This window comes from Paractinoplanes lichenicola, from assembly GCF_016785085.1.
GTDB lineage: Bacteria > Actinomycetota > Actinomycetes > Mycobacteriales > Micromonosporaceae > Actinoplanes > Actinoplanes lichenicola.
Genome location: NZ_JAENHO010000008.1, coordinates 461,374 through 517,970, shown reverse-complemented (window position 1 = coordinate 517,970; position 56,597 = coordinate 461,374). Strand labels below are relative to the sequence as shown.

Annotated in this window: 49 protein-coding genes (2 of these 49 only partly in view); 28 read left to right on the top strand and 21 right to left on the bottom strand. The window is 71.0% G+C overall.

The window, feature by feature from the left end:
• A protein-coding gene (locus tag JKJ07_RS29345; protein ID WP_307834467.1) for a LamG-like jellyroll fold domain-containing protein crosses the window boundary here: on the bottom strand, positions 1-1,326 show its 5' portion. The gene continues 489 nt to the left of window position 1, outside the view; 1,326 of the gene's 1,815 nt are visible here — the first part of the coding sequence; its start codon is at positions 1,324-1,326; its stop codon lies beyond the left edge, outside the window.
• 93 nt (positions 1,327-1,419) lie between these two features.
• Here JKJ07_RS29345 and JKJ07_RS29340 point away from each other — a divergent pair, with 93 nt between their 5' ends.
• Positions 1,420-1,845, top strand: coding sequence for a hypothetical protein (locus JKJ07_RS29340; RefSeq protein WP_202995038.1), 426 nt, complete (start codon positions 1,420-1,422; stop codon positions 1,843-1,845).
• On the opposite strand, the gene JKJ07_RS29335 is transcribed toward JKJ07_RS29340, so the two are convergent.
• Positions 1,842-3,344, bottom strand: coding sequence for a GntT/GntP/DsdX family permease (locus JKJ07_RS29335; protein ID WP_202995037.1), 1,503 nt, complete (start codon positions 3,342-3,344; stop codon positions 1,842-1,844). The genes JKJ07_RS29340 and JKJ07_RS29335 overlap by 4 nt on opposite strands.
• A 37-nt stretch (positions 3,345-3,381) precedes the next feature.
• Here JKJ07_RS29335 and JKJ07_RS29330 point away from each other — a divergent pair, with 37 nt between their 5' ends.
• On the top strand, positions 3,382-5,076 hold the full coding sequence (locus tag JKJ07_RS29330) for an FUSC family protein (RefSeq protein WP_202995036.1): 1,695 nt from the start codon (positions 3,382-3,384) through the stop codon (positions 5,074-5,076).
• 64 nt (positions 5,077-5,140) lie between these two features.
• Here the strand turns inward: JKJ07_RS29330 and JKJ07_RS29325 are convergent, their stop codons facing one another.
• Positions 5,141-5,770 (bottom strand): TetR family transcriptional regulator, encoded by a 630-nt coding sequence (locus JKJ07_RS29325; RefSeq protein WP_202995035.1) that lies wholly within the window; start codon positions 5,768-5,770, stop codon positions 5,141-5,143.
• Positions 5,767-7,263: a DHA2 family efflux MFS transporter permease subunit gene (locus JKJ07_RS29320; protein WP_202995034.1), complete on the bottom strand. Its 1,497-nt coding sequence runs from the start codon at positions 7,261-7,263 to the stop codon at positions 5,767-5,769. The genes JKJ07_RS29325 and JKJ07_RS29320 overlap by 4 nt, the downstream gene beginning before the upstream one ends.
• 53 nt (positions 7,264-7,316) lie before the next feature.
• On the opposite strand from JKJ07_RS29320, the gene JKJ07_RS29315 reads away from it, so the two are divergent.
• From JKJ07_RS29315 to JKJ07_RS29300, 4 genes are all read left to right on the top strand, one after another.
• Positions 7,317-8,159 carry an amidohydrolase family protein gene (locus JKJ07_RS29315; protein WP_307834466.1) on the top strand — a complete coding sequence of 281 codons (843 nt, stop codon included), beginning with the start codon at positions 7,317-7,319 and terminating at the stop codon, positions 8,157-8,159.
• 75 nt (positions 8,160-8,234) lie between these two features.
• Positions 8,235-8,390, top strand: a complete 156-nt coding sequence (locus tag JKJ07_RS29310) for a hypothetical protein (protein ID WP_184949291.1) — start codon at positions 8,235-8,237, stop codon at positions 8,388-8,390.
• Between the two features lie 27 nt (positions 8,391-8,417).
• Positions 8,418-8,864: an EVE domain-containing protein gene (locus JKJ07_RS29305; RefSeq protein WP_202995033.1), complete on the top strand. Its 447-nt coding sequence runs from the start codon at positions 8,418-8,420 to the stop codon at positions 8,862-8,864.
• A complete protein-coding gene (locus JKJ07_RS29300; protein WP_202995032.1) occupies positions 8,861-9,658 on the top strand; it encodes a PfkB family carbohydrate kinase in 798 nt (265 codons plus the stop codon). Before JKJ07_RS29305 ends, JKJ07_RS29300 begins: the two co-directional genes overlap by 4 nt.
• On the opposite strand, the gene htpG is transcribed toward JKJ07_RS29300, so the two are convergent.
• Both htpG and JKJ07_RS29290 read right to left on the bottom strand, forming a co-directional pair.
• Entirely contained in the window at positions 9,655-11,484 is a 1,830-nt protein-coding gene (gene htpG / locus JKJ07_RS29295) for a molecular chaperone HtpG (protein WP_202995031.1), read from the bottom strand. The two genes, JKJ07_RS29300 and htpG, sit on opposite strands and share 4 nt — an antisense overlap.
• A gap of 65 nt (positions 11,485-11,549) precedes the next feature.
• Positions 11,550-12,833, bottom strand: a complete 1,284-nt coding sequence (locus tag JKJ07_RS29290) for a citrate synthase (protein ID WP_202995030.1) — start codon at positions 12,831-12,833, stop codon at positions 11,550-11,552.
• Positions 12,834-12,996: 163 nt separating this feature from the next.
• Between JKJ07_RS29290 and JKJ07_RS29285 the strand changes: the two genes are divergently transcribed.
• Positions 12,997-13,833 (top strand): universal stress protein, encoded by an 837-nt coding sequence (locus tag JKJ07_RS29285; protein ID WP_202995029.1) that lies wholly within the window; start codon positions 12,997-12,999, stop codon positions 13,831-13,833.
• Between the two features lie 45 nt (positions 13,834-13,878).
• Entirely contained in the window at positions 13,879-16,140 is a 2,262-nt protein-coding gene (locus tag JKJ07_RS29280) for a putative bifunctional diguanylate cyclase/phosphodiesterase (protein ID WP_202995028.1), read from the top strand.
• Between the two features lie 2 nt (positions 16,141-16,142).
• On the opposite strand, the gene JKJ07_RS29275 is transcribed toward JKJ07_RS29280, so the two are convergent.
• Complete coding sequence (locus tag JKJ07_RS29275; RefSeq protein ID WP_202995027.1) at positions 16,143-16,697, bottom strand: hypothetical protein; 555 nt, start codon at positions 16,695-16,697, stop codon at positions 16,143-16,145.
• Between the two features lie 289 nt (positions 16,698-16,986).
• Here JKJ07_RS29275 and JKJ07_RS29270 point away from each other — a divergent pair, with 289 nt between their 5' ends.
• The 3 genes from JKJ07_RS29270 to JKJ07_RS29260 all read left to right on the top strand — a co-directional run bounded on the left by JKJ07_RS29270 (position 16,987) and on the right by JKJ07_RS29260 (position 20,596).
• Positions 16,987-17,760 carry an exodeoxyribonuclease III gene (locus JKJ07_RS29270; RefSeq protein ID WP_202995026.1) on the top strand — a complete coding sequence of 258 codons (774 nt, stop codon included), beginning with the start codon at positions 16,987-16,989 and terminating at the stop codon, positions 17,758-17,760.
• 95 nt (positions 17,761-17,855) lie between these two features.
• On the top strand, positions 17,856-19,556 hold the full coding sequence (locus JKJ07_RS29265; protein ID WP_202995025.1) for a PP2C family protein-serine/threonine phosphatase: 1,701 nt from the start codon (positions 17,856-17,858) through the stop codon (positions 19,554-19,556).
• Positions 19,553-20,596, top strand: coding sequence for a cobalamin B12-binding domain-containing protein (locus JKJ07_RS29260; protein ID WP_307834465.1), 1,044 nt, complete (start codon positions 19,553-19,555; stop codon positions 20,594-20,596). The genes JKJ07_RS29265 and JKJ07_RS29260 overlap by 4 nt, the downstream gene beginning before the upstream one ends.
• Positions 20,597-21,389: 793 nt before the next feature.
• Here the strand turns inward: JKJ07_RS29260 and JKJ07_RS29255 are convergent.
• Entirely contained in the window at positions 21,390-22,124 is a 735-nt protein-coding gene (locus tag JKJ07_RS29255; protein WP_202995024.1) for a winged helix-turn-helix transcriptional regulator, read from the bottom strand.
• Between the two features lie 72 nt (positions 22,125-22,196).
• On the opposite strand from JKJ07_RS29255, the gene JKJ07_RS29250 reads away from it, so the two are divergent.
• Both JKJ07_RS29250 and JKJ07_RS29245 read left to right on the top strand, forming a co-directional pair.
• Entirely contained in the window at positions 22,197-23,000 is an 804-nt protein-coding gene (locus tag JKJ07_RS29250; protein WP_202995023.1) for an alpha/beta fold hydrolase, read from the top strand.
• 19 nt (positions 23,001-23,019) lie between these two features.
• The gene (locus JKJ07_RS29245) at positions 23,020-23,397 is read left to right on the top strand and encodes a winged helix-turn-helix transcriptional regulator (protein ID WP_202995022.1); all 378 of its coding nucleotides are present in this window, start codon (positions 23,020-23,022) and stop codon (positions 23,395-23,397) included.
• On the opposite strand, the gene JKJ07_RS29240 is transcribed toward JKJ07_RS29245, so the two are convergent.
• From JKJ07_RS29240 to gsmA, 8 genes are all read right to left on the bottom strand, one after another.
• Positions 23,394-23,780, bottom strand: coding sequence for a RidA family protein (locus JKJ07_RS29240; RefSeq protein WP_202995021.1), 387 nt, complete (start codon positions 23,778-23,780; stop codon positions 23,394-23,396). The genes JKJ07_RS29245 and JKJ07_RS29240 overlap by 4 nt on opposite strands.
• A 73-nt stretch (positions 23,781-23,853) precedes the next feature.
• On the bottom strand, positions 23,854-24,789 hold the full coding sequence (locus JKJ07_RS29235; RefSeq protein ID WP_202995020.1) for a LamG-like jellyroll fold domain-containing protein: 936 nt from the start codon (positions 24,787-24,789) through the stop codon (positions 23,854-23,856).
• 149 nt (positions 24,790-24,938) lie between these two features.
• Entirely contained in the window at positions 24,939-25,319 is a 381-nt protein-coding gene (locus JKJ07_RS29230; protein ID WP_202995019.1) for a DUF6401 family natural product biosynthesis protein, read from the bottom strand.
• A 75-nt stretch (positions 25,320-25,394) separates the two neighbouring features.
• Positions 25,395-29,291, bottom strand: coding sequence for an ATP-dependent RNA helicase HrpA (gene hrpA, locus JKJ07_RS29225; RefSeq protein WP_202995018.1), 3,897 nt, complete (start codon positions 29,289-29,291; stop codon positions 25,395-25,397).
• Positions 29,292-29,370: 79 nt separating this feature from the next.
• Positions 29,371-29,772 carry a type II toxin-antitoxin system VapC family toxin gene (locus JKJ07_RS29220; RefSeq protein WP_307834464.1) on the bottom strand — a complete coding sequence of 134 codons (402 nt, stop codon included), beginning with the start codon at positions 29,770-29,772 and terminating at the stop codon, positions 29,371-29,373.
• Entirely contained in the window at positions 29,757-30,005 is a 249-nt protein-coding gene (locus tag JKJ07_RS29215; protein WP_202995016.1) for a type II toxin-antitoxin system Phd/YefM family antitoxin, read from the bottom strand. The genes JKJ07_RS29220 and JKJ07_RS29215 overlap by 16 nt, the downstream gene beginning before the upstream one ends.
• A 119-nt stretch (positions 30,006-30,124) precedes the next feature.
• Positions 30,125-32,437 carry an ATP-binding protein gene (locus JKJ07_RS29210; RefSeq protein WP_307834463.1) on the bottom strand — a complete coding sequence of 771 codons (2,313 nt, stop codon included), beginning with the start codon at positions 32,435-32,437 and terminating at the stop codon, positions 30,125-30,127.
• Between the two features lie 62 nt (positions 32,438-32,499).
• On the bottom strand, positions 32,500-33,654 hold the full coding sequence (gene gsmA, locus JKJ07_RS29205; protein ID WP_202995014.1) for a sporangiospore maturation cell wall hydrolase GsmA: 1,155 nt from the start codon (positions 33,652-33,654) through the stop codon (positions 32,500-32,502).
• A 226-nt stretch (positions 33,655-33,880) separates the two neighbouring features.
• Here gsmA and JKJ07_RS29200 point away from each other — a divergent pair, with 226 nt between their 5' ends.
• On the top strand, positions 33,881-34,846 hold the full coding sequence (locus tag JKJ07_RS29200; protein WP_202995013.1) for a phosphatase PAP2 family protein: 966 nt from the start codon (positions 33,881-33,883) through the stop codon (positions 34,844-34,846).
• A complete protein-coding gene (locus JKJ07_RS29195; RefSeq protein ID WP_202995012.1) occupies positions 34,843-35,409 on the top strand; it encodes a general stress protein in 567 nt (188 codons plus the stop codon). The genes JKJ07_RS29200 and JKJ07_RS29195 overlap by 4 nt, the downstream gene beginning before the upstream one ends.
• Before the next feature lie 184 nt (positions 35,410-35,593).
• On the opposite strand, the gene JKJ07_RS29190 is transcribed toward JKJ07_RS29195, so the two are convergent.
• A complete protein-coding gene (locus JKJ07_RS29190; RefSeq protein WP_202995011.1) occupies positions 35,594-36,328 on the bottom strand; it encodes an RNA polymerase sigma factor SigF in 735 nt (244 codons plus the stop codon).
• Between the two features lie 153 nt (positions 36,329-36,481).
• On the opposite strand from JKJ07_RS29190, the gene ppgK reads away from it, so the two are divergent.
• Positions 36,482-37,339, top strand: coding sequence for a polyphosphate--glucose phosphotransferase (ppgK, locus tag JKJ07_RS29185; protein WP_236030054.1), 858 nt, complete (start codon positions 36,482-36,484; stop codon positions 37,337-37,339).
• The gene (locus JKJ07_RS29180) at positions 37,339-37,800 is read left to right on the top strand and encodes a PPOX class F420-dependent oxidoreductase (protein ID WP_202995010.1); all 462 of its coding nucleotides are present in this window, start codon (positions 37,339-37,341) and stop codon (positions 37,798-37,800) included. Before ppgK ends, JKJ07_RS29180 begins: the two co-directional genes overlap by 1 nt.
• Positions 37,801-37,845: 45 nt before the next feature.
• On the opposite strand, the gene JKJ07_RS29175 is transcribed toward JKJ07_RS29180, so the two are convergent.
• The 3 genes from JKJ07_RS29175 to JKJ07_RS29165 all read right to left on the bottom strand — a co-directional run bounded on the left by JKJ07_RS29175 (position 37,846) and on the right by JKJ07_RS29165 (position 40,121).
• Positions 37,846-38,763 (bottom strand): hypothetical protein, encoded by a 918-nt coding sequence (locus tag JKJ07_RS29175; RefSeq protein ID WP_202995009.1) that lies wholly within the window; start codon positions 38,761-38,763, stop codon positions 37,846-37,848.
• Positions 38,750-39,256, bottom strand: coding sequence for a SigE family RNA polymerase sigma factor (locus JKJ07_RS29170; protein ID WP_202995008.1), 507 nt, complete (start codon positions 39,254-39,256; stop codon positions 38,750-38,752). The genes JKJ07_RS29175 and JKJ07_RS29170 overlap by 14 nt, the downstream gene beginning before the upstream one ends.
• 292 nt (positions 39,257-39,548) lie before the next feature.
• Positions 39,549-40,121: a hypothetical protein gene (locus tag JKJ07_RS29165; protein WP_202995007.1), complete on the bottom strand. Its 573-nt coding sequence runs from the start codon at positions 40,119-40,121 to the stop codon at positions 39,549-39,551.
• A 392-nt stretch (positions 40,122-40,513) separates the two neighbouring features.
• On the opposite strand from JKJ07_RS29165, the gene JKJ07_RS29160 reads away from it, so the two are divergent.
• From JKJ07_RS29160 to JKJ07_RS29120, 9 genes are all read left to right on the top strand, one after another.
• A complete protein-coding gene (locus JKJ07_RS29160) occupies positions 40,514-42,478 on the top strand; it encodes an alpha-1,4-glucan--maltose-1-phosphate maltosyltransferase (protein WP_202995006.1) in 1,965 nt (654 codons plus the stop codon).
• A 38-nt stretch (positions 42,479-42,516) separates the two neighbouring features.
• Positions 42,517-44,295 carry a maltose alpha-D-glucosyltransferase gene (gene treS, locus JKJ07_RS29155; protein ID WP_202995005.1) on the top strand — a complete coding sequence of 593 codons (1,779 nt, stop codon included), beginning with the start codon at positions 42,517-42,519 and terminating at the stop codon, positions 44,293-44,295.
• Complete coding sequence (locus tag JKJ07_RS29150) at positions 44,292-45,602, top strand: maltokinase N-terminal cap-like domain-containing protein (protein ID WP_202995004.1); 1,311 nt, start codon at positions 44,292-44,294, stop codon at positions 45,600-45,602. Before treS ends, JKJ07_RS29150 begins: the two co-directional genes overlap by 4 nt.
• Before the next feature lie 28 nt (positions 45,603-45,630).
• Positions 45,631-47,781, top strand: a complete 2,151-nt coding sequence (gene glgB, locus JKJ07_RS29145; protein WP_307834462.1) for a 1,4-alpha-glucan branching protein GlgB — start codon at positions 45,631-45,633, stop codon at positions 47,779-47,781.
• 138 nt (positions 47,782-47,919) lie between these two features.
• Positions 47,920-48,081, top strand: a complete 162-nt coding sequence (locus JKJ07_RS29140) for a hypothetical protein (RefSeq protein ID WP_202995003.1) — start codon at positions 47,920-47,922, stop codon at positions 48,079-48,081.
• 22 nt (positions 48,082-48,103) lie between these two features.
• Complete coding sequence (locus JKJ07_RS29135; RefSeq protein ID WP_202995002.1) at positions 48,104-49,303, top strand: FxsB family cyclophane-forming radical SAM/SPASM peptide maturase; 1,200 nt, start codon at positions 48,104-48,106, stop codon at positions 49,301-49,303.
• Positions 49,304-49,315: 12 nt separating this feature from the next.
• Positions 49,316-50,980: an HEXXH motif domain-containing protein gene (locus JKJ07_RS29130; RefSeq protein WP_202995001.1), complete on the top strand. Its 1,665-nt coding sequence runs from the start codon at positions 49,316-49,318 to the stop codon at positions 50,978-50,980.
• Positions 50,965-52,566, top strand: coding sequence for an MFS transporter (locus JKJ07_RS29125; protein ID WP_202995000.1), 1,602 nt, complete (start codon positions 50,965-50,967; stop codon positions 52,564-52,566). Before JKJ07_RS29130 ends, JKJ07_RS29125 begins: the two co-directional genes overlap by 16 nt.
• Positions 52,567-52,672: 106 nt before the next feature.
• On the top strand, positions 52,673-53,701 hold the full coding sequence (locus JKJ07_RS29120) for a tetratricopeptide repeat protein (protein ID WP_202994999.1): 1,029 nt from the start codon (positions 52,673-52,675) through the stop codon (positions 53,699-53,701).
• A gap of 283 nt (positions 53,702-53,984) precedes the next feature.
• Here JKJ07_RS29120 and JKJ07_RS29115 read toward each other — a convergent pair whose 3' ends face one another.
• Complete coding sequence (locus tag JKJ07_RS29115; RefSeq protein ID WP_202994998.1) at positions 53,985-55,409, bottom strand: hypothetical protein; 1,425 nt, start codon at positions 55,407-55,409, stop codon at positions 53,985-53,987.
• A gap of 35 nt (positions 55,410-55,444) precedes the next feature.
• Between JKJ07_RS29115 and JKJ07_RS29110 the strand changes: the two genes are divergently transcribed.
• Positions 55,445-56,182 carry an aldo/keto reductase gene (locus JKJ07_RS29110; protein WP_236030053.1) on the top strand — a complete coding sequence of 246 codons (738 nt, stop codon included), beginning with the start codon at positions 55,445-55,447 and terminating at the stop codon, positions 56,180-56,182.
• Positions 56,183-56,252: 70 nt separating this feature from the next.
• On the top strand, positions 56,253-56,597 hold the 5' portion of the coding sequence (locus JKJ07_RS29105; RefSeq protein WP_202994996.1) for a SigE family RNA polymerase sigma factor. The gene runs 165 nt beyond the window's last position; 345 of the gene's 510 nt are visible here — the first part of the coding sequence; it begins with the start codon at positions 56,253-56,255; its stop codon lies off the right edge, out of view.

The window sequence follows — 56,597 nt, the reverse complement described above, 5'->3', positions numbered from 1 at the left end:
GCGCGGCGGGAAGGTGAGGGCCTGCCCGGCGCCGTGCGGCTCCATCGCGACCTCGCCGCCGTCGCGGGTGACCGTGCGGAGCAGGTGGCCGTGGCCCGAGCCGTCGTCGAAGCTGCCGTCGGCGATCGTCGAGTCGAAGTTGTAAGAGGCGACGGGTCCGGTCGCCGGCGCCTTCTCCACTCGCGGCGTTACACCCGAGAAGGCCACATACCGCTTGCGGGAGACCGCGCTGACCGTCGTGAAGTCGCCGACCGCGCTGATCGAGCCGAGCTGCGGGCTGGTCGCGATCTGCCGGGTGCCGACCACGCCGTTGGCCTGCGGCGCCCACTCGAGCAGATTGCCCTGAGCGTCGACCGCGGCCAGCTTCCCGCGCGTCACCGAGCCGTCGGTGCACACGCCCTTGACGCCGTTGTTGGTGGTGGTGCAGGCCTTGTCGAAATGCCCACCCACGTACGTCGTCCCGTCGAGCACCGCCACCGCCTGCGCGTCGCCGTCGAACACGCGGGTCCAGCGGGTCGCCCCGGCCGGCGTGTACGCCACCGCGCGGCCGCCCTGTCCGCCCAGCGCCACATAGACGCCCGCCGGGTCGGCCGCCACCGCGAAGACCTGCGACACCGGCTTGGGCACGAACGCCGGGTCGAGCGCGCCGGTGACCGGGTCCACAGCCGACAGCCGCAGCGTCGAGCTCTTGTTGTTCGTCTTGTGGAAGCGCCCACCGACGTACACCCGCCGCGGCGTGACGGCGACGGCGTTGACCACGTCGTCGGTCGTCGGCGCCCACGGGTCGAGCGCGCCCGTGGCCAGCGTGAACGCCGCCAGGTTGCCGCGCGCCACCCCGTTCACGGCGGTGATCCGGCCCCCGAGATAGAGCCGCCCGTTGCCGGTCGCCAGCGCGTTCGGCTGCCCCAGCACCGTGTGCCGCATCGGGGTCAGCTGCCCGTTCGTCGCGCCGATCCCGGCCACGGCGTCGCGGGCGGTGCCGTTGACGTTGTCGAAGTCGCCCGCCGCGTACACGACGTCCCCGGCGACGGCCAGGGCGCGCACATTGGCGTCCGCCGTCGGCTGCCAGTCGAGCAGATTTCCCGTACGGGCGTCGAGCGCGGCCAGCCGGGTGCGCGCGACGGTCTTGCCGCCGACGATCGCGCTGGTGAAGTTGCCGCCGACGTAGACGGTCGAGCCGCGGTAGGCGACCGCGTACACCGGCCCGTTGAACGACGGCGACGTCACCGGCGTGGGCGTGACCACCTCGGCGATCGCGACGCCCCCGGCCGACGCCATGAGCCCGGCCAGGGCAACGATCAGGCTACTTTTTCGGATGTTGGGCACATAGCTCGTTAACTACGGTTCCCGCGCGGGGTTGCGCGCTTTCCCCCGGTTCCTCCGGTGGTGAATCCATCGATTGTCACTACTATGTCGGACATGCGTCATCGTCGACTCGTTCTGCTGCCGCTCGGGCTGGCCGCCCTTCTCGCGGGCTGCCAGAACGAGGGAACGCCCGCTTCCACCCCGATGCCGATCAGCATGGCCCCGATCCCGACGGCGTCGGAGGGCGTGCCCGAATACGTCTGCGCGGCCACCCAGGAGATCCTCACCGAGGGCGCGGAACGGCTCGCCACCCTGGCCGCCGGCACAGGCGACGAGGTCGCGACCGGCATGCAACGAACCCTGGCCGACATGGCCACCCAGGTCGCCGCCGAACGCACCGGAGTGACCGACATCGGCCTGCTCGACGCCCTCCAGAAGATCAGCGAAGAGCTCTCGGCCGGCGCCACCCGCCCCGACCCCCTGGCCTACGTGAACGGCGACTTCCAAACGGTAGGCCAAAAACTCGACGGACTCTGCTAGACAACCAGGCTGAGCAGCATCACGCAGGCGAAGCCGACGACCGAGATGATCGTCTCCATCACCGACCACGTCTTGATGGTCTGGCCCACGGTCATTCCGAAGTATTCCTTGACCAGCCAGAAGCCCGCGTCGTTGACGTGCGAGAAGAACAGCGAGCCGGCGCCGATGGCCAGGGCGAGCAGCGCCACGGTCGGCTTGTCCAGGGTGGCCGCCAGCGGCGCCACAATGCCGGCGGCGGTGATCGTGGCGACGGTGGCCGAACCGGTCGCGAGCCGGATGCCGACCGAGACCAGGAAGCCGAGGACCAGCGCGTTGATGTTCGCGTCCTTGGCCGCGTCGGCGACGACGTTGCCCACGCCCGCGTCGACCAGCACCTGCTTGAAGCCGCCGCCCGCGGCCACGATCAGCAGGATGCCCGCGATCGGCGGCAGCGACCCGCCGATGACGGCCAAGGTCTGCTGACGGTCGAACCCGGCCCGCTTGCCCAGGCTCCACATGGCCAGCAGCAGCCCGGCCAGCAGCGCGACGACCGGTTCCCCGATCACTTCGAGGGCGCCGCGGACGCTGTTGCCCTCGGCCAGCGTCAGCTCTCCGATCGCGCGGACCAGCATCAGCACGATCGGCACCATGACGGTCAGCACGGCGGGCCAGAAGCCCGGGTTGCGCCGCCCGGCCGGGAGCTGCTCGTCGACCAGTGCGTCCGGCCGCCCGGCGGGGTTGGCGACGTCGTCGCGGTCGACGAAGTCCTGCCCACCGGCGGGCCCGCCACCAGCCCGGTCCCCGCTCGTCGCTTTGTCGCCGCTTGCCGCGTTGCCGCCGCCCGCCAGCACCAGGGCTGGCACCGGCAGGGGCACCCGCTTGGCGATCCAGTTGCCGAAGACCGGCCCCGCGATGATCACGGTCGGGATCGCGCAGATCAGGCCGAACATCAGGGTCAGCCCGAGGTCGGCGTTCAGGCTGGAGATCGCGACCAGCGGCCCCGGGTGCGGCGGCACCAGGCCGTGCAGCACCGAGAGCCCGGCCAGCGCCGGAATGCCGATCCGGAGCAGCCCGATGTCCGTACGCCGGGCCACCAGCAGCACGATCGGCACCAGCAGCACCACGCCGACCTCGAAGAACAGCGGCAACCCGATCAGCGCGGCCACGCCGGCCATGGCCCACGGCAACGCCGAGCCGGTGACGCTGTTGACGATCCGGTTCACGATGCCGTCGGCGCCGCCCGACTCGGCCAGCAGCGCCCCGATCATCGACCCGAGCGCGATCAGTAACCCGACGTTGCCGACGGTGCTGCCGAGCCCGGCCGTGAACGAGTCGATCGTGGCGCCCGGCGACGCCCCCGCGACGATGCCGAGCGTGGCCGACCCCAGGATCAGCGCCAGGAACGGATGCCACTTGGCCCAGGCGATCAGCAGAACCACAACTACGATGCCCAGCACGGCGGCCAGCACGAGCTGCCCGGTCCCCGCGTCGGTGATGGCCTCAGCCGCGACAGACGTCATGACCCGGCGACTACCCGACCCGAGTAACTTTCAACCCATGCCCGCCATGCCGCCTGACCTGCGCATGGCGGCGCGTATTCGCCCGGTCGACGCCACCTGGGCGTTCGCCCTGCGGGCCGGCCTGGCGGTGGCGGTTCCCCTGATCGTCCTGGTCGCCACCGGCCACACAGCGTGGGCCGGCGTGGCGACGTTCGGAGCCTTCACCGCCCTGTACGGCCGCGACGAGCCGTACCGCCGCCGCGCCCTGATCACCGCCGGCGCCGCCGCGGGCCTGGTGCTCGCCGTGGCCGCCGGCACCCTCGCCGCGCTTGCCCCACGCCCTGCCGTGGTCGGCGTGGCCGCGGTCGCCCTCGTCGGCGCCGCCGCCACCGTTCTCGGCAACCGCTTCCGCATCGGCCCACCCGGCGGTCTCATGTTCGCCTTCGCCACTGCGGTCAGCAGCGCCCTCCCCGCCACCGCCGGGTCTCTGCCCCGCAACATCCTCCTGACCGCCGCCGCGGCCGCCGTCGCCTGGCTGATCACCATGTCGGGCTACCTGATCGCCCCCGAGGCCCCGCGCCGCCTGGCCATCGCCCGCGCCCTGCGCGCCTCCGCCGCCCTGGCCGACGCCCCCACCGGCCCGCCCGGCCTGACCGCCCGCCACCAGGCCGCCCTGGCAGTCGAACGGGCGTGGCGAGCCCTGGGCCCCGATCGGCGTGTCGAAGAGGTGCTGATCGCGCACGCCGAGACGGAGCTGAGCGGCCTGCACGGTCACGACCCGGCCGCCGCCGCCGAACTCCGGGCGCTCGCCGATCAGGTGACCCGCCGTGGCTCGCTCCCCCGGCTCACCCCCACCGCCCCCGAGCAGCGCAAGATAGCCGAGCGCCGCCTGGCCGCCACCCTGCTGCGCAGCCTGCCCGCCCGTCCGCACGGCCCGCTCTGGCCCGCCGCCGCCCGCGTTGCGCTCGGCGCTCTGGCCGCGGGCACCGTCGCCGGCCTGCTGGCCCACGTCACCGGCCTGGGCCACCCGTATTGGGCCGCCGTCTCCGCGGTGGCCGTCCTGCAGGCCGCCTCGCTCCGGCTCTCCCTGCACCGCGCTCTCCAACGCGGTGGCGGCACCCTCGTCGGCCTCCTGATCGCCGGCGCCGCCGTCGCCGTGCCCGGCGGCCCCTGGGTGCTGGTCGCCGAGATCGTTGTGGCCCAGGTCGTCGCCGAATTGCTGGTGGTGCGAAATTACGGTCTGGCCATGCTGGCCGTCACCCCGCTGGCGCTGCTCGTCGGTGAGCTCGGTCACGCGACCCCGCCGCTCGAGCTGGTCGGCGACCGGCTCGTCCAAACCGTCCTGGGCTGCGCATTCGGCCTGGCCGCGGCCCTGCTGATCCGCAACCGGGCCGCCGCCCGCCACCTCGACGAGGCGATCCTGGCGGTAGAAACAGCCACCGCCTGTGGACAACCCGAAGCACCCTCGGCGCCCACTGTGGAAAACTTGACGAGCTCGAGCCCCGAGCCGCTTAGGGTGGAGGTCCCCCGGTCGGGTGGGCCTTATTCCAGCACCAGTAAGGGCGCGGAAGATCAAACCACGGGGCCGGAGCAGGGGCGCCGTCTGGCGTTGCTGGTGGCCACGATGCGCGAGGCCTACGAGGTCGCTGCCGGCGAGCCCGGCCTGCGCCCCGAAGTCACCGCCCGGGTGCTGACCGCCGAGCGCGAGGCCCGCGCCGCGCTACTGACAAAACCGCCCGCGCCGCGCCACTGACAAAACCGCCCACGCCGCGCCACTGACAATGCCCCGTGACGCCATAGCCCGGGCGGAGCGGCGGTCAGGGCTGCAACGGCTCCAGATGGGTCCGCAGCCCGATCAAGGCTTCGCGGACGTTGTCGAAGTCGTGCGAGTCGAAGTGGTGCGGCCGGCCCGGCGGCAGGAATGTCAGCGACACTCCCACGAACGCCCCGGCCAGCGCGCGGGCGCCGAAGTCGGTGGGCGGCACCCCCAGGCGTTCGGCGATCACCCCGGTCAGCATCTCGACGGCCGCCACGGTGGCCTGCAGCTGACGGGCCAGCAGTTCGGGCACGCTGCGAAACAGCTCCTGACGGCGCCGTTCGCTGTCCCATTCCTGCTCGGTGAGGCGCTCGAAGACCTGGCGCATGCCGAGCAGCACCGCGTCGGCCACTGGCGTCTCGGGCGGCTGGGCCCGGATGGCCTCGATGATCAGTGGGTCGTAGTCGTCGGTCACGACCACGTCTTCCTTCGTCGGGAAGTAACGGAAGAAGGTGCTCGGCGAGACCTCGGCCGACTCGGCGATCTGCTCGACCGTGGTGGCCGCGTAGCCCTGGGAAGTGAACAGCTGCATCGCCACGGCACGGATCGTCGCGCGCGTCTTCGCCTTTTTGCGCTCGCGAAGTCCGGCCGCCGCGGGAGGGACGGCGGCGGCACGAGCGTCTGACGTCATACCAGCGATTCTGCCAAAACCTCCGGCTGGTCCTCCGCGGGCCGCGCGGGCATCATCACGAGCGCGAGCACCACACCGGCCAGGGCCAGCGCCCCGGCGACGAGCAGAGACCGATCCATCCCGTACGTGAAAGCCTCTCGAACGGATTGCCCGAGCCCGGCATCCCCGGTCTGCGCCGCCACCGAGACGCCCGAGGTGACGCTCTCGCGCACGGCAGCGGGAGCCGAGCCGGGCACGTGCGAGCGGTAGGCCGAGTTGAGCACGGTCCCCAGCACGGCCACCCCCACGGCCCCGCCGACCTGGCGCAACGCCTGCAGCAGCGCGTTCCCGATGCCGGCCCGGGCGGGGGTCAGCGCGCCGATCGCCGCGTTCAGGGCGGGTGGCATGGTCAGTCCCAGCCCGAGGCCGGTCAACGTGATCCACACGGCGATGTATCCGTACCCGGTGGTGGCCGACGTCTGGGCGCCCAGCACCGACGCGACCGCGATCGCCAGCAGCCCGCCCGCGATCACCAGCCGAGCCCCCAGCGCGGCGGCCAGCTTCTCCCCTGCGCGGGCGCCCACGATCAGCCCGCCGATCACCGGGAGCAGCCGGATTCCCGAGCCGAACGCGTCGTGCCCGCCGACGGCCGAGAACAGCTGGGGCAGCGAGAACAGCAGCCCGAGCATCGCGAAGCTGGCCACAGTGGCCAGCACCGCCCCGCCCGTGAAGGCGCGGTTGCGGAACAGCGCGAGGTCGACCAGCGGTGACGCGGCCCGCCGCTGCCACAGCACGAAGACGACGAGCAGCACGATTCCGGCCGCGATGGTGAGCAGCGAGCGCGGGTCGGTCCAGCCGCGCGAGCCGGCCTCGATGATCCCGTACGTGATGCCGACCAGCCCGGCGGCCGACAGCAGCATGCCGGCGACGTCGATCCGCGAGGACTCGCCCCGCGACGAGGGCAGCCAGAGCGCCAGCGCCACCACCCCGGCGATCACCACCGGCACGTTGATCAGGAAGACCGAGCCCCACCAGAAGTTGTCGAGCAGCCAGCCGCCCAGCAGCGGGCCGAGCGGGATGCCGAGCGCGCTCGCGGTCACCCAGATCGACATGGCCCGGCCGCGTTCCCGGTTGTCGAACAGCGTGGTCAGCACGGCCCCGGACAGCGGCATGATCACCGCCGCGCCCAGGCCGAGGACGGCGCGGGCGGCGATCAGCTGACCCGAGGTCTGCGCGTACGCACAGGCGACCGACGCCGCACCGAAGAGCACCAGGGCCCCGATCAGCAGGCGTTTGCGGCCGAGCCGGTCGCCCAGCAGCCCGGCCGGCAGCAGCGCGGCCGCCAGCACGAGCAGGTAGGCGGTGGTGAACCACTGCAGGTCACCGGTGGAGGCGTCGAGATCACGGGCCAGGGTGGGCAGCGCGACGCTGAGCACGGTCGTGTCGAGGCCGACCGCGAGGGTGCTCAGGGCCATCGCGGCGAGCGCGTACCAGCGCGAAGTGGAAGTAACCATAATTTGAGAGTAGCTGTCATTTAATAGCAGCTGTCAAGATGTAGGCTCGCAGTGTGATCGAGCGCCTCGCCGACGTGCACACTCACTTCCTGCCCCCGCGCATGCAGCGCCGGGTATGGGATCACTTCGACCAGGCCGGCCCGCTGATCGGCCGGCCGTGGCCGATCACGTATCGCGGGAGCGAGCAGGAACGCGTCGAAACGCTCAGGAAGTTGAACGTCCAGATGTTCAGCGCGCTCGCGTACGCGCACCGCCCGGACATGGCGGCCGACCTCAACGAGTGGACGCTCGCGTTCGCCGAGCGCACCCCCGGCTGCCTGCCCAGTGCCACTTTCTTCCCCGAGCCCGGCGTGACGGCGTACGCGCAAGCGGCTCTTGATCGTGGGGCGCGGATCTGGAAGCTGCACCTGCAGGTCGGCGGGTTCGACCCCCGCTTGGCCGAGCTCGATCCCGTGTGGGGGCTGATGGCCGAGGCGGGGGCGCCGGTGGTGGTGCACGCCGGGTCGGGTCCGGTGGCCGCCGGGTTCACCGGGCCGGGCCCGATCGGCGACGTCCTGCGCAAGCATCCGCGGCTGAGCGTCATCATCGCGCACGCCGGGGCGCCCGAATATGAGGGCTTTCTCGAGCTGGCCGAGCGCTACGAGCAGGTCCGGCTCGACACCACGATGGCTTTCACCGACTTCTTCGAGCGGATGGCGCCGTTCCCGCGCGACCTGCGACCGCGGCTGCGCGCTCTCGGCCTGGCCGGCAAGGTGCTGCTGGGCAGCGACTTCCCCAACATTCCGTATCCGTACGAGCACCAGATCGAGTCGCTGGCCCGATTGGAGCTGGGCGATGAATGGTTGAACGCCGTCTGCTGGTGGAATGCGCAAGCGTTGTTCGCGCCGCGCGGGTGAAGGTGCACGAAACGCGTGCGCGGACGTGCCACGATCATGTAGGCACACGCCCGGTCGCGGAAGGAGCCATTTCTGATGAAGAAAGCCCTCGGCTGGATCGTGCTCGTCCTCATCATCTTCTACATCGGCACGAACCCCGGTCCGGCCTCCGAGATCGCGCAGGGCATCGGCGACGGCATCGCCGAGGTCTTCCGCAACATCGGGGTATTCGTGCGCGAACTGGCAACCTGACCGCCCCCGGCTGACCAGACTGACCAGATGGCGCACTGGCTTCTCCAGCACAATCCGGCCCGCGGCGCGTGCGGCAGCGGCGACTGGACCGTCCGACGCTACCGGGAGCTGATCACCGCGGGCGACGACGTGGCCCTGTGGCACAGCGGTCCCGGCGGCGGCGTGGCGGCGGTTGGCACAATCGTCGACGCCCCGCACGACTCGGTGATCGGCGTCCACTTCACGCGCGAGTTCGCGAGCCGGCCAATCCCGCGCGAGACGCTCAAGAACGATCAGCGGTTCTCGGACGCGCTCATCCTGCGCATGGCCGGCGGCAGCAACCCGTTCCCGCTCACCCCCGCGCAGTGGCAGGCCATCGTCGAACGCATCCCGCCCGAGCACCAGTTCGTCGCGGCGACGGTCCGGGGCGCCGCGGCCCTCGCGGCAGCCGGCGCCACCGCGCTCCGGGAGGCGGTACGCTCGGTCGCGGAATGATCCTCTGCGTCGGGCTGGCCACCGTCGACCTCGTCTATCGGGTCGATCGGGTGCCCGGCGTGGACGAGAAGGCGCAGGCCCGCTCGGCCGAGGTCGCCGCGGGCGGTCCGGCCCTCAACGCCGCGATCACGGCGGCCGCCCTGGGCGCGCCGGTCACTTTGGTCACGGCCATCGGCACGCATCCGCTGGGCGCCCTCATCCGGCAAGATCTAGAGACCCATGACGTACGCCTCGTGGACGCGGCCCAAGATTCCGAGGGGTTGCCACCAGTCTCGACCGTCATCGTGGTCAACGGCACGGGCGAGCGCACGATCGTCAGCCGCAACGCCGGTGACCGGTCGTTCCGCGTACCGGGGGAAGGTTTGCCCGACGCGGAGCTGACGCTGGTCGACGGGCATCACCCCGTGCTGGCAGTGGCCGCCGCCCGGGCCGCGCGCACACTCGTGGTCGACGCCGGAACCTGGCGGCCCGTCTTCGCCGACATCCTCCCGCACGCCGACGTGGTCGCCTGCTCGGCCGCGTTCCGCTCTCTGGATGGCCTCACCGCCCCCGACGTGATCGTCACCCACGGCCCCGCCCCGGTGACCTGGACACGGGACGGCCACACCGAAGAGATCGAAGTCCCGCCCGTCGAGGCGCTCGACACCGCGGGCGCCGGCGACGCCTTCCACGGCGCTCTCGCCTACGCGCTGCACGCCGGAAAACCCATGCGGGACGCGATCACCGAGGCGATCCGGGTGGCCGGGGTGCGCGTTCAGCACCCCGGCCCCAGAAGCTGGCTGGACGAGCTTTAGACCGTCTTGGCCAGGCGCTCGGCCAGCAGCTTGGCGAAGCGCGCCGGGTCCTCCAGGTCGCCGCCCTCGGCCAGCAGCGCCGTGCCGTAGAGCAGCTCGGCCGTCTCGGGCAGCGCCGGGTCGTCGGCCCGCTCCTCGAACGCCGTGCGCAGACCGCTGACCAGCGGGTGACCCGGGTTGAGCTCGAGGATCCGCTTGACCCGCGGGCCCTCCTGCCCCATCGCGCGATACATCTTCTCGAGCGCGGGCGTGATGTCGTCGGTGTCGCTGACCAGGCACGCGGGCGAGCTGATCAGGCGGTGCGACAGGCGGACGTCCTTGATCTGCTCGGTCAGCTGCTCCTTGAGGAAGGTCAGCAGCGGCGCGAAGTCGCCCTCGGGCTCCGGCTCCTCCTTGTCCTTGGGCAGGTCGACCGAGCCGCGCGCGATGGACTGCAGCTTCTTGCCGTCGTAGTCGGGGACGGCCTCGACCCAGATCTCGTCGACCGGGTCGGTCAGGATCAATACCTCGTACCCCTGCTGCTGGAACGCCTCCATGTGCGGCGAGTTCTCCACCTGCGAGCGGCTGTCACCGGTCAGGTAGTAGATCTCCTCCTGACCCTCCTTCATCCGCTCGATGTACGCGGCGAGGGTGGTCGGCTCGGTGCCCGCCGTGGACGCGAACGTCGAGACGTCGAGGATGGCCTTCTGGTTGTCCTGGTCGTTGAGCAGGCCCTCCTTGAGGGCGCGGCCGAACTCGCGCCAGAACGTCGCGTACTTCTCCGCGTTGTTGTTGCGCAGGTCCTTGATGGTCGACAGCACCTTCTTGACCAGGCGCCGGCGGATCATCTGGATGTGCCTGTCCTGCTGCAGGATCTCGCGCGAGATGTTCAGCGACAGGTCGGCCGCGTCGACCACGCCCTTGACGAAGCGCAGGTAGTCCGGGATCAGCTCGCGGCTGTCGTCCATGATGAAGACGCGCTTGACGTAGAGCTGCAGGCCGTGCCGGGAGTCGCGCTGGAACAGGTCGTGCGGGGCCCGCGACGGCAGGAACAGCAGGGCCTCGTACTCGAACGTGCCCTCGGCCTTCATGTTGATGATCTCGAGCGGCTCGGACCAGTCGTGGCTGATGTGCCGGTAGAACTCGTGGTATTCCTCGTCGGACACCTCGGAGCGGGGCCGCGCCCAGAGCGCCTTCATCGAGTTGAGCGTGTCGTCGCCCATCTTGATGGGGAACGCGATGAAGTCCGAGTACTTCTTGACGATCTCACGGATCTTCCAGTCGTCCGTGTAGTCGTAGAGCGCGTCCTCCTCGTCGGTGGGGCGAAGGTGGACGGTGACGGTGGTGCCGACCGGCGCGTCGGGCGCGTCGTCGATCGTGAACGTGCCCTCGCCGCCGGACTCCCAGCGGGTGCCGTGCCCCTCGGTGCCGGCCTTGCGCGTCACCAGCTCGACCTTGTCGGCCACCATGAACGTCGAGTAGAACCCGACGCCGAACTGGCCGATCAGCTCCGGGCTCTCCTTCGCCTCGCGCAGCTTGGCCAGCAGCTCGGCCGTGCCCGACTTGGCGATCGTGCCGATCAGCTCGACGACCTCGTCGCGGGTCATGCCGATGCCGTTGTCGCGCACCGTCAGCGTGCGCGCCTCCTTGTCGGCGGCCAGCTCGATGTGCAGGTCGGTGGCGTCGGCCTCGAGGCCGTCCTGGAGGGTGGCCAGGCGCAGCTTGTCCAGCGCGTCCGAGGCGTTCGAGATCAGCTCGCGCAGGAAGATGTCCTTGTTCGAATAGATCGAGTGGACCATCAACTGCAGCAGTTGCCGGGCCTCGGCTTGAAACTCCAACGTCTCCATGCCCCGATGTTACGAAAACGCCCCGCCGGAAATCCGGCGGGGCGTCGATAGTTCGTACGAACTTGTCAGCGCTTGTCGATCGCGACGAACTCGCGCTCCGGGGCGCCCGTGTAGAGCTGCCGCGGCCGGCCGATCTTGTTGGCCGGGTCGTTCATCATCTCGGTCCACTGCGCGATCCAGCCGGGCAGGCGGCCGATCGCGAACAGCACCGTGAACATCTTGGTCGGGAAGCCCATCGCCTTGTAGATGAGGCCCGTGTAGAAGTCCACGTTCGGATAGAGCTTGCGCGAGACGAAGTACTCGTCGTTGAGCGCGATCTCCTCGAGCTGGAACGCGATCTCGAGCAGCGGGTCGGGCTTGTCGAGGGTCGCCAGCATCTCCTGCGCGGCCTTCTTGACGATGGCGGCCCGCGGGTCGTAATTCTTGTAGACCCGGTGGCCGAAGCCCATGAGCTTGACGCCCTTTTCCTTATTCTTCACTCGCGTGACGAACGAGGCGACGTCGCCGCCGTCCTTGCGGATCTGCTCGAGCATCTCGAGCACCGCCGCGTTGGCCCCGCCGTGCAGCGGGCCGGAGAGCGCGTTGATGCCGGCCGAGACCGAGGCGAACAGGTTGGCCTGCGCCGAGCCGACCAGCCGGACCGACGACGTCGAGCAGTTCTGCTCGTGATCGGCGTGCAGGATGAACAGCATGTCCAGGATCTTGGCGATCTTGGGGTCGACGTTGTACTGCACGGTCGGCAGGCCGAACGTCATCCGCAGGAAGTTGTCGACGTAGTCCAGGCTGTTGTCCGGGTACGGCAGGGGGTGGCCGATCGACTTCTTGTACGCGTACGCCGCGATGGTCGGAAGCTTCGCCATCAGCCGGATGCCGGAGATCTCGACCTGCTCGGGGTCGAGCGGGTCGAGCGCGTCCTGGTAGAACGTCGACAGCGCGGTGGTGGCCGAGGAGAGCACGGCCATCGGGTGCGCGTCGCGTGGGAAGCCGGAGAAGAAGGTGCGCATCTCCTCCTGCAGGAGCGTGTGCACCCGGATCTTGTCGGCGAAGTCCTTGAGCTGCTGCGGCGTCGGCAGCGCGTCGTGCATCAAAAGGTACGAGACCTCGAGGAACGACGACCGCTCGGCCAGCTGCTCGATCGGATATCCGCGGTAGCGGAGAATGCCGGCGTCACCATCGATATAGGTGATCGTCGACGTGGTCGAGGCGGTGTTGACGAAACCCTGGTCCAGAGTGACGAAGCCGGTCTCCTTCAGGAGGGCACTGACGTCGATGCCGCCGGGGCCCTCGACCGCCTCGCGTACCGGCATCGAAAGCTGCCCGCCAGGGTGGTCGAGCTTGACATCCGTCATGTATTTCCCTCACTTCACCGGCAGATGTCCCACAAATTTTGTAGTTCACCGTAAACCCTCAACCTGAATGGGGCATCAGGCGGATCCCCGCTGAGGGATTGATCACGAAGAGTGGCGCCCTTGTATAGATAATGGTTGTAGTCGAACGCGGAGGTGCAACCCGATGCCCGATCCGAGTCCGTCTCCCGTTGTCGTGGGTGTCACCGGCACGTCGGCAGGCCTCGCCGCCGTGCGACTGGCCGCCCGCGAAGCCGTCTCGCGCGACCGCGAACTTCGGATCGTGCACGTTTTCACCTGGTCCCACCCCCGGGCACGCGGGGCCGCGGCACAGATCGTCGACGCCGCCGTCGCCACCGCCCAGCGTTCCACACCCGGGGTGCGGGTGACGGGACAACTCGTCGACGGCCTGCCCGACCAGGTGCTGCTGCGCCTGGGCCGCACCGCCGAGCTGCTCGTGCTGGGCGACGACGACCTGGCCACCACGCCCTGGCTGCCGACCGGCTCGGTGCTGGTGCAGACGGTGGCCCGGGCCTGGTGCCCGGTGCTGGTCGCCCGCGGCCCGCGCCCCCAGGCCGGCCCGATCCTGGCCGCGGTCGACGGCTCCGAGACCTCGCTGCTGGGCCTGCGCCAGGCCGCCGCGGAGGGCGCCCGCCGCAACGTGCCGGTGCTGGTGGCCCACGTGGTCGAGCAGCCCGGCGGCGAGCAGGAGGGCCGCGAGATCCTGGACCGGGCGGTGGCCGCCGTTCCCGAGCTGACCGACTTCACGACGAGGCTGCTCACCGGCGCGGCCGCCCCGACCCTGGTCCGCGCCTCGGGCCGGGCCCGGGTGACGGTGCTGGGCCCGCGCGGCTCGCACGACGCGGGCCTGCTGGGCTCGGTCGCGCGCGGGGTGCTGCGCCGGGCGGCCAGCCCGACGCTGTTCGCGCACGGCAGCCCGATCCCCCGGCCGCGCCCGGCGCACGCTCCGGCCCGGCTCCCGAGCACCGCGCTCGCCCGCTAGCGCGTACCGCTCAGATGCTCTGTTCGCGCACCGAACTGAGCATTGATGACCGAAAAGTGGAGACTGTTCGCGTTGGCCGGGCTCGCGGCCACCGTGGCGTACACGGCCAACCTCTCGCCGGTCGTCAACTCCGCCTGCCTGCTGATCATCGGCGTGGGCACGGTCTGGGCCTGTTTCGCCGGGCCGCGCCGCCGGGGCGCCGAGCCGCGGACGGCGTGGCTGCTGCTGGGCGCGTCGGCGCTGGCGTTCCTGGTCGGCGTGCTGCTGCGGCCGCTGGTCGACACGCCGCTGGTGGCCGACTGCGCGACCGTGCCGGGCTACGTGATGCTCTGCGCGTTCCTCGTCGTCATGCTGCGGCAGCGGCAGAGCGTCGAACGGCACGCCGTGCTGGACGGGCTGATCGTCTGCGTGTCCGGCGCGCTGGCCGCGATCCTGCTGCTGGCGGCGCCCGCGGCCGCGATCACCGGCCGGCCCGGGCTCGAATCCGTGCTGGCCGGCTTCTATCCGCTCTTCGACGTGGTCGTCCTGCTGCTCGTGGTCAACCTGACCTTCACGTCGACCACCTGGCCGGTCAGCCTGATCACCCTGCTGAGCGCGATGACCTCGCTGCTGATCGGGGACATCGCGTACGCCGTCATCGGCATCTCCGGCCGCACGTACGCCTCCCCGCTGTTCGACGTGCCGTTCCTGGTGGCGTACGGGCTGATCGGGGTGACCGCGCTGCACCCGTCGGTGACCCGGCTCGGTCAGGCCGCCAAGCCACCCGTGCAGGCCTGGTCCGGGGGCCGCATCGCGCTGCTGGTGCCCGCCCTGGCCGGCCCGTTCGTGCTGCTGCTGGTGCTCGAGGACGTGACCTGGGCCCAGCGGACGACGATCGCGGCGGCCGGGGTGCTGATCGTCGTGCTGCTGGTGACGCGGGCCGTGACCGCCGTCCAGTCGCAGGTGGCGGCCCAGGTTCGCGCCGAGCACCAGGCCATGCACGACGCGCTGACCGGGCTGCCCAACCGCTACCTGATCACCGAGGAGGTGGCCCGGATGCTGGGCCGCCTGGCCCCGGGCGGCGTCAAACGGGTCTGGGTCCTCCTGCTCGACCTCGACGGCTTCAAGTTCGTCAACGACGGCTGGGGCCACGACACCGGCGACCGCCTGGTCATCGAGGTGGGCCGCCGGCTGCGCGACCGGCTGCCCGCGGCGATGCCGCTGGCCGCGCTGGGCGGCGACGAGTTCATGGCGGCCACGCTGGGCGACGAGGACCATGCGCTCGCCGTGGCGGCCGAGATCCAGAAGTGCTTTTCCCGTACGTTCGGCGTGCGCGGCACCGAGCTGACCGTCACGTGCTCGATGGGCGTCGCGTCCGCGAGCGCGGAGGCCGGCCACCCGGGCACGGTCGCCGAGGCACTGCTGCGCGACGCCGACACGGCGATGTATCGGGCCAAGGCCGAGGGCCCGGGCAGCACGGTCGTCTTCGACGCGGCCATGCACGAGAAGGTGCGGGAACGGATCGAGCTCGAGGTGGCGCTGCGCCGGGCCCTGGGCGACGGGCAGCTCAGCGTGGCCTACCAGCCGATCGTCGACCTGCCGACCGGGGCGCCGGCCGGGGCCGAGGCGCTGGTGCGCTGGGTGCACCCGGAGCGCGGCCCGATCTCGCCGGCCACGTTCATCCCGATCGCCGAGGAGGCCGGGCTGATCGGCGCCATCGGCGACTGGGTGCGGCAGGAGGCGCTGCGCCAGCTCGGGACGTGGCGCGCCGAGGGCACGGTCGACGACACCTTCTATCTGTCCATCAACGTCTCCGGCCGCCAGCTCACCGACCCACGCCTGCCCCTGGTCGTGTCGGCCGAGATGCTCCAGTACGGCGTGCCGGCCCGCTGCGTCGCCCTCGAGATGACCGAGTCGGTGCTGGTCGACTCGGCCGGCGTGCCCGGCCGGGTGCTGTTCGAGCTGCGCGAACTGGGCTGCCAGGTGCTCATCGACGACTTCGGCACCGGCTTCTCGTCACTGGGCTACCTGCGCCGCTTCCCGGTGACCGGCATCAAGATCGACCGCTCGTTCGTGACCGGCCTCGGCCTCTCGCGCGAGGACGACGAGATCGTGCGGGCCGTGGTCGCGATGAGCCACGCGCTGGGCCACTCGGTGATCGCCGAGGGCGTGGAGACCCGGCTGCAACGGGACGCGCTGGCCGCGGTCGGCGTGACCCGCGGGCAGGGGTGGCTCTGGGGGCCGGCCGTGCCCCCGGCGGAATTCGCCCACCACTGGCACGCGACCGGAACCGCCGCCGCCCTCTCCGGCCGCCACCGCGCCGACTGAGCTCAGGCGTCCGCGCGGACCTTCGGGAACTCGTACATCCAGAACGACTGGGAGTCGATGCGGGTGGAGACGGCGTGGCCGGCGATGCGGTCGAGGACCTTGCCGATCAGGTCGGGCAGTTGGTGGACGTCCTCGTTGAAAGTGCACACGTCGATGAAGACCAGGCCGTCGGCCGCCTCGATCGCCTTGTACATCTCGCGCAGCATCTTGATGAACACGCCCCGGCCCCGGCTGCCCTGCCGTACGCCCACGAAGTGCACGAAAAACAGGCGGCTCTCGGCGTACAGGTCGGGCCAGTGGTGCCGGAAGTAGTCGGGTGAGATCAGCGGGGCCGCGTGCAGGTCGTTGGTCATCACCGCGAGCCCGGTGACGCCCTCGTCATCCCGTACGAAGTATTTGTCGTTGCGCTTGTCCGCCATGAGCTCCTCGAACTCGTGGCGGTAGAGCATGTGCCGGTTGACCGCCAGGACCCGCAGCTCGTCGAACGTGTCGCGGTAGAACTCCCAGGCCGCGTCGAGGAGGCTGTCGGGCAGCGCCGGCGTCACGTCCACTCGCATGCTGACAAACCTGCCATCACGACTGGCATCGCGTGCGCGACTCGGGCATTATTCGCTGACCGGGTTCCGCGGTAACGCGGATCACACTCGGATTATCCTGACAGCGGGAAGGGAGCGCGCATGGCGACGCTGGTCGGCTCCGACGGGTCCGTGGTCTGGTTGGTCGCGGTGCTGCTCGTCCTCATGGCCGGCCTGGGCCTGGCCCTGCTCGCCGCCACCCGCGCGACGCGCCGTTTTTAAGCAGACCGCGGAGGCAGCGGACCGCCGCCGGATGTAGCAGGCTGGGCGGATGCGCTTCGCCACCTGGAACGTCAACTCGGTCAAGGCGCGCCTTCCGCGCCTGCTGGAGTGGCTCGACACCACCAAACCCGACGTCCTGTGCCTGCAGGAGACCAAGGTCGCCGAGGACGGCTTCCCCACGGCCGAGGTCGGCGAGCTCGGGTACGACGTGGCCGCGTACGGTCAGGGCCGCTGGAACGGGGTCGCCCTGCTCTCGCGGGTGGGGCTCGACGAAGTGCGCAAGGGATTCGCGGGCGAACCCGGCTATCCCGACCCGGAAGCACGCGCCATTAGCGCCGTCGCCGGGGGAATCCGCTTCTATTCGATCTACGTGCCGAACGGCCGCACCCCGGACGATCCGCACTACACCTACAAGCTGTCCTGGCTATCCGCATTGCGCGCGGCCCTCGCCGCCGAGATCGACGCCGGGCCGCTCGTGGTGGCCGGCGACTTCAACGTCGCCCCCACGGATGACGACGTCTGGGACCCGAAGGTCTTCATCGGCTCCACCCATGTGACGCCGCCCGAGCGGGAGGCCCTGTCCGAAATCCGCGGCATCGGGCTCCGCGACATCGTCGCCCGGCCGATGAAGGGGGACCATCCGTTCACCTATTGGGATTACCGGGCCGGCATGTTCCACAAAAACCTCGGGATGCGGATCGATCTCGTCTACGCCACCGGCTCGGTGGCCGACCGGGTCACAGATGCGGTGGTCGACCGCGAGGCGCGCAAGGGCAAGGGCCCCAGCGACCACGCTCCGATCGTTGTCGATCTGGACGGCTGAGGGCCAAGATCAAAGCCCGCCACCCCGCCACCGGGCCGATAAGCACGTAGTCTGTGGTGAGTGATCGTGCCGGGCGGGGAGAGACGGGAGGGACCATGACAGCGGAATCGCCGGTGACTACCGGCGAAAGGCTGACCAGCGGGCCTGCGCCTGCTCTGCTCCGCGCCGCACTCGACGCCGCCAGCGAGGCGGTGCTGCTGTGCGACTCCGCCGACGACACCATTCTGATGGTCAACGCCGCGGCTCAGGCGCTGGTGCCGGCCTTCGCCGCGGGCGGATCGCCCTTCGACGGGCCGCTGCCCGGCCTGGCCGGCGCGCTCGCCGCGGGCGACGACTCCTTCACCGACGTCCACGCCGGGCGCCACCTGCAGGGTCAGCGCCGCGCGCTGGGCGCCGACCACTACGGGTGGTATCTGCGCGATCGCACCGACGAGGTCGCCCGGGCCGACGCGCTGCGGGCCGAGCGTGCCCGCACGGCGTTCCTGGCCGAGGCCGGCCGCCGCCTGTCGTCGTCGCTGCACCAGGGCCGCTGCCAGCGGATCACCGCCGAGCTCGCGGTGGCCCACCTGGCCGACGCGGCCATGGTGGTGCTGCCGATGAACCGCCGCCAGGCCCAGTGGGTGCGGCTGGTCGCCGGGGGCTCGCCCGAGGAGGGCACGCTCCGCGAGCAGTCGCTCAATCAGGTGCCCGGGCTGATCGAGGCGCTCGGCGGGTTCCCGCCCATTCCGAGCAAGTGGCTCGACCCCGCCCAGGCGCCCGAGTGGCTGTTCCCGGCCAATTTCGGCCCGATCGGGGCCTTGCTGGTCACTCCCCTGCCCGGCAACGCCGAGCCGGCCGGGGCGCTGATCCTGGCCCGCCGCGGCGACAACGCCCAGTTCGGGCCGGAGGACGAGATCCTCGCCCGGATCTTCGCCGCCCGCGCCGGCGCCGCCATCTCGGCCGCCCTGCTCTATCGCGAGCAGGTCGACACCACGGCGGTGCTGCAGGCCGACCTGCTGCCGCCCGACCTGATCCAGCCCGACGGCATCGAGCTGGTCGGCTCCTATCAGGCGGCCCGCGAGGCGATGCGGATCGGCGGCGACTTCTACGACGTGTTCGGGCCGACCGACAACAGTCCCGACACGGTGATCGCGCTCGGCGACGTGTGCGGCAAGGGCCCCGAGGCCGCCGTGCTGACCGGCAAGGTCCGCCAGACGCTGCGCGCCCTGCGGCTGGTCGACGCGCCGCCGGAAGAGATGTTGCGCGTGCTCAACAAGGCCCTGCTCGACTCGGGCCGCCAGCACCGGTTCGTCACCCTGGTGGTCGGCTCGGTCAACCGGGTCGAGCACGGCCGGGTCCAGCTCCGGCTGGCCACCGGCGGTCACCCGGCGCCGCTGGTGCTGCGGGCCGACGGTCGCGTCGAGGAGGTGCCGGTCAGCGGCACCCTGATCGGCGCGGTCGCGCGTACGGTGGTCAACCCGGCCGACATCGAGCTCGCGCCGGGCGAGTTGTGCCTGCTCTACAGCGACGGGCTGACCGAGGCCCGCGGCGGACCGGCCGACGGCGAGCAGTTCGGCGAGGCCCGGCTGCACGACGCGCTGGCCGAGTGCCGCGGCCTGCCCGCGGTGGCCACCGTCGAGCGCATCCGCCAGCTGGTCAGCGACTGGGTGCACGGCGGCGTCCGCGACGACATCGCCATGCTGGCCGTCCGCGCCCCCGCCCGCACCCAGCTCAGCCTGCGTAACGGGTCCCGCAACGCGTCGCCGTTCGCGATCGACGCCCGGCGCACCGAGCGGCGCGTGCGAGCCCGTTCGTGAGCGTTCCCAGCGCCGCCCCCCGGCGCTCGTACGACACGGACGGCCTGGTCGACGAGTTCCTGCAGCTGGTCGGTGACGGCGACGAGTACGGCGCGGTCGAGCTGATCACCGAGCTGCACGACAGCGGCGTACCGGCCGAACGGCTCATGATCGACGTGATCGGCGGCGCCCAGACCCGCGTCGGCGAGCTGTGGGCGGCCAACGAGTGGTCGGTGGCCCGCGAGCACGCGGCCACGGCGATCAGCGAGCGGGCCCTGGCCGCGCTGGCCCTGCGGACGAACGTCAAGCCCACCCGGGGCCGGGTGACGATCGCCTGCGTCGACGGGGAGTGGCACGCGCTGCCGACCCGCATGCTGGCCGAGATGCTGCGCCTGGACGGCTGGCGGGTCGACTTCCTGGGGGCCAACGTGCCCGGGCCGCATCTGATCAGCCACCTGCACCAGACCGGACCGGACGTGGTCGCGCTGAGCTGCATGATCGCGACCCGGCTGCCGCGGGCGCACGCCGCCATCACGGCCTGCAGGACGGCCGGCATCCCGGTCATCGCGGGCGGCCGCGGCTTCGGCCCCGGCGGGCGATACGCGCAGCACCTGGGCGCGGACGCCTGGGCCGCCGGCGCCGAGGAGGCCGTGCGGCGGCTGGCCCACAACTGGCCCCCGCACAACCAGGACCCGCAGCTCTCGGCCTTCCTGGGCGACGAGGAATACACGTACGTGGTGCGCCACCGCCCCGAGCTGATCAACACGGCCATGCGGCAGCTCACCGAGGCGTATCCCGCCATGCGCGAATACAGTCAGCGCCAGCTCGACTCCACGGCCGAAGACATGGCGCACATCGTCGACTTCCTGGCGGCCGCGCTCTACGTGAGCGAGACCGCGATCTTCACCGACTTCGTGGCCTGGACGAACGAGGTGCTACAGGCCCGGGGCGTGCCGGCGGTGGCGCTGCGGGTGGGCCTCGAGACGGTCCAGGCGCAGCTGCGCGACTACCCGACGGCCGCGGCGATGCTGACGGCCGGAATGCGGCTTTTAAATCAGTAGCGCGGCATCGCGGGCCGGATTAGCCTCGTCCGCATGATCTCCTGATGCTCCGGCCCGGTCGGGCCGTCCCCTGTGCTCGGTTCCGGGTGCTCCGGCGTGATTCGTCCGCCGTGGAGCCACCATCGCGCCGACGCCCGGAGCACACGCGCGCTTCTCTGATCATCCCCTGGCTCCACCGCAGGAGGTCTGTATGCCTGGTCAGCGTTTCAAAGTTCAACTCACGCCCGATTCCGTGCCGTCGCTCCCCCAGCTGACGAGCGGCGCTCTGCCGTCGGTGCCCCAGCAGACGAACGGCGCTCTGCCGTCGCTGCCCCACCTGACGAGCGACGGCGACGAGCCTGGGGCGAATCCGACCGCCGGTGCGAAGCACCACGGCGCCTCGGACAGTCGGCAGGCCGCCCGCCAGCGCTCCGAGCGAGCCCACGCGGGCCGCGCGGCCGGTGCCGGGGGCGGTCGGTCCTACGCATTCCGCCGCAGCTAGACCGAACGGGGTTGTTGATTTGTGTGGGGCGGACCGGCGGTGCCGGCCCGCCCCACATAGTTTGCCGAACAAGTAGCTATCCGTTCCGGAGTTTGCGGTGGTCGTCGAAGACGGCCACCAAATAGCGAGCCGCAAGTGATCGCGGGCGACGTCCTGGGCCGTGCTGCGGCGAACCGCTGCTCGGATCTTCATAGCCACCATCAAATGGCGAGCCGCAGGTGATCGCGGGCAACGCCCTGGGCCGTGCTGCGGCGCGGCGCCCGTTATGGGTTCGCGGTCATGGCCGCGGCCAACAATCGGCAAAGCCGCGACTCACCCCAAGGATGATCGCGCCGGGGATGACTCCTGGGATGGCGCCGGCGATGAGGAGCCGGGCGGCGACCCTGGCGGCGCGGCATCCGTTACGGCGCGGTGATCGTCGAACGCGACCAGCAACAGGCGCAGCAACCGCAAGTCGCCCTCGGCGGTCGCGGCCTCGCTTCGGATGGCCTCGTCGAGGTCGCGCCGGTCGAAGACGAGATCTTGCACCGTGCGTACGGTGCAGGTCAGCGCGGCGTCGGCGGGGGCGTCACCCCGGACCGCCGTCAGCCCCTCGGGGCCGGCCGTGAGCAGGAAAGCGTCGCCCGGCAGCCGGAGCCGGACGGTGCCGCGCACGGCGCCCATCGCGGCGGCGTCGAAGGTGGTGCGCAGGGCCACGATCAGCGCGTCCGGGCTCAGCTCCTCGGCCGAGTCCGGCTGCGGCGACAGCGGGCTGCCGAAACGCCCCAGCGCCAGCAGCACCGGCTCGAGCGTGCGACCCCGGTCGGTGAGCTCGTAGATCAGCCCGGCCGCCGGGGGCAGCGCGCGCCGCCGCACCAGCACGCCGGAGTCCTCGAGCTCGCGCAGCCGCTGGGTCAGCACGTTCTGGCTCAGGCCGGGCAGTCCCCGGTGCAGATCGGCGAACCGCTTGGGGCCGAACAGCAGCTCGCGCACCACCAGCAGCGCCCAGCGTTCGCCGACCACGTCGAGCGCTCGGGCGATGCCGCACAGATCCCGGTAGCTCCGCATGCGCCGATCGTACCTTGCTTTCGACACCGACTACTCCTACTTTAGGAGCAACAGCTATCGAAGGAGCGCGGGATGCCACATGTGACCTCGGCCGACGGCACGTCGATCGGCTACGACCGGATCGGCGGCGCGGGGCCGGTGCTGGTGCTCGTCGGGGGCGGCCTGGACGACGGCACGGAGAACCGGCCGCTGGGCGAGCACCTGGCCAAGAGCTTCGCCGTCGTGAACTACCGGCGCCGCGGCCGCGGAGACAGCGGCGACACGCAGCCCTACGCCGTCGAGCGGGAGGTCGAGGATCTCGCGGCGGTGATCGATGCCGTCGGCGGGCGGGCACACCTGTTCGGGGCGTCGACCGGCGGCGCCCTCGCGTTGGCGGCGGCCGCCGCGGGGCTTCCCGTCGACCGGGTCGCCGTCCACGAGGTGCCCTACCAGGTGGACGACGCGATGGTCGCCGCCTGGCGGGCGTACCGGCTCGACCTCGGCAAGGCGCTCGACGCGGGCGACCGCGACCAGGCGCTCCGGCTGTTCATGCGGCTCGCCGGGTCCTCAGAGCAGGACGTCGCGGGCGCGGAGGCCGCCCCGGTCTGGCCCGCCCTGCGCGCGCTGGCCCCGACGCTGCGCTACGACGCGGCCTGCCTCGGCGACGGCCCACCGCCCGCCGACCGGCTGGCCGGGGTGCGGCAGCCGGTGCTCCTGACGACCGGCGTCACGGTCGACCCGCACATGGCCGGGCTGCCCGTCGACTTCTTCGGCGCGGCGGCCGACGCGGCCGCCGCCGCCCTGCCCGACGCCCGGCGGCAGACGCTGAAGGTCGAGGGCCACGTGGCCGACCCGGCCGCGCTCGGCCCGATCCTCACCACGTTCTACGCCGGCTGACCCCGCTAGGCTGGGAGTCGTGGGGACCCGGGAGGAGATCGGCGCGCTGCCGCCCGAGGCCGACCTGGCCCGGGCCGACTCGCTGGCCCGGGAGATCTTCTCCGACGTGGCCAACAAGTGGTCGCTGCTGATCATCGAGTTTCTCGGGTTGCGCACCATGCGCTTCAACGAACTGCGCCGCGAGGTGGGCGGCATCAGCCACAAGGTGCTGACCCAAAATCTGCGCACCCTCGAACGCAACGGGCTCGTCGAGCGGACCGTGCACCCGACCGTGCCGCCGAGTGTCGACTATTCGCTCACCGAGGCCGGCCAGGCGCTGCGCAAGGTGGTCGACGGGATGTGCGACTGGACCCAGGCCTATCTGGGTCACATCGATGCGGCCCGCAACAGGTTCTAGTCGAGCACGGCCACCGCCTCGACCTCGACCAGGTGCTCGGGCACGTCGAGGGTCACGATGCCGAACAGCGACGCGGGGGCGGCGATCGTGACGCCCAGCTTCGCCGACGCGCGGGCGATGCCGTCGAGCAGCTCCGGCATCAGGCCGGGCGTCCAGTCGACGACGTGGGCGGTCAGCTTCACCACGTCGTCGAACGTGGCGCCGGCGGCGGCGAGGGCGGTGCCGGCATTGAGGTAGGCCTGTTCGACCTGGGTGGCGAAGTCGCCGCCGTCCCAGGCGACCTGACCGGCGATGTGGATGATCCGGGAACCCGTGGCCACCGATACCTGACGGTAGATGGGGATCTCGGGCAGGCCGGGCGCGTCGATCAACGTGACAGTCATGCCGACGACCGTACGGGCGGCGCCCCGGGCCCGGAAGAATGCACTTTTCCGAGCCCAGGGCACCTCCGGGTAACTACCCCAGCTCGGCGTACACGTCGTCGAGGCGGCCGTGGTACATGTCGCTCTTGGTGTTGAAGTTGGGGCCGCCGATGCGCAGCGGCAGCGTGTTGCTGACCGACAGGGTGGACGGGATGGCGGTCGAGCCGACCTGCTTGTCGTCGACCCACACCGACAGGGTCGCGCCGCTGCGCTGGCAGACGACCTTGTGCCACTGGCCGTCGGCGACCGTGGCCGACGAGCGGGCGATGTGGACCGCCGCCGAGCCGGCGCCGACCATGACGCACTGCGCCTTGCCGTTGGTCTTGCCGACCTGCATCTTCCACTGGCTGGACGCCTTGGCCACGCCCTTCTGCATGATGTTGGCCGACCCGACGATCTGCGCCTTGGTCAGCTGCATGCGTGCCGACCAGCGGAACGTCCGGGTGCCGGGGTTGAGGCTGGCCACGCTGGCCGTCTCGAACAGGGCCCGCGGGCAGGCGGTGGCGGTGGCCGAGCAGGCCGCCGGGAACGTCACGTAGCGACCGCTCGGGGTGGCGTTGTCATAGCGGATGGCGCCGCCGTTGGCCGTACGGGTGGTGAGCGCGGGGCCGCGGCCGGAGGTGTCGGCGACGTTGCCGTTGACGGCGCCGGCGTCGAACGTCCAGCGGGCGACGACCTGCGCGCCGGTGGGGGCGGCGGCCTGAACGGGAGTGGTGGCGGCCAGGACGGGCGCCTCATCGTCAGCCTGAGCGTCGTCAGCCGGCGCGTCGTCAGCCTGAGCGTCGTCACCCGGAGCGTCGTCACCCGGAGCGTCGTCATCCCACGTGTCGTCGTCGTCCCACGCGTCGTCAGTCGTCATGTCATCGGCCGACACGGCGGACGAGGAGTCGGGGGTGGGTGCGGCGGCCAGGGCGGGCGCCGCCGGGAGGGCCAGGCCGGCAGCGGCGGCGAGCACGATAGCGAGCTTCATCCCCCCACCATCCCGTATCGACCGTTTTGCGGCAAATCTGCCCTATCGGCGTTTCGGGGCGTTCCCCGTGACGAACGACCGAGCCCGGACGGAGGACACCCCCCACACGAAAACGGCCCGCCGAAGCGGGCCGTTTCCTCGAGGCGTGGTCAGAGAATCGCGTTCTCCTCGGCGATCGCGCACACCGCGACCAGGCGCAGCAGGTGCCAGTCGGCGGCCTTCCACTCGGCCGGCGCCTCGGGCGCGTCGCCCGGCGACGGCAGCGAGAGGCCCGTCCGGCGGGCGCCGGCCACGATCGCGCGGGCGTAGCTCGCGAGACCCTCGGCGTCGGCGTCCCGGCCGGCCGACTCGAGCGCGTCGCGCACGGCGGCGGAGTGCTGGTCGATCAGGGCCAGCAGGCCCGGGTCGGCGAGCGCGGCGACGATTCCGTCGACGCCCACACGCGCCATCATCTCGTCCAGCAGGCCGGTCGCCGGGGAGGCCGGAACGAGCGGAGAAATCGGGGCGAAGGCGAGGAATTCGTTCGTCATGGCGAGAACGCTAGGGCCTGCCGGAGCCCCACGGGAGGGGGGTAACCGAACGGCACCCGAGCCTCAACGAGCGCGCTACGCCGGGAGCTGGTCCATCGCCTTGAAGATCCGTTTGTCCGATATCGGATAGGCGGTACCCAACGATTGGGCGAAGAGGTTGATCCGCAATTCCTCGATCATCCACCGGATCTCGCTCAGGCCCTCCGTGCCGGCCGGCAGCTCCGACCTGAGCTCCCGATACTCCGTCTCGATCTCGTGAAGCTGGGCCATCAGCTGCCGGTCGCGGGCCAGGTTGCCGCCCAGCCGGTCGAGCCGATAGACGATGCCGCGCAGATAGCGGGGCAGGTGGTGCAGCTGCTTCCAGCCCGTCTCGGTCACGAACCCGGCGTGCACCAGGCCCTTGAGCTGCTGCCGGATGTCGGCCAGGGCGGCCACCAGGGCCGGGTTGCGGGTCGAGGCGAGCCGCTGGTCGATGTCGTACGCCGTCGCCAGCACCTGCCGCACCTGCGTGACCACGTTCGCCACGGCGTCGACCAGATCCTGCCGTACGGCGTCACGCAGCGAGGCGAACTCGATCGACGACCACACCGGGCCGCCCGCGTCCGTCACCAGCTTGTCGACCGCCGCGCCGGCGCAGTCGTCAAGCAGCTCCGCGATCGACCTGTACGGATTCCCGCGCGAGAGCTCGAGCTTGGCCTTGTTGTCGAGCCGGCCCTGCAGGTAGCGCGCGGCCGGCGGCAGGGTCAGCAGGAGCAGCTTGCGCGTGCCCGCGACCATGGCCGTACGCTGCTCGGCCTCGGACTCGAAGACCTTGATCGCGATGCTCTCGCCCTCGTCGACCAGGGCCGGGAAGACGTTGACCTCGTAGCCGCCGCGCATCTGGCGGACCCGGCGCGGCAGCTGGCCGAAGTCGTTGGTGGTGATGCCGCGGCGCTCGATGTCGCCGGCCGCCTTCGAGATCGTCTGCTGCACCTTGGGCGCGAGCGAGCGGCGCAGCACCTCGAGGTCGCGCCCCTCCCCCAGCACCTTGTCGTTCTCGTCGACCACGCGGAAGTTGACCCGCAGATGCTCGGGCACCTGGTCGGGCCGCCACGCGTCGCGCGGGACGATCGTGCCGGTGAGCCGCCGCAACTCGTTGCCGATCGCGTCGGGCAGCGGGCCACGCCGGGCCGGCACCCGGTCGAGCACGGCCTCGGCCCAGTCCGGCACCGGCACGAAGTTGGTGCGCAGGGCCTTGGGCAGGGCCCGGATCAGCGCGATCACGACCTCCTTGCGGAAGCCGGGCACCGACCAGACGAAGTCCTCCGGGTCGAGCTTGTTGAGCAGCGGCAACGGCACGGTCACGGTGACGCCGTCGGCCGTCGTGTTCGGCTCGAACTCGTACGAGAGGGGAAGTCGCACCCCGCCGGCGAGCCAGGCGTCCGGATAGGCGTTGGGGTCGACCGAGTCGCGGCCCGAGTTGACGAGCAGCTCGCGCGTGAACGTGAGCAGCTCGGGATCGTCGCGCCGGGCCTTCTTCCACCACGCGTCGAAGTGCCGCTGCGAGACCACGTCGGCCGGGATGCGGGCGTCGTAGAGCGCGTACACCGTCTCGTCGTCGACCGCGATGTCGCGCCGGCGGGCCCTGTTCTCGATCTCCTCGATCTGGGCCAGCAGCTTGGCGTTGTCGGTCCAGAACTTGTGGTGGGTGTCCCAGTCGCCCTCGACGAGCGCGTGCCGGATGAACAGCTCGCGCGACACCACCGGATCGACCCGGGAGTAGAGCACCTTGCGGCGGGGCACGATCGGCAGGCCGTAGAGAGTCACTTTCTCGTACGCCATCACGGCGCCCTGCTTCTTTTCCCAGTGCGGCTCCGAGTAGGACCGTTTCACCAGGTGCGGGGCGAGTTTCTCGGCCCACTCGGGCTCGATCCGGGCGTTGACCCGGCCCCACAGGCGGCTGGTCTCGACGAGCTCGGCCGACATCACCCAGCGCGGCTGCTTCTTGAACAGCGCCGAGCCCGGGAAGATCGCGAACTTGGCCCCGCGGGCGCCCAGATATTCGCGCTTGTCGCCCTCTTTGAGGCCGATGTGCGAGAGCAGACCGGAGAGCAGGGCGGTGTGGACGTTCTGCCCCGCCGCGACCTCCTCGCGATCCTCGACAATGGCCAGATTCAGCGTGCGGGACACCTGACGCAGCTGGGCATAAATGTCCTGCCATTCCCGTACGCGCAGGTAGTTGAGGAACTCGTTGCGGCACAAGCGGCGGAACTGGTTGCCCGACAGCTCCTGCTGCTTCTCGCGCAGGTAGCGCCACAGGTTGAGATAGCTGAAGAAGTCCGATTCCTTGTCGGTGAACCGGGCGTGCTTCTCGTCGGCCTGCTGCTGCTTCTCGGTCGGGCGCTCGCGCGGATCCTGGATGGACAGCGCGGCCGCGATCACCATGACCTCGGCCACGCACTCCTGCCGGTCGGCCTCGATGACCATGCGGGCCAGCCGCGGGTCGACCGGGAGCTGCGCCAGCTGGCGGCCGAGCGGGGTGAGCTTGCGGTCGCCGAGCGCGCCCAGCTCCTCCAGCAGCTTCACGCCGTCGGTGATGTTGCGGCGGTCCGGCGGGTCGATGAAGGGGAACTTCGCCAGGTCGCCCAGGCCCAGGTTGGTCATCTGCAGGATGACGCTGGCCAGGTTGGTGCGCAGGATCTCGGGCTCGGTGAACTCGGGGCGGCCCTCGAAGTCCTCCTCCGAGTAGAGCCGGATGCAGATGCCGTCGGCGACCCGGCCGCAGCGGCCCTTGCGCTGGTTGGCGCTGGCCTGCGAGACCGGCTCGATGGGCAGCCGCTGCACCTTGAGGCGGTGCGAATAGCGGCTGATCCGGGCCGTACCGGGGTCGATCACGTAACGGATGCCGGGGACGGTCAGCGACGTCTCGGCGACGTTGGTGGCCAGCACGACCCGGCGCTGCGAGTGCCGCTCGAACACCTTGTGCTGCTCGGCCGCGGAGAGCCGGCCGTACAGGGGGACGATGTCGGTGTTTCTGAGGTTGCGTTTGGCCAGCGCGTCGGCGGTGTCGCGGATCTCGCGCTCGCCGGAGAGGAAGACGAGGATGTCGCCGTCGCCCTCGCGGCCCAGCTCGTCGACCGCCTCGGCGATGCCGTCGACCTGGTCCATCGGCTCCTCGGTGTCGTCCTCCTCGTTCTGGGTGACGAGGGGCCGGTAACGGGTCTCGACCGGGAACGTGCGGCCGGAGACCTCGATGACCGGGGCCGGCTTGCCGTCCTTGTCGGCGAAGTGTGTGGCGAAGCGCTCGGTCTCGATCGTGGCCGACGTGATGATCAGCTTGAGGTCGGGGCGCCGCGGCAGCAGCTCGCGCAGGTAGCCCAGGATGAAGTCGATGTTGAGGCTGCGCTCGTGGGCCTCGTCGATGATCAGCGTGTCGTACCGGTACAGGTTGCGATCGTTCTGGATCTCGGCCAGCAGGATGCCGTCCGTCATCACCTTGACCATGGTGTCGTCGCCGGCCTGGTCGGTGAAGCGCACCTTGTAGCCGACCGTGGTGCCCAGCGGGCGCCCGACCTCCTCGGCGATGCGCTCGGCGACCGTACGGGCGGCGATCCGGCGGGGCTGGGTGTGGCCGATCTGGCCGCGCACGCCGCGACCCAGCTCCATGCAGATCTTGGGGATCTGGGTCGTCTTGCCCGAGCCGGTCTCGCCCGCCACGACGACCACCTGATGGTCGCGGATCGCGGCCGCGATGTCGTCCTTGCGCTGGCTGACCGGCAGCGACTCCGGATAGCTGATCGGGGGCACGCTCGCGACCCGCGCGGCCAGCCGCTCCCCCGCCCGGTCGATCTCGGCCGAGATCTCGTCGAGCGCGGCGGCGCGGGCGGTCTCGTCCTTGATGCGCCGGGTGCCCTCGAGCCGCCGCCCCAGGCGGTGACTGTCGCGCGGAAGAAGCTCGGCCAGGCGGTTACGGAGTTCGGGTGTTGTCGACATCGCGCAGCAAGAATAGGCGGATCACGCCGAAAACGCCTGGTGATTAACGCCGCCCGCCGACCGGGAATCAGGCTCAGCTCTATGGCGTGCCGATTGCCAGGACGCCAGGCAGATCAGCGAAGCTGGCCTTGACGTCGCGGGTCACGACGGTGCGGCCGGTCTCGGCCGCGTGAGCCGCGATGATCAGGTCATGTGCACCGCGCGGGGTACCGGTCCGGCGGACGTGAGCAATCAAGCGGGCATGGTGGGCCGCGGTTGTGTCCGTATAGGCCAGAACGTCGATCACGCTGACGATCGCAGCCAGGGCACGACTGCGTGCGGCGGCTCGTTCCGCGGTGTCGGCGAGTTCGATCCCGACGCGATACTCCGCGATGGTGATCGCTGCGACCGCCAGCTCGTCATGGTCAAATGCTGACCGGTCGATCGTGCCTCGCTCGTAGGCGATCAGCACGTTGGTGTCGAGAATTAGGCGTCGGCCCACGGGTCGCTCCGCTCGGACTCCAGCAGGGCCACCGCTCCTGCGATGTCGTCGGCGAATCGATCATCGGGTGCCGGGATGCCTTCAAGAGCGGAACGGAGATCCGCGCCGGTGCGTCGGCGGGCCGGTCCGATCTCCGCCACCGGCTCGTTGCCACGAGTGATGGTCACGGTTTCACCCCGCTCAATCGCGTCGAGCAGCTCCGAGAAGTTGCGAGAAGCCTCGGTGGCGGTCATCGTCCGCATGTCACCACCATATCTGATAATCAGATCGGCCCACCAGCTCGTTTCAGCAGCAACGACCGAACGGATGTGGCACGGCGGGAATCGTCATGGCTCCCATCCGGCCACCGCCGTCACTCCGCTCCGGCGGTCGATGTCGGGTGGTGGTCGGGCACGGGGGCCCGCAGCCGGGCCGAGGCCGGGTCGTGCGCGGACGGCTCGGCGGCGGGCAGGGCGCTCAGGCCCGGCAGCCGCGAGTTCTCCATGGCGGCGCGCTCGGCCAGCGCGCGCTCCAGGGCCGCGCGGGCGGTGGCCTCGTCGGTCTCTTTCACGGTCGTCTCCTCGAGGTGAGCGGGCAGGGTGAAGCCGAAGCGGGTGCCCCCGCCAGGGTTGTCGGCCACGGCGATCTCGCCGCCGTGGCGTTCCACGATGCGTTTGCAGATGGCCAGGCCCAGGCCGGTGCCGGCGTACCCGGCCTCGGCGTGCGCCCGGTGGAAGCTGTCGAAGATGTCGGGCTTGTCGGCGTCGGGGATGCCGATCCCCCGGTCCGCGACGTCGATCCGCACCCACTCCTGGCCCGCCGGGGCGCCGGTGATGTCGACGTGCGGCGCCGCGCCCGGCTGCACGTACTTCAGGGCGTTGCCGATCAGGTTGTCCAGGACGTGCCGCAGCATCGCCGGGTCGGCGGTGACTGCCGGCAGCGGGCCGACGTAGATGTGCGGCCGGTCCTCCTCGCGCAGATGCGCCGTACGGTCGTGGACCACCTCGGCCACCAGCGCGTCCAGGTCGACGCGGCGGGTGCGCAGCGGCGCGTCGCGGGCGGTCGTGTAGGCCAGCAGCGTGTCGATCAGGGTGGCCATCCGGTCGACGGCCAGGATGATCCGGTCGAGGCTGCCCCGCACCTCGTCCGGCGCCTCGTCGAGGTCCTCGCGGGCGGCCTCGCAGTGCCCGCGGATCACCGTCAGCGGGGCCTTGAGGTCGTGCGCGACCACGCCCGCGAAGACGGCCAGGTCGTTCTCGTAGCGCCGCAGCTCCGTGACGTCGCGGAAGACGGCGACCGCGCCGGGCTGCCCGGCGCCGGCGTCCAGCGGACGGGCGTCGACGCTGACCAGGATGCCCTCGGGGCTGCGGTCGTTGCGGATGATCATCTCGACGCCGTCGGACGGCTCGCCGTGCAGGGCCCGGATCAGCGGCATCTCGTCGACCGGGAACGGGGTGCGCCCGTCCGGGCGGAAGAGGCCGTAGTGCCGCTGCCAGGCGTCCGGCTCGGCGGCGTCGGCGGCCACCCCGAGCATGGCCCGGGCGGCCGGGTTGTGCAGCAGGAAGGCGCCGTTCTCGTCGACCACGCCGACGGGCTCGCTGATGCTCGACATGATCGCGCCGAGCAGCCCGGCCTGGCGGCGGCTCTCCTCCTCGGCCGCGCGCAGCTCGGCGGTCGCCGCCCGTACGCGGGCGATGGCCCGGGCCCGGCCGGTGGCCAGCACGTAGACCAGCCCGGCCAGCAGCACGCTCATGGCGCCGCCGGTGAGCAGCAAGGTCAGCGGCAGGGTGCTCGACGCGCCGGGCAGGTGCGAGGCGTCGGCCCGGGTGATCAGCGTCCAGCCGCGATCGGCGACCACCAGGTCGACGCTGCGGCGCAGGTCGGGCGAGCCGGGGACGGTGTAGCCGGCCACCACCGGCCGGGCGCCGTCGCGACCGGTGGCCAGCAGCTCGCCGTCGAGCTGGCCCTGGCTCACGGTGGCCAGCACGCCGGAGAGGAAGTCCTGCCCGCGCAGGCCGAGCACGACCCAGCCGCGAAACTCGGGATGGTTGGCGCGCGTCCAGACCGGCGCGGCGAACACGAACGAGCGCTGCTGCTCGGCGGCCGGCAGGTTGCGGTCGCGCAGCAGCACATACGTGTCGGAGACGCTGGGCAGGCCGACCCGCCGGGAGTCGTCGAGGGCCGCGGCCGCCTCGGGCGCGGCCGCAATGTCGAGCCCGTTCATCGGACGCCCCGCGGCGTTGAGCGTACGGGTGAAGATCGTGAAGTAGTGCTCCTCGCCCGCGCCTACCGGACGCAGCTCGAGGCCCTCGGCGCCGCGGGAGCGCCACAGCTGCTGCAACGCGGGGATCTGCCCCTTGGTGGCCGGCACGACGAAGGCCAGGGAGGCCGCCCCGATCAGGTTGGCCGAGGCCAGCGGCGCGGTCGCGGTGTCGAAGTCGTCCCAGGTCAGCACGTCGTTCGTGCGGAAACCGGCGGCGGTGGTCTCGACCAGGGCCCGATAGCGCTCGGTCTCGCTGCGCACGGCGGCCTCGGCCACGGCGGTGCGCTGGTCCATCACGCGGTCGGCGTTCTCGCGCTGGTTGGCCCGTAACCCGGCGTAGACGGAGATCACGACGGAGAGACCGACGACGAGGACGACCCCGGCGACCAGCAGACCGCTCAGGTGTTGCCCGCGCCCCTTCACCGAAACGAGCATAAGACGCAAAACGCCCCCGTCGGCCCGGTTCGGCCGACGGGGGCTCCCGCTCACTTCCAGATGTCGTACTGGTACAGGTTCTGCGAGGCCATCAGGGTGGTGACCTTGGTGTAGTAGTTCGGGTCGGTGGCGTAGCCGGCCTTCCACACTTTCCAGATGAAGCTGTTGGCCTGCGTCGTGTAGTTGAAGGCGCCGGCGTAGCGGGGGTTCACCCGCAGGAAGTTGCCGTGGTCACGGAACGAGTGCCCCATCGAGGCGTACGTGCGGAAGCTGGCCACGGTCGAGAAGCACTCGCCGGCCTTGGTGCACTCCTGGGTGCGGTAGTCGTGGCAGCCGTTGGCCAGCGTGCCGAACTTGCCGCTCTGGCACTTGATGCCGAAGTAGTTGCGGTCGACGGTCGACAGGCCGCTGCGGCCCCAGCCCGACTCGAGGATCGCCTGGGCCAGGGTCACCGAGGCGGGCACGCCGTACTCACGCCAGCCCTGCTGCGCGCCGGGCACCGCGGCCTTGATGAACTGCTCCGGCGTCAGCGCGACACCCGGGGTGGACGGCGTGGTGGCCGGGGTGCCCGGGCAGACCGACAGGGCGGGCGTCACGACGTACGCGTGCGAGATGTACGAGCCGTCGGAGAGCCGGTTCCACTGGGTCGTGGAGCGAACCGTGCCGACGACCTTGGTGCCCTGCACGTAGCAGACCCCGCTGACCTTGGCCCCCGTGGTGACCACGCGCTTGACCGGCGCGGCGACCGACGGGCCGGTCCGGATGTTGACCTTGCCGTCGGCGCTCTTGACCGTGCCCGTCTTGTACTTCGACGGGGTCGCGGGCTTCTTGCCCGGCTTGACCTTGACCGCGGCGGCCTGCGGCGACGTGGTCGCGCAGCGCGGCAGGTCGCCGGTGTTGACGCTCACGTACGCGTGGGTGATGTACCCGCCGGTGCTGAGCTTGTCCCACTGGGCCGTCGTGCGCACCGAGCCGCGCACGTTCTGACCGGTGATCGAGCAGACCGCGGCGACCCGCTGGTTGTCGCGCAGTGAGCCCACGACCTTGGCCGCCAGCGACGGCGCGGAACGCACCTTGAGCGTGCTGCGCACATCGACCGTGACCGTGGCCCCGGCCGCGAACGCCGGGGCGGGCGCGGTCACGAGACCGGCGCCGACGGCGGCGACGAGCAGGGGGCCGGCAAAGCGGCGGGCGTACTGCCTCATACGAAAACGTCTCCTTCTTCACGGGCGGCGTCGTAAAGAAAGGTCGTGCGGGGCCGTTGCCGGGCCGGAAAGCGTTCGGGTGCGGATCGGTTGCGACGATGCCCACATGTGACGCGAGTGTCGGGAGGCGCCCAGGGGGACTTATGATTTCTCGCGCTTAGAAAAGCGACCGGCTGGGCAAAGGGCTTGGCGCCTCGTCCAGCCCCAGCAGCAGAAGGAACCGCCCATGACGACGGTCCTGGCGTCCCCCCAGCAGGCGGCCCCCACGCGTCCCCGCGGCGCCCGGCACCTGCTCGCGCCGATCGCCATCGCGCTGCTCGCCGCGGTCGCGGCCGGCGCGCTCTATCAGGTCTTCGTGCGCACCACGCTCGGCCAGCGGGTCGACACGATCGCCATGCGCGGGGCCGACGTGCACCACCCGCGGGTGGTCGAGGTGCTCGACCGCACGCTCAACGGCACGAGCCTGGCCAGCCTGGTGCTGGTCTGCCTGTTCGCCGCCGTCTTCGGCGTGCTGCGGCGCCGGCTCGACCTCGCCCTGGGCGCGGCGCTGCTGGTGATCGGGGCCAACGTGACCACCCAGCTGATGAAGACCCACCTGACCCGGCCCGACCTCGACGGCTTCGCGATGCCCAACTCGTTCCCGTCCGGCCACACCACGGCCGCGGCCTCGGTGGCGTTCGCCGTCGTGCTCGTGCTGCCGCAGGCCCTGCGGGGCATGGTGGCCCTCGTCGGTCTCGCGTACGTCTCGGTGATCGCGATCGCCACGGTCTGGGCCGAGTGGCACCGGCCGAGCGACACGGTGGCCGCGCTCGCGGTGACGACGGCCTGGGGCGCCCTGGCCGTCTTCCTCATCCGCGTACGCCGGTGGAACGCCCCCGGCGGCACCCAGCCGCCCAGCCGCCTGGTGACGCTGCCGCTGCTCGCGATCGCCGGGGTGGCCGGCGCGGCCGGGCTGGTCGGCCTGGCCGCGGTGACCATGTCCGAGCGCTCGATGCCCGACCTCGTCTCGGGCCGGTTCGCCTTTCTGACCGGCTCGGCCTCGATCGCCGCCGCGGCGGCCGTGGTCTTCCTGGTCTGGGTGCGGCTGGCCGCCGGCGACAAGCTGGTGGCCGAGACCCCGGTGGAGCCCGCTCCGAAGAAGTCCGGCGTTCCGGCAGCCGCCGGCCGCCGAGTCAAGGGAGGCACGAAATGACCACGCCCAACACCCCTGCCGATAACCCGTCCACCGCCGCCGGCGGCATCCCGCCCGGCCCGGCTGGAGTGCCCAGCCTGCCCGCGCAGACCCAGGCCGCGGGCGGCGCCCCGACCGTCGTGGTCGGCACCTACCCCGACTACGCGCAGGCCCAGAAGGCCGTCGACACGCTGAGCGACAACAAGTTCCCGGTCGAGCGCACGGCCATCATCGGCACCGACCTGCGCCTGATCGAGAACGTGCTGGGCCGGCTCACCACGGCCCGGGCGGCCCTGGCCGGCGCGGCCAGCGGCGCCTGGTTCGGCCTCTTCGTGGGCCTGCTGTTCGGCCTGTTCAGCGACTCCGGCTGGTTCGCCGTGATCCTGGTCTGCCTGCTGATCGGCGCGGCCTGGGGCGCGGTCTTCGGCGCGATCGCCCACGCCGCCACCGGCGGCCGCCGCGACTTCGCCTCCCGCTCCTCCATCCAGGCCGGCCAGTACGCGGTCGTCACCGACGCCGAGGTAGCCGACCAGGCCCGCCAACTCCTGGTCCAACTCAACTGGCAAGCCAGCGGCGCCCAGTAGCAACCTGCGCAAAAGCCGGCACTCCCTCGGACGGCGGTGCCGGCTTTTGCTTTTGGGCGCAACCACTTACTCACGTCGCCCGGTCGGACCGAGCGTTCTGGGCGCGCCAGCGCCCTGCTCGGGCCGGCCGGGTCCCCGCGACGGTCCGCACCCACCACCCCGCTAGGACATCTGTCTTATGTTCTTAAAGTCCTTCTCGCAGCTCTCCGCGCATCTTGGTCAGAGCGCGAGCCAGCAGCCGCGAAACGTGCATCTGGGAGATGCCGATGCGGTCGGCGATCTGTGACTGCGTGAGGTTGCCGTAGAAGCGCAGCGTCAGAATCTGCTGCTCACGCTCGTCGAGGGTCGCCAGCGCCGGCCCGAGGGCGACCCGGGTCTCGGCCAGCTCGAACTCGGAGTCCTCGCCGCCGAGCGTGTCGCCCAGGGACGTGCTGCCGTCGGCGCTGATCGGCGTGGACAGCGAGGTCGCGTTGTAGGCCCGCGCACCTTCCAGCCCCTCCAGCACGTCCTCCTCGGTGACCCCGAGGTGGGTGGCGACGTCGGCCACCGTGGGCGAGCGGCCCAGGCTGTGGGTCAGCGTCGCGTTGGCCTCGGTGATCGCCAGGCGCAGCTCCTGCAGCCGCCGGGGCACGCGGACCGACCACGTGCGGTCGCGGAAGTGGCGTTTGATCTCGCCGATGATGGTGGGGATGGCGTAACCGGCGAAGTCGACGCCACGGCCGGGGTCGAACCGGTCGATCGCCTTGATCAGGCCGACCGTGGCCGTCTGGACCAGGTCGTCGGTGGGTTCGCCGCGACCCGCGTAGCGGTGGGCGAGATGGCGGGCCAGGGGCAGCCAGGCCTCGATGGCCTCGTCCCGCAGATGCGGCTTGCCCAGCAGTTGTGTCGCGGTGTCCGGCACCTTTGTGGGCACGGTCATGGTCGGGTCCTCCAGAGAGCGGACAGAGAGCCGTGTCCGCTTGCGGCGACCGTTCAGATGGTTTAACGCTAACTGAGAAGATGAGCCTTGCCTAGCCGAAAGTACGAGGGTCACCCGACAACCCCTCCGGCCCGCTTCCGGCGAGGGGATTTAATGTCGGGGCTCCGTGGTAAACAGCGGATGCACACCTGGCACCTCAAGACGGGAAACAAGATGGCCATTCTCGGCATCGACATCGGCGGCTCGGGCGTCAAGGGCGCCCCGGTCGACACGGCCGCGGGCGAGCTGCTCGCCGAGCGGCACCGGGTGCCCACACCCCAGCCGTCCGACGTCACCAGCGTGGTCGAGGCGGTGGCCGAGGTGGCCGCGCAGTTCGAGGGCGGCTTCGACCGGGTCGGCATCACCTTCCCCGGTGTCGTGGTCGACGGCGTCACCCGCTCCGCGGCCAACGTCGACAAATCCTGGCTCGACGCCCCGGCCGCGCGGCTGTTCAGCGACCGGCTCGGCAAGCCGGTGTCGGTGCTCAACGACGCCGACGCGGCGGGCGTGGCCGAGGTGGCTTATGGCGCCGGGCGCGACCAGTCCGGCCTGATCATGATGCTCACGTTCGGCACGGGCATCGGCAGCGCGCTCTTCCTCGACGGCACTCTGATCCCGAACACCGAGTTCGGCCACCTCGAGCTCGACGGTCACGACGCCGAGTCCAAGGCCGCCGACCGGGCCCGCGAGCAGGAGGATCTGACCTGGGAGAAGTGGGCGGGCCGGGTCCGCAACTATCTGGCCCACGTCGAGATGCTGCTCTCGCCGCGCCTGTTCATCATCGGCGGCGGCGTCAGCAAGAAGGCCGACCGCTGGCTCCCGCTGATCGACATCCGCACCCCGATGGTGCCGGCCACGCTGCTCAACAACGCGGGCATCATCGGCGCCGCGCGGATCGCCGAGATCGACGGCCGGGCCCCCGACCACGACGGCGTCACCCCGCACGAGGCCGGCGAGCGGGTGGCCGGCTGATGGCCCGCACGGTCGCCACCAACACCGACGTCGAGCGCGAGCAGCTGCTCGAGTTCCTGCGCCCGCGGCACAAGGCCATCCTGATGACCACCCGGCGCGACGGCCGCCCGCAGGCCTCGCCCAACACGTGCGGCGTCGACACCGAGGGCCGCATCGTCATCTCGACCTATCCGGAGCGGGCCAAGGTCTACAACCTGCGGCGCAACCCGCTGGTCTCGGTCTGCGTGCTCTCCGACGACTTCGGCGGCCCGTGGGTGCAGGTCGACGGCACGGCCGAGGTGCTCGACCTGCCCGAGGCGCTCGAGCCCCTGGTGGAGTATTTCCGGGTCATCTCCGGCGAGCACTCCGACTGGGACGAGTATCGCCAGGCCATGCGCGACCAGGGCAAGTCCCTGATCCGCATCACGATCGAGCGCTGGGGCCCGATCGCCACCGGCGGCTTCCCGGCCCGGCTGGCCTGACTTCGTGACAGCCGGGCCCCGTGCCGTGGGCCCGGCTAGCGCCGGTTAGCGCCAGTCGTCCAGCCGGCCGGCCGCGACCTTGGCCACCTTCTCGATCTCGGCCTGCTCCGACCCCAGGTTCTCGTACCCGACGGATTCGACCAGCGTGACCGCGTCGTCGATGCGCACGGCGGCGATGAAGGTGACGGTCTTCGAGCCGTTGTCGACCGGGTTGCCCTCGCCGTCGGTCGCCGTGAACGACCGCTTGATCATGAGCGACTCGTCGCCCAGACCCAGCGAGCCCAGCGAGTCGAACTCCGCGTCCTTGGTCGACGGGCAGGCCTGCACGGCCCGGCGCAGGTCACCGAGGTAGTCCTGCGCGCCCTGACCGCGGAAGACGGTGACGGTGTCGTAGATGAGGTCGTCCGGGATGTATTCGGCCGGGGTGCCGGCCTTGCGATAGCCCAGCTGCACCGAGGCGCTCACGCCCTTCTGGTCCCGGCTGGGGAACTTCGCCTTCGAGCAGAACTCGGGAACGCCACGGGCCTCGTCCAGCCGGGCGAAGTTGTCGGACCTGCTGTCGGCCTTGGTCAGCAGCGCCTTGGCCGGGATCGACTTGGGCAGCGGCGGGCCCTCGGCGGTCGGCGGCGCGGACGCCGGGGGCGGGGCCGACGACGGCGGTTCGGACAACGACGGCGACGACGACGGTGGGGCGGACGACGACGGCTGCGGTGGCGGCGAGAACGACGGGGACGAGTTCTCCGCGGGCGGCAGGGCCGTCTCCCGGTTGCTGCTGTTGGCCAGCGACCAGCCGGCCCCGCTCGCGGCGACGGCGATCACCGCGACCGCGCTCAGGGTGACGGCCAGGCCCCGGTTGTGCCGCTTGCCGGCCTGGCGGCGCAACTCGGGCCCGGAGAGCAGCAGCCCCCGCTCGGCGTCCGAGGAGAGCGCGGCGAAAGCGTCGTCGACTTCAGTGTTCGGCATCGGTGACCTCCGGCGTCCGGGCGGGGGTGAGGATCTCGGCCAGCTCGGCGCGTCCACGGCTGAGCCGCGACGTCACCGTGCCGACCGGCGCACCGATCTCGGCGGCGATGTCGGCCACCGAGAGATCGAAGAGGTAGTGCAGGGCGACGGCTTGCCGCGTGGGCACGGCCAGCTTGCGCAGCGCCGCCGTCAGCAGCACGGCGTCCTCGCTGGGCGGTCCGACCGGCTCGGGTGGCCCGGCCCGGCGCACGGCGGCCCGCCAGCCGCTGAGCCGGCGCCACCGGTCGGTCGACAACCGGCCCACGGTCAGCCGCAGCCAGCCCTCCGGTGCCGGGTGCGCGGACACCGTCGCCCAGCGGCGCCACGCCCTCGTGTACGCCTCCTGCACCACATCCTGCGCCTCGGCGAGATCCCCGGTCAGCGCGTATCCGTAGCGCAACATACGCGCGGACGTCTCCCGGTAGAACTCGTCGAAGCCGTCCGCGTCACGCATCCCCGCTCCTTGTTTGTGCACCGAAAACGCCCGGCGTAAGGAGAATGCTGCATCCTTTCGAAAGTTTCTTCCCGGATTCGCGCCAGGGACCTTCAGATCAAAATCAAGAGGCCCATGTCCCAGCGGGGTGGTGGGTACGGACCGTCGCTCCCGCGGGGACCGCGACACGACGAGCTGGCCGCTGACGCGTCCAGGGCGCTCGTCGTGCCGCGGCGGCGTGAGTGAGTGGTTGCGCCCAAGAGCAAGAAACAAAGGCCGGCACCCCGTGCGGGGTGCCGGCCTTTGGTGGGCGTCAGGCGACTGACGGCTGCTCAGCGTCGAGCAGATACAGGAGGGTGTCGCGGTGCATTTCGGCTACGGGCTCGAGCAGGTCGGGGTGGCGGAGCAGGACTGCCGCGTCGCGGTCGCGCAGGTCGGGCTCGAGCAGGCGGCGGAACTCCGCGGGCGCCCCGCCGTTCTTGCGCGGGTAGGGCAGCGGCCGGTCGGCCGACGGGGGCAGCGCGGCGACGACCGCGTCGACGCCGCGGCGGGCCAGCTCGGGGTCGGCCAGCAGGCAGGCGGCCCAGCTGACCACGACCTCGTCGACCCAGGTGCGCCAGCCCTCCTCCTCGGCCTCCTCGTCCTCGGGCTCGCTGCCGGCGCGCCAGTCGAGCACGGCCGAGCCGCCGGGGCCGGCGATCGCCACCAGCGCGGCGTCGACCTCGGTCGGGTAGCGCAGCCACGCGGCGACCGTCACGGCCTGCCGGGCCTGCAGCTCCGACAGGGTGTGGGCGATCGTGTCGGGGCTACCCGCCGGGTAGGCACGCGAGAGCCAGTGCGTGCTCGCCGCGATGACGGGCGACAGCTCGACAGACGGTCCAGCCACGTGGTCTCCTCCGCTCCGGCGCGGCCCGGTCGGTCCGCGTCACGGGATACCTCTCGGTCGCGGCGGAGGGGGATCTGAGGTGGGGCACCGGGATGGGACCGCACGGCAACCGAGGCGCTCCCCGGCGGTGAGGGCTGTGGCGGGTGATTCCGGTGAGGCTGGAGGAAAACGGCCGGTAACGTCCCGATGATCAAAATCGGCAATCATCAGTGGCGGGGAATTGGCCGAATTCATCGGTGGCGCGAGAGCGCGCCTGGATGAGGCGGGCCGAGCCCACTCCGGTAGGTTGAGCGCATCGGCGTGCCGTCGTTTGCGGCGCCTCCACAGCGGAGAAGTATGCCCTGACGGCGATAGCCGACCCCGCCCGCGCCCTCCTGATTACGGTGGAGATCATGACCGGTCGCTTTCCCATCGAAGACGTGACGCCGTCGGTGTCCTGTGGCCGCTATCCGGCCAAGGCGGTTGTCGGCGAACTGGTGCCGGTTTCCGCCGTGTCCTATCGCGAAGGTCATAACGCCCTCGGGGTCAACGTGGTATGGCGCGGCCCCGACGGCGAGTCCGAGCCGTTCACCCGCATGGGCCCCGGCGAGCCCGGCCTCGACCAGTGGCACGGCACGATCCGGCCCGACCGGGTCGGCCGGTGGACGTTCACCGTCGAGGCCTTCGACGACCCGTACCGCACGTGGCGCGACGCCGTCGTGAAGAAGATCGGCGCCGGCCAGGGCCTCGAGGATCTGGCGAACGACCTGGCCGAGGGCGCCGACGTGCTCGACCTGGCGACCAAGATCGTCCCGGCCCACGACGAGGAGCGGGTGCGCGACGCCGCGGCGGCCCTGCGCGACGAGCAGCGCTCGCTGTTCGCCCGCGTCTCCCCCGCCCTCGACCTGGAAGAACTGCTCTGGCACCACCCGGTGCGGCAGCTGGTCACCACCACCCGGTCCTATGCGATCTGGGTCGACCGCAAGCGCGCGCTCTACTCGGCGTGGTACGAGTTCTTCCCGCGTTCCGAGGGCGCCGAGATCGGTCCGGAGTCGACGCCGATCAAGCACGGCACGTTCGCCACCGCGGCCGAGCGCATCCCGGCCGTCGCCGCCATGGGCTTCAACGTGCTCTATCTGCCCCCGATCCACCCGATCGGCAAGATCAACCGCAAGGGCCGCAACAACACGCTGGTGGCCCGGCCGGAAGACGTGGGCTCGCCGTGGGCCATCGGCTCCGACGAGGGCGGCCACGACGCGATCCACCCGCAGCTGGGCACGCTCGACGACTTCAAGGCGTTCATCGCCAAGGCGGCGGAGCACGGCCTCGAGATCGCCATGGACCTGGCGTTGCAGGCCGCGCCCGACCACCCCTGGGTCAAGTCCAACCCCGAGTTCTTCACCCGGCGGGCCGACGGCACGATCGCGTACGCGGAGAACCCGCCCAAGAAATACCAGGACATCTACCCGATCAACTGGGACAACGACTACAAGACGCTGCGCGAGGAGGTCTATCGCGTCGTCATGCACTGGGTGAACACCGGCGTGAAGATCTTCCGCGTCGACAACCCGCACACCAAGGCGCTCAACTTCTGGCAGTGGCTGATCGCCAAGGTCAAGGAGACCAACCCCGAGGTGCTGTTCCTGGCCGAGGCGTTCACCCGGCCCGCGATGATGAACGGGCTCGGCAAGGTCGGCTTCACCCAGTCGTACACGTATTTCACGTGGCGCACGACGGCGTGGGAGATGCGGCAGTACATGGAGCAGCTGCTGACCACGATCGACTGGATGCGCCCCAACTTCTGGCCCAACACCCCCGACATCCTGCACGAGTCGCTGCAGCACGGCGGCCCGCCGATGTTCAAGATTCGGGCCGTCCTGGCCAGCATGCTCACGCCGTCATGGGGCATGTACTCCGGGTACGAGCTGTTCGAGCACGTGCCGCGGCCGGGCGCCGAGGAATACATCGACAACGAGAAGTTCGAACTCAAGCCGCGGGACTGGGCGGCCGCCGAGCGGACCGGCCGGTCGCTGGCGCCGTACCTGACCAACCTCAACCGGATCCGGGACGAGAACCCGGCGCTGCACTGGCTGCGCAACCTCAAGTTCCACGAGATCGACAACGGCGCGTTGTTGTGCTTCTCGAAGCGTGACCTCGAGACCGGGAACACGGTTCTCGTGGTCGTCAGCTTCGACTCGGCCACGGTGCAGTGGGGCAACACGGTGCTCGACATGCCGGCGCTCGGCCTGGACTGGCACGACCGGTTCACGGTGACCGACCAGATCACCGGGGCCACGTACGAGTGGGGGCAGCACAACGCCGTGCGGATCGATCCGTACGTCGAACCGGCACACATCTTCGTGATCGAGCCGAAGTAAAGATTCAAGTACCTGCGGGTGGGTAGGTGGGGAACCTGATGGACCAGAAAGACGATCTCGACCTCGTGGTGGCAGACCATGATCCGACCGAGGGCAGCCACGTCGAAGACGGGGTGGTGGAACACCCCACGGCCGACGACTTCGAGCACGCCCGGGCGCTACCGGCCGACCGGACGTGGTTCCAGCGTGCCGTCTTCTACGAGGTGCTGGTCCGGGCTTTCTACGACTCGAGCTCGGACGGCTCGGGTGACCTCCGCGGCCTGATCGAGCGGCTCGACTACCTGCAGTGGCTCGGCGTCGACTGCCTCTGGCTGCCGCCGTTTTATCAGTCGCCGCTGCGCGACGGCGGCTACGATATCAGCGACTTCTATCAGGTGCTGCCCGAGTTCGGCACGGTCGAGGATTTTGTGGCGCTGCTCGACGCGGCACACAAGCGCGGCATCCGGGTCATCACCGACCTGGTCATGAACCACACCTCCGACCAGCACATGTGGTTCCAGGAGTCGCGGCGTGACCCCGACGGGCCGTACGGCGACTTCTATGTCTGGAGCGACACCTCCGACAAGTATCAGGACGCGCGGGTCATCTTCGTCGACACCGAGGAGTCGAACTGGACGTTCGACCCGGTGCGGCGGCAGTTCTTCTGGCACCGGTTCTTCTCGCACCAGCCCGACCTCAACTACGACAACCCGGCCGTGCAGGAGGCGATGCTCGACGTCCTGCGCTTCTGGCTCGACCTGGGCATCGACGGCTTCCGGCTCGACGCCGTGCCTTACCTGTTCGAGCGCGAGGGCACCAACGGCGAGAATCTGCCCGAGACGCACGCCTTCCTCAAGCACTGCCGCAAGGTGATCGACGACGAGTTCCCGGGCCGGGTGCTGCTGGCCGAGGCCAACCAGTGGCCGGCCGACGTGGTCGAGTATTTCGGCGACTCGAAGGCCGGCGGCGACGAGTGCCACATGGCGTTCCACTTCCCGCTGATGCCGCGCATCTTCATGGCGGTCCGGCGCGAGTCCCGCTTCCCGATCTCGGAGATCCTGGCCCAGACGCCGGCCATCCCCGACAACTGCCAGTGGGGCATCTTCCTGCGCAACCACGACGAGCTGACGCTCGAGATGGTGACCGACGAAGAGCGCGACTACATGTACGGCGAGTACGCCAAGGACCCGCGGATGAAGGCCAACGTCGGCATCCGCCGCCGCCTGGCCCCGCTGCTCGAGAACGACCGCAACCAGATGGAGCTGTTCACCGCGCTGCTGCTGTCGCTGCCGGGCTCGCCGGTGCTGTATTACGGCGACGAGATCGGCATGGGCGACAACATCTGGCTCGGTGACCGCGACGGCGTCCGCACGCCGATGCAGTGGACGCCCGACCGCAACGCCGGGTTCTCCACGGCGCATCCGGGCCGGCTCTATCTGCCGGCCAACCAGGACCCGGTGTACGGCTATCAGGCGGTCAACGTCGAGGCCCAGCGGGACAGTTCCACGTCCCTGCTCAACTGGACGCGTACCATGCTTGCGGTGCGACGCCGCCACGAAGCGTTCGCCGTCGGAACCTTCCGCGAACTGGGCGGATCGAACCCGTCGGTGCTGGCGTACCTGCGCGAGGACGGCGACGACGTCGTGCTCTGCGTCAACAACCTGTCGCGCTTCCCGCAACCGATCGAGCTGAACCTGCAGCACTGGAACGGATACACGCCGGTCGAGCTGACCGGGCACGTGAACTTCCCGCGTATCGGCCAGCTGCCGTACCTTCTGACCCTCCCCGGGCACGGCTTCTACTGGTTCCAGCTGTGTGGGTCCGAGGAGAAGCAATGACGTTGCCTTTCGCCGAATGGCTGCCGCAGCAGCGGTGGTACGCCGGACGTTCCCGCACCCTGTCGTCGGTCAAGGAGGCGTCGACGACGACGCTGGCCGACAACCTCGACCTGGTGCTCGTCGACGTCGAGTACACCGACGGCAGCTCCGAGCGGTACCAGATCGTCGTGGCCTGGGGAACCGGCCCGATCATCGAGTACAGCGAGGTGGCGACGATCGGCACCGACGGCGACCGGATCGGGTACGACGCGCTCTACGACACCGCCGCCGCGCGCAAGCTGCTCGCGCTGATCGCGGCCGGCGGCACGGTCGGTGACGTCATCTTCGAGCCCGAGCCCGGCGCCGAGTTCCCGGTCGACCTGTGGCCGCGGGTTTTCGACGCCGAGCAGAGCAACACCAGCGTGATCTTCGAGCAGGACGCCATCCTCAAGGTGTTCCGCCGGGTCTCGGCCGGCATCAACCCCGACATCGAGCTCAACCGGGTGCTCGGCCGGCGCGACAACCCGCACGTGGCCCGGCTGCTGGGCTCGTTCGAGACCACCGAGAGCGGCGAGCCGTGCCCACTGGGCATGGTGACGCAGTACGCGGCGAACTCGGCCGAGGGCTGGGCGATGGCCACGGCCTCGGCGCGCGACCTGTTCGCCGACGCCGAGTTCGGCGCCGACGAGGTGGGCGGCGACTTCCAGGGCGAGTCGTACAGGCTGGGCGAGGCGGTCGCGTCGGTGCACGCCGACCTGGCCGCGGCGCTGGGCTCCGGCCCGGCCACCTTCCCGGTCGACGCCATGCTGGCCCGGCTGCGCGAGGCGGCCCAGGCGGTCGCCGAGATCCAGCAGTACGTGCCGACGATCGAGGCCCAGTTCCGCGCGCTGACCAGCGAACCCGTCGAGGTGCAGCGCGTGCACGGCGACCTGCACCTGGGCCAGGTGCTGCGGGTGCCCGAGGCGTGGCTGCTGATCGACTTCGAGGGCGAGCCCGGTGCCCCGCTCGACGAGCGCCGGCTGCCCGACTCGCCGCTGCGGGACGTGGCCGGCGTGCTGCGCTCCTATGAATACGCGGCCTATCAGCTGCTGGTCGACCAGGACGACGACGAGCACCTGGCCGCGCGGGCCCGCGAATGGGTCGACCGCAACCGGTCGGCGTTCTGCGACGGCTACGCGAACGTGGCCGGCGCCGACCCGCGCGAGCAGGGTGCGCTGCTCGCGGCGTACGAGCTGGACAAGGCGGTCTACGAGGCCGCGTACGAATCCCGGCACCGGCCCGGATGGCTGCGGATCCCGCTGCGGTCCATCGCCCGGCTCGTCGGCTGACCCACCACTGCAGAAGGAGACTCCCCTCGTGATCGGCCACTCCGACTCCTCGCTCGCCGCCGACCAGCGCGCCCTGAACAGCGTGGTGGCCGGTGACACCCACGACCCGCACTCGGTGCTCGGCGCCCACCCGGGCGGGGGCAACACGGTGATCCGCACCCTGCGCAAGGGGGCCAAGGCGGTCACGCTCGTGCACGAGGGCGAGCGGGTCGAGATGACTCAGGTGCACCCCGACGGCGTCTTCGCGGCCGAGGTGCCCGGCATGGTGCTCGACTACCGGCTCGACGTCGACGGCGACGTGGTCGACGACCCGTATCGGCACCTGCCGACGCTGGGCGAGCTCGACCTGCACCTGATCGGCGAGGGCCGCCACGAGAAGCTGTGGAAGGTGCTCGGCGCGCAGCCGCGCGAGAGCGGCGTCGGCTTCGCCGTGTGGGCCCCCGGCGCCCGCGGCGTGCAGGTCATCGGCGACTTCACCGGCTGGGGCCCGTTCGACGGGTGGCCGATGCGCTCGCTCGGCTCCAGCGGCGTGTGGGAGATCTACCTGCCCGACGCGCACCTCGGCAGCAAGTACAAGTTCAAGATCCTCGGACGGGACGGGCAGTGGCGCGAGCACGCCGACCCGCTCGCCCAGCACACCGAGGTGCCGCCGGCCACCGCGTCGGTCGTCTACGAGACCTCGTACGAGTGGGCCGACGCCGACTGGATGACCGAGCGCGCCACGAAGCAGTGGCACCAGGAGCCGATGAGCGCGTACGAGGTGCATCTCGGCTCGTGGCGGCCCGGCCTGTCCTACACCGAGCTGGCCGAGCAGCTGGTCGAATACGTGACCGAGGCCGGCTTCACGCACGTCGAGCTGATGCCGGTGATGGAGCACCCGTTCGGCGGCTCCTGGGGTTATCAGGTCACCGGCTATTACGCCCCGACGTCGCGCTTCGGCACCCCCGACGAGTTCCGCTACCTGGTCGACAAGCTGCACCAGGCCGGCATCGGCGTGATCCTCGACTGGGTCCCGGCGCACTTCCCCAAGGACGAGTGGGCGCTGGCCCGGTTCGACGGCACCCCGCTCTACGAGCACGGCGACTGGCGCCGCGGCGAGCACCCCGACTGGGGCACGTACGTGTTCGACTTCGGCCGCAAGGAGGTGCGCAACTTCCTGGTGGCCAACGCGCTCTACTGGTGCGAGGAGTTCCACGCCGACGGCCTGCGGGTCGACGCGGTGGCCTCGATGCTCTACCTCGACTACTCGCGCAAGGACGGCGAGTGGACGCCCAACCAGTACGGCGGCCGCGAGAACCTCGACGCGATCAGCTTCCTGCAGGAGATGAACGCGACGGTCTACAAGAACTACCCCGGCGTGGTGACGATCGCCGAGGAGTCGACCGCGTGGCCGGGCGTCACTCGCCCCACCCACCTGGGCGGTCTCGGGTTCGGCTTCAAGTGGAACATGGGCTGGATGAACGACACGCTGTCGTACATCGAGAAGGAGCCCATCTATCGCCAGTGGCACCACCACCAGATGACGTTCGCGACGGTCTACGCCTGGAGCGAGAACTACATCCTGCCGATCAGCCACGACGAGGTCGTGCACGGCAAGGGCTCGCTGACCGGCAAGATGCCCGGCGACCTGTGGCAGAAGCTGGCCAACACGCGGGCCCTGCTCGGGTTCATGTGGGCCTTCACCGGCAAGCAGCTGCTCTTCATGGGGGCCGAGCTGGGCGACCTGCGCGAGTGGAGCGAGGAGCGCGGCCTCGACTGGCAGCTGACCGAGGACCCGCAGTTCGGCGGCGTGCAGGCGCTGGTCAAGGATCTGAACCGGGTCTACAAGGAGACGCCGGCGATCTGGACGCAGGACACGGAGGCCAGCGGCTTCCGCTGGATCACCAGCGAGGACTCGCAGCACAACACGTTCTCGTTCGTCCGGTTCCCCCCGGTCGGGGCGCCGCTGGCCTGCGTCGTCAACTTCGCCGCGGTCCCGCAGGAGGAATACCGTATCGGGCTGCCGCGGGCGGGCCGGTGGACCGAGGTGATCAACACCGACAGCGAGCTGTACGGCGGGTCGGGCGTGGGCAACCTCGGCGGGGTCGATACGGACGCGCTGCCGTGGCACGGCTTCGACCAGTCGGTGTCGCTGCGGGTGCCGCCGCTGGGCGCGATCTGGCTCCGCCTGGAGGCCTGATACAACACCCGTCGCCCTGAGAGAACCCGTCTGTCGCTAATCGGACAGGCGGGTTCAACCCTGAGAAGTTGGTCAATAGGTTCAGGGAACTCCTTTCGGCCCGCCGGGCGGCGGGTCCGGGGCGATCGGAGGCAGATGATGGAAGCTCAGGAACCCGAGCGCGTCGACCTGCGCGACGTCGACGACGACCTGCTGAACGAGCTGAGCCCGGCCCTGCGCGCGGCGATCGAGCGCGTCTACTCCCCCGAGGCCCTGGAGGGCCCAGGTGGATTCAACTCTTTCGTAGACGCCGACCTCTAGCCATCCGGGCGGCGGCCGGCTGATGGACGTGTCCTGGCCCGACGACCTCGACGTGACGGCGCTGACCGCCCACGGCTGGGCGCCCAAGAACTTCAACCAGTTCATCGTCAAGATCCACAGCCGGTGCAACCTGGCCTGCGGCTACTGCTACGTCTACGAGTCGGCCGACCAGGGCTGGCGCGACCAGCCGCGGGTGATGAGCGAGGCCGTGTTCGCGACGGCCTGCCGCCAGATCGCCGAGCACGCCGGTGAGTCGGTCAGCCTGGTCTTCCACGGCGGCGAGCCGCTGCTGGCCGGGGCCGATCATCTCGACCGGCTGGCCGCCCTGGCCACGAGCGTCGTCGGGCCCGGCCGCCGGCTGCGCCTGGGCATGCAGACCAACGGTTTGCTGTTCGACGAGCGGGTGGCCGAGGTCTGCGACCGCCGGCAGATCCGGGTGGCCGTGAGCGTCGACGGCGACGAGGCCGGGCACGATCGGCACCGGCGATTCCGGGACGGCCGGGGCAGCCACGCCGAGGTCGTGCGCGGGCTGCGGGTCCTGCGAGCACACCCCCACCTGTACGCCGGTCTGCTGTGCACGGTGGACCTCGCGAACGACCCGATCACCACGTACGAGGCCCTCGTCGAACTCGGGCCGCCGACCGTCGACTTCCTGCTGCCGCACGGCAACTGGACGACACCGCCGCCCGGACGCGCCGAGGGCGGGCCTCCGGCGTACGGGGAATGGCTGTCCTTGATCTTCGACCGGTGGTTCGACGCGCCGGTCCGCGAGACGGGCGTGCGGCTGTTCGACGACATCCTCGCGCTGATCCTGGGCGGCCGCGGCACGTCGGAATCGGTCGGGCTGCTGCCGATCCGGGTCGCCGTGATCGAGACCGACGGCACGATCGAGCAGGTCGACACGCTGAAGACCGCGTTCGCCGGTGCCACCCGGATGCGCCCGGCGGGCGGCGGCAACCCGTTCGACGCCGCGGTGCTCGAGCCGCAGATCGTGGCCCGGCAGCTCGGCAAGAAGGCCCTGTGCGCGACGTGCCGGGCCTGCTCGATCCACGAGATCTGCGGCGGCGGCAACTACACCCACCGGTTCCGGGCGGGCTCGGGCTTCCTCAACCCGTCGGTCTACTGCCCCGACCTGACCTTCCTGATCAACCACGTCCGGGCGCGGGTGTCGGGTGAGCTGGCCAAAATCCAGCCGGATCGTCGCCCGGCCGGATCCGCGTGAGGAGGCCGACCGGTGGACATTGACCCCGAGACCCTGGCCCGCGACATCGGCACGGGCTTCGGCACGCCGGACAGCCTGGCCGCGCTGATCACCGGGCAGCGGCGCAAGCGGTCGGTGCTGCTGCGGATGCTGCGCAACGACGCCCCGTCCGCCGACATTCCGGACCTTCCGCACGAACTTCTCGACTATCCGAATGTCGGCGCCTGGCTGGTCCACTGCATCCGGCGGCTGGCCCATCCGGCCGACGACCCGGTGCCGATCTGGGCCGACCTCGGCTATCCGGGCTGGCTGGTGGCCGCGCACGCGATCACGTCGGGCCGGGCGGGCCGCCACGAGGTGGTCGTGCGCGACGGCGCGATCATGCTGCCGGGGCTCGGGCTGGCCCGGCTCGCGCCGCCCGGCACGCACGGGACGGCGGTCGTGACCGTCGCGCCCGGCCGCGTCGAGATCAGCCGCGAGGACACCCGGATCGAGCTGCTCGACCTGGGGAGCGAGGGCGACGAGCGGTGGCTGCCGCTGCGCAAGCTGGGCACGACGTATTCGACCCTGCGCGCGGTCTACCTCGACGACCTCGACCCGTTTCGCGACCTGTCCGACCCGTACACGAAGGCGCAACTGACGACCCCGCCCCCGCGACTGACGGCGACCCAGGCGGCGGCGTGGTCCCGGCACTTCCACGGCGCGCTCGAGATCCTGCGGCAGCGGTACGAGGAGTATTCGGCCGGGATCGACGAGGTGCTGCGGTCGGTCGTGCCACTGACCGCGGAGCCGATCGCCAACGGGGTCAGCAACACCTCACTGCACGCGTACGGGGGTGTGCACATGAGCGCCGCGGGCGGGCCGCACCAGTTCGCGCTCACCCTGATCCACGAATGCCAGCACGCCAAGCTGGCCGCGCTGACCGACCAGGTCGAGCTGCAGAAACCGTCGGTCGTCAAGGACCTGTACGCCCCGTGGCGCGACGACCCGCGGCCGTTGTCCGGATTGTTGCAGGGCATTTACGCGCACCTGGGTGTGACGGACTTCTGGCGCGTTTTCCGGACGTCGTCGTCGAAGGCAGAGGTCGAGTTCGCGAGGTGGCGCACCCAGGTGCGGCAGGCGCTGCTCGTGGCCGGGGCGTCGCCGCTGCTGACCGAGGCCGGCACGGCGTTCGTCGAGGAGATGAACGCTTCGGCCGCCCGCTGGTCGGGCGAGACCGTGCCCGCCCGGCTGGAATCGCTGGCCCGCGAGGCGTCAGCCGGTCACCTGGTGGCGTGGCGGGTGCGCAACATGACCGTCGACGTCACCGACCTGGTCTCGCGGTGGCAGGCCGGGGCGGCCCCGGGCGAGCTGCCCGTCTCGAGCGTTGTCGCGTCTCCGGTCCGGCCGGCGCGTTCCCGGCTGCCGGTCGGCCTGCTCAAGATGGGCATCTCCGCCGGTGACGCGCCCGCCTCCGACCTCGCCTACCTGGAGGGCGACTACGAGCGGGCCCTGGCCCTCTACACAGCCGAGGTCGGCCTTTATCCGGCGGAGCTCGACAGCCCCGAGTCGTGGGCCGGGCTCGCGCTCAGCCTGCGGCACCTGACCGAGGAGGCGTCGGTGTCGGCCCTGTTCCGCCGGCCCGAAGTAGTGGCGGCGGTTCACGCGGCTGCCCCTTCGTCCGACATCGTCCAGCTCACCGCGTGGCTGTCGTCGTGATCCTGCACAATCGGCGGTTCCTGGCGCTGTGGAGCGGCAACGCCCTGTCGCTGGTCGGCACGGCGGGCGTCCGCATCGCCTATCCGCTGCTCGCGCTGGCCCTCTTCGACTCGCCCGAACTGGCCGGCTGGATAGCGTTCGCGGCCACCATCCCCACGCTGATCCTGCAGGTGCCGGCCGGTCTGATCGCCGACACGGTCAACCGGCGGCTGCTGATGCTGGTGGCGCAGGCGGTCGGCCTGGTCGCCACACTCGCCGTGCTGCTGGCATCGGCCCTCGACCTGCGCGGCCTGGCAGTCATCCTGATCGCGGCGGCGGTCGTCGAGGGCTCCGCGTTCGTCGTCTTCGGCATCGCCGAGGTAGGCGCGGTCCGCGACGTGGTCGACGAGCGGGAACGTACGGTCGCCTTCTCGTTCCTCGAGGCCGAACAACCAATCGCCAACCTGGCGGGGCGCGCGGTCGGGGGTGCGCTCTTCGACCTGTCGCGCTGGGCGCCGTTCCTTTTCAACGCCTTCTCGTACGTCTTCTGCCTGTGGACGCTCGCCTTCATGCCCCGCAAACTCTTCGACCCGCGGCCGCCCACACCCGTCTCCCCCGCCGCAGACACTTCCTCCGCCGTTCCTGCCTCTGCGTCCTCCCCCACCGCCGCGCCCGCCTCCGTGTCCTCCACGAGTTCCCAGCCCGCCGCTTTCGCCCCCGCCGTCCCTGCGTCTCCCACCACTCCCGCACGCGCCGCTTCAGCCGCCGCATCCGCGCCCGCCGCCGTTCCCGCCTCCGCCGCTCCCCCGCCGGCCGCTCCCGCCTCCTCGTCCTTCGCCGCTCCCCCTCCCACCGCGCCCACCACCCCCTCCTTCGCCGCTCCTCCACCCACCGCGCCCACCTCCCCCTCCGTCGCCGCTCCTCCACCCACCGCGCCCACCACCCCCTCCGTCGACGGCGTGATGCCGGAAACCTCTCGTTTCTGGCGGCGGATGGGCGAGGGTCTCGTCTGGATGTGGCGCATCCCTTACCTGCGGCTGACCACGATCGTCACCGGCTTCACCAACATCCTGTTCCAGTGCGTAATCCTGATGATCCTGGTCGTCGGCACCCGGGAAGACCGTCCGGCCTGGACAGTGGGCGCGATCCTGGCCGCAGCCGGCGTAGGTGGCATCCTCGGCTCGTTCGCCGCTCCTCGCCTGGAACGCCGCTTCTCCCCCCGCGCGCTGTTCCTGGGTTGTGTGTGGGCGTGGACGGTGATGCTGGCGATGATCGCGGTCAGCACCCACCCGGTCGTCCTAGTGATCGCCTGGGCCGGCGTCGGCGCGGTCGGAACGGTAGTCGCCGTAACCCTGACCGTGACCCGCGCCCGAGCCGTCCCCGACTCGGCCCTGGGCCGCATAGTCAGCGCAGCCTCAGTCATCACCGACGGCGCAGTCCCGATCGGCGCCGTCCTCGGCGGCTACCTGCTGGCCTCAGCCGGCCCGCAAACCACCGCCTGGATCCTCTCGATCGCCATGCTGGCCGCAGCCGTCGTCTGCACCCGCCTGCTACGCCCGGCCCCGATCGACCAGGCGTCCCGCCTGTCCCCTGCGGTCCCCGAATGACACCCCCTGCTCCCTACCCGCCTCCCGCGCCCGCGCTCCTTCCTCCCGCGCCCGCGTTCCCACTCCCCACGTCCGCGTTCCCCCCGCCGCGGCGCTCGGTGCGGCGATGAGCCCGCGCACGGGCGAGATGCTCGCCGCCTACTTCGACCTGCGCAGCGATCGCGGACCGGTGCACGCGCGAATCGTCGGTCTGATGGGTCGCTGCCTCGCCCGGGGAGACCCGATCCCCGTCTGCCAGACCGTCACGCCGAGCGGCCTGCGCTACGCCATCTCATTGGACACACCCGACCGGCCGATGATCGACGACCCCCGGAGCCTGCCACCGGCCCAGCGGTCCCCCGAGTGGACCCGGCTGTGCGAGCTGATCGAAGACTGGGACTCGCTCGATCTGCCCGACCGCCTGCGAGTGACCCGGGTGCTCCACAAGCTCGGCCTCTGGGGCGTGATTCTCCGGCTCGCCCCACCCCGGCCCAGCTCGACGTCCGACGACGCCGCATGGCGAACGCTCACCCGGCTCCGGCACATGGCCGCCCTCAAGGCCCGCGGCGAGGACGACTTCCCGGTCCCGCTCGACATGTACGAGACGTACGCGCAGGTCGCTCGTGATCCCCACGCCCAGCTCGAGGAACGGATCAGCGCCGCGGTCAACCTGGCCGCCCATCACGGCCGCAACGACCGGACCCCGGACGACATCGCCCCCTGGGCCATCCTCGCGATGCGCCTGCTCGACGACGGTTCCCCGAGCCCGCTGCTGGCCAGCGCAGCGTGGCGGGCGATCTGCTTCCTGCCGTACTACCGCAACGACCACCTGGCCGTGGCCACCATGCTGGACGAGGCCGAACGCCTGGCCCTGATCGCCCTCCGGACCGCCGACCGCCTGATCGCCGTAGAGAACCTCCGGGTGCTTCACCAAACCCGCGGCCGCGCGGCACGTGACCCCGCCACGGCCGAGGACCACTACCGCCGCGCGGTCGAACTCGACCCCGACGACCCACAGACCCACGTCACCCTCGCCGACCACCTGCTACGGCAGCGACGCCCCGACGAGGCCTACGAAGTCTTCGCCACCGCGGCCGACCTGGGCGCCCCCTACACGGGGTATTCACGCTCACGAATGGCCCAGTGCCGCCCCTGACCCCGGTGGTTATCCACAATCGAGTGTTGTCCACAGTTCGATCACCGGCCGCACATGAAGATCAGCGATTTCTGGGACACTTCTCCCGGGATGGAGGCCCCCGGGAGGGTGGGCTATACGGCGACCAAGATCGAGTCCGGGGTGGTGGTGGGGGCCACGGCCGACGACTGGCTGGACGACGCCGAAATCCTGGTGCTGCAGCCGCTCGAGGATTCGCCGCTGCCGCTGTGGGACCTGCGCCGGCATGAGAAAACGACACTGCGGGCCCGGCGCGCGTCATCTGTCAGAAGTTGCGCCAGGCGTCGAACCACGTGTCGGCCGTGGCTGGGGGGATGCCGGCGCGGGCGGCCAAAGCCACAAAAGCGTCGCCCGCCTCCTCGCGCTGGATCGTGTCGAGGTCGAGGCGGTTGAGCTGGTCGATCAGGGTCCGCAGGGCGAGTGAGGCGTCGTCGTGGCGGTCGATTGCTCGTACGGCGGACGCGTAGGCCTTGCAAGCGGCCTTTCCCTCGCGTACGTCGACGTCGAGCCAGTCGCGGAACGGGTTGGTCAGGTTGGCGGCCAGCCACGTGTCGTTCTTGGCGCCGCCGATCAAGACCCGTACGGCCGTACGCCGGTAGCGGGCCCTGAGGGCGGCCGCCGTCGTGCGGCGCAGGCCGTGGATCGTCAGCCAGGCCAGCGCGGGCAGCTCGGGCAGCGTGTCCGCGTCGAGGCCGTACGCGTCGGTGAGCATGAGCCGGGACAAGCGGGGCAGGTGACCGAGCGCGCCGGCGTCGTCGAGGCGACCGGGTGGGCCGTTGAAGTCGAGCCACAAGGATTCCACGTCGGGCAGGGCGGCCGCGCTGATGGTGCCGCCACCGCTGAGTCGCAGTTCGTCGACCTGGTCGAGTCCGGCCGGCAGGGGTGCGGCGTCGCTGACGGTGACGGTCAGGCGGCCGCGGTGGTCGACCGTCTCGATGCGGGCGCCGGCCATCAGGTGCAGATCCGTTAGACCGCGGGGCAGGCGGAGCAGCTCGACGTGGCCGTTGATGGCCAGGCTGGTCAGCCCGCTGCCGCTCAGGTCGGCTTCGCCGGTGGCGTCGGTCCAGGTCAGGTCGTCGACGATGGGGTGAGCGGCCAGCGCGGCGCCCAGCCCGCGATCGGGGCCGTCCCAGACGAGCGACGTGCAGCGCGGCAGGTCGTCGAGGCCGGCCCAGCGCACCGGGCCGTCGGCGGGCGCGTCGATCTCGCCGGAGCCGGTCAGGTCGAGCCGGGTGCGGCCGGCGAGCAGGTGCTGCGGCCGGTCGCCGAAGTCGACCTCGACCCGGCCGCGGGTGGCCGCCCGCGCGTACGCCTGTTTGGCCTCGGCCGGAAGCTCGTGATCCCAGCGCCGCTGGGCCGCGACCTCGTGCGCCAGATACCACCAGCCCGAGTTCCGGTCCGTGCTCTCGGGGACGCCGCCGGGCACCGGCAACCGCCCGATCCACTGCCAGCCGGGTGGTGGCGGTTCTGTCGCGACGACCGAGATCAGCGCGAGCTCGCCCGGGTTGGCGTGGTGATCCAGCCGCAGCGGCCCGGCCGTCGCCAGTTGCTCCAGTGTGGGCGGTTCGGGCGAGTGCCAAGCCAGGGCGCAGAGGATCGGACCGGCCGCGGCGACTTGGCACGCGCCGTATCCTCCGCCGGGGAGTCGCATCACCGCGACATCGCCGATCGCGGGCACCTTCAAGGTCACGGGGGCAGGGTATGGGACGGATCGGGTTCGGGGCGATGCAGCTGCCGACAGGGGCGGAGCAGCGGGAATCGTCGGCGGCCGTGCTGCGGCGGGCCGTCGAGCTGGGCGTGCCGTTGATCGACACGGCTTACCTGTACGGCGGGGGCGCCAACGAGGAGCTTGTGGCCGCGGCCCTCCACCCGTACGGGGAAACGCTTGTCACGACGAAGGTGGGCGTGAGCGGGTCGGGGCAGCTGAGCGACTGGCGGCTCGACGGCCGGCCGGAGTCGTTGCGGCGGCAGGTGGACGGCTGCCTGCGACGGCTGCGGGTCGAGCGGATCGCGCTGCTGCAGCTGCACCGGATCGACCCCGAGGTGCCCCTGGCCGATCAGGTCGGCACCCTGGCCGAGCTGGTCACCGAGGGCAAGGCCGAGCGGCTGGGGCTCTCCGAGGTCTCGGTCGACGAGCTGGCGGCCGCGCGTTCGATCACCGGCATTGCGAGCGTGCAAAACCGCTACAACCTTATTGACCGTACGCATGAGCCAGTGCTCCGGGCCTGCGAGGAGGCGGGGATCCTGTTCATGCCGTGGCGGCCGCTCGCCCACGACGGCGGCGCGGTGGCCGAGGTCGCCGCGGAGGTCGGTGCGACCCCGGCCCAGGTAGCGCTCGCGTGGCTGCTGGCCCGGTCGCCGGTCGTGCTGCCGATCCCGGGCACCGCCTCGCTCGCCCACCTGGCCGAGAACGTGGCCGCCGAGTCGGTGCGGCTGTCCCCGGAGCAGGTGGCGCGACTTTAGAAATCCGGGCGGCGGCCGCAACAAATCCGGGGTGAGGGGGCGTCACAAGGGGCGGAAAGGGGGTCGGCTCGTGACGTTCGAGGAGTTTCTCTCCGCCCGGCTGGCGGCGCTGCTGCGCTACGCGACCGTTCTCGCCTGCGATCCACACCTGGGCGAGGACATCGTGCAGGAGGTGCTGGCCCGCGCGCAGCCGCGGTGGGACCGTATCGCCCGCGCCGACGTGCCCGAGGCCTATCTGAAACGGATGATCATCAACGAGCTGGCCTCGTGGCGGCGGCGCCGGGCGGCCCGGGTCGTGCCGATGTCGCTGGCCGCGCTCGAGGCGGCCGGCCCGGCCGCCGACGACCCGGTGGCCCGGCTCGACGAGCGCGACGCGATGATCCGCCGGATCGCCGGGCTGCCGCTGAAACAGCGC

Coding starts and splice junctions, on each gene's coding strand:
- JKJ07_RS29340 (WP_202995038.1), top strand. CDS start 1,420: ATGCGTCATCGTCGACTCGTTCTGCTGCCGCTCGGGCTGGCCGCCCTT.
- JKJ07_RS29335 (WP_202995037.1), bottom strand. CDS start 3,344: ATGACGTCTGTCGCGGCTGAGGCCATCACCGACGCGGGGACCGGGCAG.
- JKJ07_RS29330 (WP_202995036.1), top strand. CDS start 3,382: ATGCCCGCCATGCCGCCTGACCTGCGCATGGCGGCGCGTATTCGCCCG.
- JKJ07_RS29325 (WP_202995035.1), bottom strand. CDS start 5,770: ATGACGTCAGACGCTCGTGCCGCCGCCGTCCCTCCCGCGGCGGCCGGA.
- JKJ07_RS29320 (WP_202995034.1), bottom strand. CDS start 7,263: ATGGTTACTTCCACTTCGCGCTGGTACGCGCTCGCCGCGATGGCCCTG.
- JKJ07_RS29310 (WP_184949291.1), top strand. CDS start 8,235: ATGAAGAAAGCCCTCGGCTGGATCGTGCTCGTCCTCATCATCTTCTAC.
- JKJ07_RS29305 (WP_202995033.1), top strand. CDS start 8,418: ATGGCGCACTGGCTTCTCCAGCACAATCCGGCCCGCGGCGCGTGCGGC.
- JKJ07_RS29300 (WP_202995032.1), top strand. CDS start 8,861: ATGATCCTCTGCGTCGGGCTGGCCACCGTCGACCTCGTCTATCGGGTC.
- htpG (WP_202995031.1), bottom strand. CDS start 11,484: ATGGAGACGTTGGAGTTTCAAGCCGAGGCCCGGCAACTGCTGCAGTTG.
- JKJ07_RS29290 (WP_202995030.1), bottom strand. CDS start 12,833: ATGACGGATGTCAAGCTCGACCACCCTGGCGGGCAGCTTTCGATGCCG.
- JKJ07_RS29285 (WP_202995029.1), top strand. CDS start 12,997: ATGCCCGATCCGAGTCCGTCTCCCGTTGTCGTGGGTGTCACCGGCACG.
- JKJ07_RS29280 (WP_202995028.1), top strand. CDS start 13,879: ATGACCGAAAAGTGGAGACTGTTCGCGTTGGCCGGGCTCGCGGCCACC.
- JKJ07_RS29275 (WP_202995027.1), bottom strand. CDS start 16,697: ATGCGAGTGGACGTGACGCCGGCGCTGCCCGACAGCCTCCTCGACGCG.
- JKJ07_RS29270 (WP_202995026.1), top strand. CDS start 16,987: ATGCGCTTCGCCACCTGGAACGTCAACTCGGTCAAGGCGCGCCTTCCG.
- JKJ07_RS29265 (WP_202995025.1), top strand. CDS start 17,856: ATGACAGCGGAATCGCCGGTGACTACCGGCGAAAGGCTGACCAGCGGG.
- JKJ07_RS29255 (WP_202995024.1), bottom strand. CDS start 22,124: ATGCGGAGCTACCGGGATCTGTGCGGCATCGCCCGAGCGCTCGACGTG.
- JKJ07_RS29250 (WP_202995023.1), top strand. CDS start 22,197: ATGCCACATGTGACCTCGGCCGACGGCACGTCGATCGGCTACGACCGG.
- JKJ07_RS29240 (WP_202995021.1), bottom strand. CDS start 23,780: ATGACTGTCACGTTGATCGACGCGCCCGGCCTGCCCGAGATCCCCATC.
- JKJ07_RS29235 (WP_202995020.1), bottom strand. CDS start 24,789: ATGAAGCTCGCTATCGTGCTCGCCGCCGCTGCCGGCCTGGCCCTCCCG.
- JKJ07_RS29230 (WP_202995019.1), bottom strand. CDS start 25,319: ATGACGAACGAATTCCTCGCCTTCGCCCCGATTTCTCCGCTCGTTCCG.
- hrpA (WP_202995018.1), bottom strand. CDS start 29,291: ATGTCGACAACACCCGAACTCCGTAACCGCCTGGCCGAGCTTCTTCCG.
- JKJ07_RS29215 (WP_202995016.1), bottom strand. CDS start 30,005: ATGACCGCCACCGAGGCTTCTCGCAACTTCTCGGAGCTGCTCGACGCG.
- gsmA (WP_202995014.1), bottom strand. CDS start 33,654: ATGAGGCAGTACGCCCGCCGCTTTGCCGGCCCCCTGCTCGTCGCCGCC.
- JKJ07_RS29200 (WP_202995013.1), top strand. CDS start 33,881: ATGACGACGGTCCTGGCGTCCCCCCAGCAGGCGGCCCCCACGCGTCCC.
- JKJ07_RS29195 (WP_202995012.1), top strand. CDS start 34,843: ATGACCACGCCCAACACCCCTGCCGATAACCCGTCCACCGCCGCCGGC.
- JKJ07_RS29190 (WP_202995011.1), bottom strand. CDS start 36,328: ATGACCGTGCCCACAAAGGTGCCGGACACCGCGACACAACTGCTGGGC.
- ppgK (WP_236030054.1), top strand. CDS start 36,482: ATGTCGGGGCTCCGTGGTAAACAGCGGATGCACACCTGGCACCTCAAG.
- JKJ07_RS29180 (WP_202995010.1), top strand. CDS start 37,339: ATGGCCCGCACGGTCGCCACCAACACCGACGTCGAGCGCGAGCAGCTG.
- JKJ07_RS29175 (WP_202995009.1), bottom strand. CDS start 38,763: ATGCCGAACACTGAAGTCGACGACGCTTTCGCCGCGCTCTCCTCGGAC.
- JKJ07_RS29170 (WP_202995008.1), bottom strand. CDS start 39,256: ATGCGTGACGCGGACGGCTTCGACGAGTTCTACCGGGAGACGTCCGCG.
- JKJ07_RS29160 (WP_202995006.1), top strand. CDS start 40,514: ATGACCGGTCGCTTTCCCATCGAAGACGTGACGCCGTCGGTGTCCTGT.
- treS (WP_202995005.1), top strand. CDS start 42,517: ATGGACCAGAAAGACGATCTCGACCTCGTGGTGGCAGACCATGATCCG.
- JKJ07_RS29150 (WP_202995004.1), top strand. CDS start 44,292: ATGACGTTGCCTTTCGCCGAATGGCTGCCGCAGCAGCGGTGGTACGCC.
- JKJ07_RS29140 (WP_202995003.1), top strand. CDS start 47,920: ATGGAAGCTCAGGAACCCGAGCGCGTCGACCTGCGCGACGTCGACGAC.
- JKJ07_RS29135 (WP_202995002.1), top strand. CDS start 48,104: ATGGACGTGTCCTGGCCCGACGACCTCGACGTGACGGCGCTGACCGCC.
- JKJ07_RS29120 (WP_202994999.1), top strand. CDS start 52,673: ATGAGCCCGCGCACGGGCGAGATGCTCGCCGCCTACTTCGACCTGCGC.
- JKJ07_RS29110 (WP_236030053.1), top strand. CDS start 55,445: ATGCAGCTGCCGACAGGGGCGGAGCAGCGGGAATCGTCGGCGGCCGTG.